Origin of the sequence: Bacillus sp. NMCN1 (genome assembly GCF_002998085.1) — a bacterium.
Taxonomy (GTDB): domain Bacteria; phylum Bacillota; class Bacilli; order Bacillales; family Bacillaceae; genus Bacillus.
This window is the reverse complement of sequence record NZ_PVQL01000003.1, coordinates 115343-173013: the sequence shown is the minus strand read 5'-3', so window position 1 is coordinate 173013 and position 57671 is coordinate 115343. Positions and strand designations below refer to the sequence as shown.

Sequence of the window (57671 nt, the reverse complement as noted above, 5' to 3'; positions counted from 1 at the left end):
GCAGCCACGACAGCGCCGAGCAATGTTAAATAAATAAACATGCGGACACCGTTCCCTCTTGCGGCTTTTGTCATATGCAGTGCAGCCCATTCAAAAAACCCGATTTCATCTAAAATTAACGAAATAATAATGATGCCAATAAACGCAAAAGTCGCGTTCCATACAATTTGCGTCACTTCCCACACATCGCCCAGATGAACAACACCAAAGGCAAGCGCAAGAATGGCGCCTCCACATGCTGACCATCCAATGGTTAAACGTCCTGGCTGCCAAATGACAAGGACGAGTGTCAGGATAAAAATCAAAATGGCCAAGGTGACTGCTCCCAAAGGTGGCCCCCCTTTCACTCTCTCATAAAATCCTTATCTATCATACAACGTAACGCAGCCGTTGTATGCCATTTTTCACATGAAAACCCGCAGGTGATCCCAGGCACCTGCGGATTCGATGACTATTGATCTTTTTTCATCAGCATTAATTCAATAAATAACTCACATCGCTGGCTGAAGTGACTTAAATCGATTGAGGTCATCTCAAAGATTTGTTTCATTCGATAGTTTAATGTATTTTGATGAATAAACAACTGCTCTGCGGCTGGCTTTAGCTTGCAGTTATTCAACAAGTAGACTTCAAGCGTTTTTAAAAATGAGGTTTGGCTGTCACGGTCTTTTTCCTTCAAACGTAACAAATCTGGATTGAAATCATTTTTCTTTTTTTGATGGCTGTAAATCGAGTCTAAGAATCGGAAAACCCCCAGATTCTCGTAATCATATGGAATCAGCTCTTGTCCCCCCACAATTTTCACAGCCTTCACGACCTCTATCGCTTCAAATCGACTTGTGCTCATTTTCATGACATCTCGATACTCTCTCCCCATCCCAATATACAATGGAGAAGGATGGGCATGCGCTTTCGATTGCAGGTGAGCGATGACGTCAGCCGCAGTGGCTTTCGGTGAGTGCCGGTCTGACAAGCTGCCCAATATCACGACAATGTCGGCTTGAACGGAGTATACGTGATTCACCTTATCTTCTAGCTGCAAATACGTTCGAATGACATCCTTTACATCTTCTGCCGTCTCACTTTTGTTATCGGCAGCGTGTACGACCATGACAGTAAATACCGCTGGCAGTGGGATGCTTAAATTCTCAGCCTCCCACTTCAGTTCTTCTTCTGTATAAAAATGATCATCCATGACCTTTTTGAAAAATTCTTCAATCTTGCCTTCCTTTTTCTCCAGCTGTTTCTTATTCTTATAAATCACTTTTCCTACTTGAAAGGAAGCTTCGTGCAAAAATTGCAGCTCCTCCTGAGAGAGGGAATCCTCAATATCCTGCACCCAAATAAAGCCCACAACCTCTTGTTTATGCTTGGCGCTCACAGCCACCCGCCGATTAAACCCGAGCTCATCATGACCGCTCACATAAAAAGGCTTTGATTCCATGTGAAGCCGCTCAATGACCCCTGTTTTCTTTAACCAATCGACTACAGATCCCGGACATTCCTTTGAGAAAATCGTTTGCTGATTGACTGGGTCAAACTGCTGAATGCTGTAAGAATTATAAGCAAGGAGCTGACACTCTGTGCTTTCTAAAATGACTGGTTTTTTTAAATACCCGCTAATAAATGCAATTAACTTATCGACATCAAAAAATGTGTGAAGCTTTTCTAATATCTCTTCCATCCCGATTGCTCCCTGATTAAGTGATACATTTATCATACTTCTTTCCGAACAGATTTGCATGGAAACAAGTCGTAGACAAGCAAAAAAAGCATGAACCCATGTGAACAGATTCATGCTTTTCCAACTTAAAACATTTCACTAATCGTTTTCGCCTGCATGTGTAGAGCTAGATAATCTGGACCGCCTGCTTTTGAATCGGTTCCTGACATTTTGAATCCGCCGAATGGGTGATATCCCACGATGGCTCCTGTGCAGTTACGGTTAAAGTAGAGGTTTCCTACATGGAACTCCTGCTTCGCACGGTTAATGTGATCACGATTATTGGTAATGACAGCACCTGTCAAACCATATTCCGTGTTGTTGGCTACTTCAAGTGCCTCATCAAAGCTAGACACTTTCGAGAAGGCCAAGACAGGTCCGAAGATTTCTTCTTGCATCAAGCGAGATGTTGGCTCAAGATCCGCAAAAACAGTTGGATGAATGAAGTATCCTTCCGAATCATCACTTGTTCCGCCAGTCACTAAGCGGCCTTCCTCCTTGCCAACCTCGATATAATCCGTGATCTTGTCAAAGGACGCTTGATCAATGACAGGTCCCATGTAGACATCCGCAGAAAGAGGGTTCGCTGTTGTTTTCATTTCTGTAATTTCCTTCACTCGCTCGACCACTTGGTCATACAGCTTCTCGTGGACGACAGCCCGAGATCCAGCCGAACATTTCTGACCTGAAAAACCGAAGGCTGATGTGAAAATGGCGTTAGCCGCTAATTCGACGTCTGCATCCTCATCTACAACCACTGTATCTTTACCGCCCATTTCAGCAATGACACGCTTTAAATGCTGCTGACCCGGCTGTACTTTTGCAGCGCGTTCAAAGATACGTGTCCCTACTTCTCTTGAGCCAGTGAATGTAATCAGGCTTGTTTTCGGGTGATCTACTAAGTAATCTCCGACCTCTGCTCCGCTTCCTGGTACAAAGTTCACCACACCCTTTGGAAGACCTGCTTGCTCAAGCTCTTCCACAAAACGTGCCGCAATCACAGGAGTTGCACTTGCTGGTTTTAAGACAACCGTATTCCCTGTAACGATTGGCGCTACTGTTGTTCCTGCCATAATGGCAAACAAGAAGTTCCACGGCGGAATGACGAGCGTCACGCCAGTTGGTGTGTAAACATATTGATTTCGTTCCCCTTCGCGGCTGTTCACTGGTTTGCCTTTCGCCAGCTCCAGCATTTGACGAGCATAATATTCAAGAAAGTCGATCGCTTCTGCTGTATCTGCGTCCGCTTCATTCCAAGGCTTACCTGCTTCTTTGACAAGAAGAGCTGAATACTCATGCTTTTTACGGCGAATGCTTGCCGCAGCACGGAATATGACGCTGGCTCTTTCTTCTGGAGAGGTATAGCGCCAAGTTTCAAATGCTTTCGCCGCAGCTTGAACTGCTTGCTCTGCCTCTTCTTTCCCGGCCTTTGATACGGTTCCAACGACTTCATCCTTTTTCGCTGGATTGATTGAGACAATCTGGTCTTTCGTTTCGATTCTTTCTCCATTAATCACGAGCGGATAGGTTTGACCTAGTGATTCTGTTACCTTTGCTAATGCTTGTTCAAACGCTTTGCGGTTTTCTTCCTGGCTAAAATCCGTGAATGGTTCATGTTTGTAAGGTGTTGTCATCTTTGTCACGCTCCCGTTTCAAATTATTTTCTCGTCATCCCTTTTAAAGCAAAGGCAATGTTTGCCGGCCGTTCTGCAAGACGTCTCATGTAGTAGCCATACCACTCTCGTCCATACGGGGTATAGACCCTCATTTGATAGCCTTCTTTCACAAGTGCCTGCTGCGTTTCTGACCTCATGCCATACAGCATTTGAAATTCGAACTGACTTGTCGGTATATTGTGTTTTTTCACAATATTTTTCGTAAACTCGATCATTTGATCGTCATGTGTCGCAATGGCTGTATAGTTCCCTGTGAGTAATTGCTTTTCGATCAGTTTCTTGTAATTCTGATCGACGTCTTTTTTGTTTGGATACGCCACTTCGGCGGATTCCTTATAGGCACCCTTTACAAGTCTTAAAAATGGCTGCAGCTCATTTAGGTCATCAAGATCCTTTTCTGTTCTGTACAAATACGCCTGCAAGACCGTACTGACATACTCATATTGAGGTTTCATCTCTTTAAAAATGTCCAGCGTTTTTTGACAGCGCTGTTCATCCTCCATATCGATTGTCACCATGATACGGTGTTTCTCAGCCGTATCTAAAATACTTTTCATATTGCGATACACAAGGTCATCGTCAATATCCAGGCCAAGTGATGTCATTTTGAGTGAAACGTGGGAATTGAGTCCCGCCTCAGCAATCCGCTGAATGGTTTGAATACACTCAGTCGTCCGCTCATTTGCAATCTCTGCCTTTGTGACAAACTCACCAAGGTGATCAACTGTCACGGCCATTCCTTGTTCATTTAATCGTTTGATGACAGGGATAGCGCTCTCAAAATCCTTCCCACCGATGATTTTCTTAGATGCAACAGCACTTCCCCAATTACGAGCAATATGGTTCAAGAGACTGCTCTTTGACAAAAACAAGAAGAAATTTCTTGTGACCGACTCCATAAAGGGCACCTCCCACTCTTTGTAAGCTATGTCTTTATTGTAAGGCTCATAAGCTGTCCGCTACAATATTTGAAGATGACAAAAATTCTGACTTTTTTTGTGGTTTTATCACAATAAGAGATAAAAAAGAGCCTGCCGCTATCCGGCTGGCTCTTCCCTACTACGCCCACACCTCATCAAGGGTAGACTGCAGCAGCTCATTTAATTCTTGCGTGAGATTGCCTTTCGGCTGATTGTAGCTTTTCACCAATTCATCAAAACGCGCCAGCTCTTTGTCGATAAATGGATGGACATAGGCGAGACGGTTCTCAACATCCATTTCTTCTCCGTCCATTTTACGTTTGAGCAGCTCGTGAATTTCTGTTAAAAGCGGACCTTCCTCCGCTAACTCCTCGAGCAATTCATGAAAGTCCATCGGCGGAACTGTCCGGTAGCGCTCAATCCACTGACAGGCAAGCAGCGGACGAAGCACATAGAAATATTTCTTGATTCGCACCTGCTCTCCTCGCAGATGCCGGCTTTCATTCCGCTTCGCCATATTGAGATAATGATACATCAACGCTGCAGGATAAAACGCCCGATCCTTCAATTCTCTTAGCTGTTTTGCCAAAGAAAAAGATTCAGCATAGATGATGTCAGAAGACAGCCATTCCATAATGGATGGATTTGATTTATTGAATAAGCGAAGTGCCTTTCTAAGCTCCCAGCCGCTGATATCAAGCACGTCATCAATCGGCCGTTCAATAACATCACGATGCTCTTCCATCGCCCAATACCATTCTTTCCGGGGAACATATAAAAAACGAACATCATAATCACTATCAGTCGAAGGAAATCCCCATGCCCTGCTGCCTGATTCGACGGCAAGGCAAACCTTTACATCATACGTTTCTTCGATGATTTTCAGCTCTTCCTTAATTCTCTCTCTCAACATCCATCAACTCTTTCTATAGAATTCTGCATGACTTCTTCACGTTTTGGGAAAATACGAATAAGACATATATGAAAAAGGAGTTGGATCTGATGTCTATATCACGCATTATGAAATGGATCACTGGGATTTTTGAAGCTTGCCTTGCTATCCCTGTGATTGGAGGTCTATTTGTTATCAGCAATGGCTATTCACCGCTCATGGTCATGCTTATTCTGCATATTATCACACTCGTCTTATCGAAGCGAGACCAGGGACCAATGATTGGAAGCATCATCGGAATTGTCACATCCTGCCTTGCCTGGATTCCGATTCTCGGATTCATTCTTCATATCATCACAGCCCTTGCCCTGATTATCACTGCGTTAGTGCCTGATGAAAAAACAAGACAGAATACGAGCTATTAAAAAAGAGGCCCTCCTAGAGCGGCCTCTTTGTTCTTTTAGATCTTTAAATGCTTTTGTAAGAAGGAGAGCTTCTCTGTTTGAAACGCCGGGATGTACTCGTGTCCAAAGTAGCGATACACCTTTAAATCTTTATCTGTTTCTAAATGATTGTATACCGCAAACACAGTAGATGGCGGGGTGATTTGGTCGATTAGACCGATTGCCATCAATATAGGCTGCTTCACCCATCCGGCTAAATTGATTAAATCAAAATAGCTTAACGTCTCAAATACCTTTTCTTCCGCTTCTGGATCACTGTTTCTGCGAAAGTATGAATTGATTTCTAAATAAGGATGCTCCAATGCCACATCCACTGCACGCTCGAAATTTGATAAGTAAGGATAATCTGCCACGACGACCTTCGGAATGTCTGAAAGTGCCGCAGCTGCAATCGCTAGTGCACCTCCCTGGCTCCCGCCCACCACGCCGATACGGTGTTCATCCACTTCCGGAAAGGACTGAATAACGTCGAGTGCACGAACCGCATCTAAATAAACACCTCGATAATAGTAGGTCTCCTTCGATAAAACGCCTTTTGTCATCCACCCCAAAGCCTGCGCGTCTGGTGTCACTGTCTTATCTTCACTGCCGCCTTGACCGCGGACGAGCATACCAAATGTCGCATATCCATGCAGTGCCCAGTTGACGATGTCATGAATGCCGCCGTCATAGCTGGCATTATAGCCATGAAAGTGAACGAGTGCTGGATGCGGACCTACTTGATCTGGTACCGCATACCAGCCTTCAATACGAGAATGATCAAAGCTTTGATACGTCAGGCGGTACACCTTAACGCCTTTCACTGGATAGTCATAAGGTTCAAGTGCTGGCTCTGCCTCCACTTGGCGCAGTTCTTCGAGCGACGCCTTCCAAAAGTCTGAGAAATCAGGTCGTGCTGTTTTCTTTGGTTTATATTTTTTCAGCTCTTCTAATGGTAAATCGAACAATTGCATATCCTACTATCCCCCTTTGTTTTATTAGTTGTGTGTATCATATCACTGTTCTCTTGACGAAGAAAGTCATTTTCACCAAAAAAGACAAAACCTTCTGACATTTCTATTGGCAAAGAAGATTGAAACCTTTATGATAAAGAAACTGGCTTGAAAACTAGATGTTATCAGGCAAAACAAATCGATAGATCCATTCATGGATTTCATATTCACAATCATCGAATAAAGGAGGAACCTGTATGAAAATCGCCCTTGTCCAAATGGACGTACAAATTGGAGAACCTGATGTGAACTTTCAAAAAGCAGAAGCGTTTTTAGAAGAAGCGATCCGCGAGCAGCCTGATCTGATCATTTTACCCGAAATGTGGAATACCGGCTATGCACTTGAACAAGCCGATCAGCTTGCAGATGTAAACGGTGAACGCACAAAACAGCTCTTCTCTTCCTTTGCCCGTAAGCACCAAGTAGTTCTCATCGCAGGAAGTGTATTGAACAAGCGCACAGAAGATGAAAACATCACCAACACGATGTATGTCTTTAACCGCCAAGGTGAGCTTTTAGTGGATTACGATAAAATTCATTTATTTCGCTTAATGGATGAGCACAACTATTTAACTGCTGGTGATCAGCTTGGTTTATTTGACTATGATGAGAATGTGAAGATCGGCGCAATGATCTGCTATGACCTCCGCTTCCCGCAGCTTTCTAGAGCGCTAGTGAACAAAGGGGCGAAGGTGCTCGTCAATACCGCTCAATGGCCGTCAGCAAGAGTGGATCATTGGCGTAGCCTGCTCATCGCAAGAGCGATTGAGAACCAGTCATTTATGATTGCTGTTAACAGAACAGGCACAAGCAGAGACACTGAATTCCCTGGCCATTCCATGGTGATTGATCCACTTGGCCGTATTCTGCTTGAAACAAGACATGAGGAAGACATTTATTATGCGAAAATTGATCTTCAGCTAGTGGATGAAGTGAGACAGCAAATTCCTGTGATGACAGATCAGCGTCTGGACATCTATTAGAAATCAGGGTGCTCCCCTGCTTTTTTCATTTAATTAAACGTTTGTTTAAGCTTTCCCTTGATTTTGGTAAAGGTCCATTAGGGCTTGAGCGGCTTTCGTTAAATACCTTTCTTCCACATATGCAAACACAAGAGTGCGGGTTGGGCATGAGTCAATTTTCAAATAAGTGACTTCGTTCCTTTCCTCTTGTGCCACCATTTTCGGAACAACTGTCACACCTAGTCCATTTTTGACCAATGCCTGCGCTGTTTGAATATGACTTGTTTCAAAGGTAATCATCGGCTGAAAACCATGATGAAGACATAGTTCCGTGACCACTTGCCGAAAGCCGTATCCCTCTTTCAGCATAATGAATGCTGCGTCTTCAAGAAGGCGAAACGGAACAGCCCCTTTCTGATCTGCTTGATTGATGATTTCGTTCAATTCATCTGTTAACCAGGGCTGAGCAGTTTGCGGAACTGCGAGAAGAAGCGGCTCTGTCAGCATTTGTTTCGTTTTCAATGATTCATGCTCGACAGGCATAGATAAAATAGCTAAATCCAGCTTTCCAGCCAATAGAAGTTTTTCTAGCTCACGAGGTGATTCTTCTATTAGTCGAACGTGGACATGAGGATACGTTTGACAAAAGGTTTTTAATAAACCGGGCAAGACATATCCTCCTGTGACTGCTGGCGCTCCAATGTTCAGTTCTTTCCCCACCTCATAAGCAGCTTCTCCCATTTCACGCAGCAAATCATCTCTTTCCTTCAAAATGTTCTCAGCCCTTTTAATGAATCGACTCCCTTGAGGTGTAGGCGTGACTTGTCCATATTTTCGAATAAATAGGGGTGTGTCTAATTCCTCTTCCAGCTTCTTAATTTGTTGGCTTAAAGAAGGCTGTGCAATGTGAAGTTGATCCGCTGCTTTTGTAAAACTTTTCTGCCGGTACACTTCAATGACATATTCCATCATTCGTATATCCACTTTCATCACCTCATAGGTTTTAACTATTCATGTCATATCTTTTATGTCTTAGACAAATAACAAAAGGAATTTTACGATAAAGAGACAACAAAGGGGGAGAAGAAATGAATCCATATGCTAAAGCCGAAAACCAATTCTCACAAAATGCCGAGAACTATCGAGATTCACCTATATTTGCAGCCGGAGAAGAGCTGGAATGGATGAAAGCGACAGCCAATACGAAGGGTCACGAGCATTTACTTGATATCGGCTGTGGGGCAGGACATACCGTTTTTTCCTTTTCAGACACAATTTCTAAAGGGATCGGCATTGATGTCACGCAAGAAATGATCGAGGTTGCAGCAACACTTGCGGAAGAACGCCAACTGAAACATATTACTTTTGAGCGGGCAGCCGCAGAAGCATTGCCCTTCGCTGATGAATCATTTGACATCGTGACGTGCCGCTTTGCCGCTCACCACTTTCCAAACCTTCCGGCCGCCATGTCTGAAATCAGCCGTGTCTTAAAAAAAGGCGGCACATTCCTGCTCGTCGATCATTATGCACCTGAGTTCGCTGCACAGGATTCATTCATTAATCACTTAAATAGACTCAGAGATCCTTCTCATGTGCGAGAAAACTCTTTATCAGAATGGGAAGAGCTCTTCGCTACCAACCAACTGACTCAAAAAGAGATTCGTTACTGGGATCTGCAAATTGATTATCAGGACTGGGTGATACGTGGACGCACACCAGAGAATGTTCAAAAAGAGATCGTTTCCCATCTTCAAGCCGCAGACCCTGATACAAAGCAGCTGTTTCAACTTCAATTCAATGCACAGCAGCAGCCTATTTCCTTCTGCTTAAAAGCTGCACTCATTCAAGGAATCAAGAATTGAACTTATAGAAAAAGTCTACCTTCGTCGGTAGACTTTTTTATTTCGAGTATAAATCCCAGCCAAGCTTGAGTGTGTCCACAATATAATTGGCGACTTCCTCAGCTTCTAGATGATCTGTTTCGACTCTTGAGTTATGAAGAGCATACATTTCTCGGCGCTCTTCAAACAGCTCTTTCATCTCGTCGAGTGTCCGGTTGTGAAGAACAGGGCGGTTTTCAATCAAAATATCAAGCCGCTGTTTCCAATTCTCCCACGATAGGTCGAGGAAAAGTACCGTACAATGCTTCAAGCAGGCTCGTTTGATTTCTTCCTGTTTGAATGCACCGCCTCCAAGAGACACGATCTTGAGCTGTGTATGTTCACATAAATCGACGATATAATCCTTTTCAGCCTGCCTGAAGAATGCTTCTCCTTTTTGCTGAAACATCTCTGGAATCGTCATGTTGTATTTTTTCTCAATCTCCTGATCGACATCAATAAAATCTCTATATAGCTTTTTGGCAACCATCTGCCCAATGGTTGTTTTCCCAACACCCATAAAGCCAATGAGAACAATATTCCGCTGTCTTACAGGGATTTCTCTATTGATTTTCATGATCGTGACACGTCCTCCTTACGACAAGGAATGCTACATAATGTTTCTATTATATGATAAATGGGCTTCGAAAAGATAGGCATTCTTAAAAATTGTCTTTGACGACGTAACCGAGCTGTTCGGAGAGCTTTTGGGCATGCTCCTTCACTTTTTGCTGCAACTGAGGAGTGACTTCTTCAGTAAATCTATGAGTTGGACCAGATATTGATAAACACGCCTGCACCTCACCATGAATGTTAAAGATCGGCGCTGCCACTGCCGCAGATCCGACCTCCCGTTCATCAATACTGCAAGCAGTATACGTCTCAAGAATATGCGCACATTCCTTTTGCCACTCTTCTCTCGTCATGAAATCAGTCTCAGACGTGAATACTTTTTGTTGAAATTCTTCGCTTTGGAAGGCAAGCAAAACCTTTCCACCAGCACCTGCGTATAAAGGAAGCTTCTCACCGATCTTGACAAGATGCCTGATGGATTGCAGTCCTTCAGCTTGCTCAATACAAACTCGGCTTGTATGATCTAGCACATACAAATTGACCGTTTCTTTTGTTTCATCACGAAGTTTGTACATAAGCGGCTTTGCCAATTCCCTTAATTTGATAGATTTTCCAGCAATGTAACCGAGCAGATAAAGCCTTTGACCGAGTCGATATTTAAGTGTATCTTGATTCTTCTCCACAAAATGATTCATTTCCAGTGCCTTGAGCAGTCTCGTTGTCGTGGACATTGCTAAATTCATCTCTTTTGAAATGTCCGTTAGCGTCAACTCTTGCCGTTCTTCGCTAAAACAATAAAGAATATCCAAAGCCCGCTGAACGGTACGCAGTCCTGACTCTTCTTTTGACTTCTTATCAGCCATGTTTACTTTCTCCTTTTCCCCTGTGATTTCTTATCGACATCAACTACCAACTTTGCTATAATCCATTTTAAATGTTCCATTAAAAGAAAACAAATTCCATTAGACGGAATAAAAGCCATAGACGCTTTTTGATGGAGGAGATATCTTGATGTACCTAATCATTTTTACGCTTCTTATTAGCGTATTCATCGTTAATCAACTATTCCCTGCTCCCATACTCTCCAATTTTGTTGGTCTGCTGGCCGCTGCTTCGCTCACCATTTCTTTTAAGAGGGCCAATGGGCTTTATTTGAAAACTGGTGCTATGTTTCTCTTCATTGGTTTGGTGTTGTTTTTATTATCAGACCAGCCTTTGCATACGTTTTTTCTTCATTTTCATTCCATGCTAGGCTTGCTTTCTCTGTTTTTCATGCTGCCATTTATTCATTCTCTCATACATGTTGGACATTTCGATACACAATTGAATAAACTACTTACCTTACATACAACGAGTGCAAATCAGCTTTATCGCAAGAGCTCATTTGTCACTCATATTCTTGGCATGTTTTTAAATATCGCAACCATTCCCTTACTCTACACATCCTTGAAACCCTCGCTGGACTCTCTTAAAGAACGAGTCAAACAGCACCTTTATACGCGCAACCTTTTAAGGTCATATGCGCTATGCCTAAGCTGGAGTCCTGTTGAAGTGCTGGTGAGTGTCACTATTGATGCAACCAAGCTGAAATATTATCAAATTGCACCCGTTACCTTTTGTTTAATGCTGATTGTTTTGATGACAGATTGGATGCTGTTTTCTCGTCAAAGCAAGCAATTTCCAAGCATCATTCAGTCAGCAGAGACCCATACCAATCCTAAGAGAATCAAGCGGAAAACTCTCCAGCTCGCTTTCATGCTGCTAAGTTTTATCACAGTCGTCTCGCTTGTCGATGCCTGGATTGGGAAAGGGTATTTATTCGCTGTCGTGCTAACGATTATTCCATTTGCTCTATTATTTTCGTCTGTTATTAAAAAACGGAAACAATATGTCGCCGTCTCTGTTCCTCATTGGAAGGAACGAACCCGTCAACTCTCCAATTATATGTGTCTATTTTTAAGTGCTGGTTTCTTTGTTGATATGCTACTTGTCACAAACAGTATGCAGCCGATTCAAGCATTTATTGTTAGTATATCAGACCATACAATCTTGGTTTATTGCGTCATTGGGTTGTATTTTCTAATCACCGCTCTTTGCGGTTTTCATCCACTCGTTTCGCTTGCTCTGTTAGTCAGCATGTTAACACCTGTCATTCATGAGCTTCCTGCCCTCCCTATCGCCATTATGCTCATTACGGCAGGAACATCAACGGTCATGTTTAGTCCATTTAATGTTTCCGTTTCATTATTGGCAGATTTGATAAAGGTTAACCCTTATCGTATCACCCGCTGGAATATATGGTTTGCCAGCTTTTATATTAGTATAGGAATTCTATCCGCAGTAGTCATCACCTTTATCTTTTATGCATAACAAAAAAGCTCATCTTCGAGAGGAGCTTCAGATTAAGGGCTAAAATGATCTTTATTTTAGCCCTTTGTCTTCTTTTCAGCGTGATAGAAAACCTTTGCAGTCTAGGAAGGTCGAGTACCGGAGCAGAGCGAATTTGACATTCGTGAGCACCGGAGCGCAGACCTGACACCGAATGCGAGGGTTTGTCTACACGCTGAAGCTCATCTTCGAGATGAGCTATCTTTTATTCTATGATTTTAATTGGATGCGTTCTATCTTACCTACAATAAATATGTAGGATAACGCCCCTCCTAATGCCACCAGGCTGACAAATAAAATACCTCCGTTATATGAGCCAGTCACGGATACGATCAATCCGATAATGAGCGGTGTGATGATGCCTGACAAATTGGCAAAAAAGTTAAATACACCGCCGGCAAGCCCAACCATCTCTCTTGGTGCTACCTCAGACAACATAGTCCATGAGATATTTGACAGCCCTTGTGCGAAGGAAGCGATGGACAAAATGGTTAATACAAGCGGAATACTTGTCGTGAAATTCGCCAACACAATCGTGCTTGTCAAAAGCAAACCAACAACGACAGGCAGTTTCCTAGCCACATTGACAGATACACCCTTTTTAAGCAGCCAATCGGACACATAACCGCCAAACAGCACACCAAAGAATGCCGCAATATATGGAAGAGAAGCGGCAAATCCCACCTTTAAAAATGCCATATTTTTCGCTTCAGCTAAGTAGGTAGGAAACCACGTTAGAAAGAAAAAGAGTGTGGACGCCACAGAAAATTGGCCAATATACAGTCCAATCAATTTGCGATATTTTAAAAGGGCGGCAAAATCAGCCCATTTCAGTTTCTCCTGCGTGGCGACTGTCAGCCCTTCTCCTTGACGAATCAACTCTAGCTCATCTTCATTGACTTTCGGATGTTCTTTCGGTTCGTGATAATACTTATACCAAAAAAAAGCAAATATAATACCGAGTGCACCAGCTGTGATAAATACAGTTCTCCAATCGAAAGTGGTCATGATCCAAAAAAGAAGAGGAGTGGCAAAAGCTAGGCCAACATATTCCCCAGCGGTATAAACGCCTGTAGCAAAAGCCCGCTCTCTTCTAGGGAACCACGTTGTCACAATACGGTTATTAGCAGGGAATGCTGGAGATTCTGTAATTCCAATAAACAAACGGCAGCCGAATAAAAAGGCAAAGCTGTTTGCAAACGCCTGTAAACCTGTGAAAACAGACCAAGTAATGAGTGAAATACCATACGTAACCTTTGATCCGAATTTATCAAGAATAAAGCCGCCTGGTATTTGCATCGCTGTATACGTCCAGCTAAACGCGGAAAAGATCAAGCCCAATAATGCAGGATTTAATTGCAGGGAAGATTGAATTGCTGGTGCAACAATGGACACACTGGCTCTATCAATATAATTAATGGCAGTAATAAAAAACAACAGAATTAATATACCAAAACGGGCTTTTGTTGGTTTCATATAAGCGGGCTGCAGTTCGTTCCCCTTCAGTTCTGAATGCACTTTCATAACCATCCTCCTTTGTTTCCGCACTGTGGAAATCGGTTGAGCGTCCTTAAATAACCCCTTTTTCTTCTAACTGTTTACACTCTTCTTCTGTTAAGCCAAGCATGTTCGTTAAAATCTCATAATTATGTTCACCTAAATCAGGCGCAATATGGCGGATGCTTCCCGGTGTTTTTTCAAACTTCGGAATGATGCCGGGCACTTTCACTTTTCCAAGTCGAGGATGATGAACTTCGACGATATTTTCTCGTTCTTTGAATTGCGGATGTTCAAAAATATCCCGAATGCTCAGGATCGGACTCACAGGTACGCCATGAGTATCTAAAATGTCCAATACCTCATCTCTTGATTTGGATGCAATCCACTGAGAGACGATGGTATCCATTTCGTCGTTATGCTTCAGCCTCGCTGCATTCACTGAGAATTTTTCGTTTTCTAGTAAATCTAATCGATTCATCGCCTCTGCCAGTCGATTAAAGGTCGAATCTGTACTAGTGACAAGGACAAGATAATGTCCATCCTTTGTTTCGTAAGTTCCAGCAGGACTCGAATGACCACTGAGCCCTGGTGAACGCTCGCGTACCTTGCCAAGCTTGTCATATTCTGCAACCAAAAACTCTAGCATACGAAATACAGACTCATAGAGTGCTAGATCCACCATTTGCCCAGTCCCTTCTGGATGGGTGTCCCGATAATACATGGCTGTCACAGCGGCAAACGCTACATAGATACCCGCAATATAATCTGTCAGTGAAAAGGACGGACTGACTGGATGACGATCTGGAAACCCTTGAAGATACGTAAAACCACTAAATGCCGTCGCAGGGGTCCCAAACCCCGCTTTGTCCTTAAACGGACCTGTCTGCCCATAGCCCGATACACGAATCATAATTAAACGAGGGTTGATTTTCTTTAACACATCGTACCCAACGTCCCATTTTTCAAGTGTTCCTGGACGAAAATTTTCAATAATTAAATCGACCTGTTCTGCAAGCTTTTTAAAAATTTCTTTCGCTTCTTCTTTGTGAAGATCAAGTGTGAGGGACTTTTTGTTCCTTGAAAGCCCTGACCATCTTAGCGGTTCACCATCCGCAAAAGGACCAACATGCCGAAGCGTATCCCCTTTTCCAGGGATTTCAACTTTGATGACCTCTGCACCAAAGTCTCCTAGAAGAACCGCGCCATAGGGTGCAGCAATCATCGTAGAAACGTCTAATATTTTTATTCCTTCAAGCGGTGTATTCTTATTCATGTGAGACTTCCTTTCATACATGTGATAAAGGGCTAAAAGGATTCCCATTTTAGCCCTTTGTCTTCTTTCTTCATCAAGACCTCAAACTCCATGAATTGAGCTTTTGGCACAAAAGATATGTTTATTCTTAATCCTTTGGCAGCTGTCCTTGTGGTGTATACAGCCAAATGAGCCATAAAGGTTCATCTCCTGTATTCACATGCTGATGCGAGACACCATCTGGAATAAACATAAAGTCATTTTGTTTAAAGGACTGTCTTTCTCCATCACAAATGACTTCGCCAGATCCCTTAACCACATAATCGAATTCCTCTGAACCTGGGTGGTTGTGAACAGAGCTTGCTTCCCCCGGCTCAAAAATCGTGAGACCTGCCATCATATGCTCCGAACCAACGGTATCTGGTGTAATGGTTTGAAACACTTTCCGAATCATTTGCTCTTCTGGTTGATCTAAACCTAACCATAATGGATGCCCATCTTGAAACGGATTCAATACTTTAATTTTCATTGATAATTCCTCCCTATTCTTTAATTCACACTGACATGTGAGCGTTTTGTATTTGGTGAATAAATATCATTGATATTCCAATGACCATCAGTAGGCACAGGATCATTTTTCATCGCCACATCGATCACACACGGCTCTTGAGATGAAATTGCTTCCGCTAATGCCTCTCTGAATTCATCAGCACGGGTAATTTTTATCCCTTTCATTCCATAACCTCTAGCAATTGCAGCGAAATCCGGTGAGTAACTTTCACCATCTTTTCTAAAGACAGTGCCATAAGTCGTTTCATAATGTGCCATTTGTAAGCCGGCAATTGTCCCAAATGCACTGTTGTTCATCACAATCCACACAACCGGAATGTTCTCTTCCACAGCTGTTGCCAGCACAGATGGATTTTGACCAAAACCGCCATCTCCAACAAGTGACACAACGACACGATCAGGCTTGGCTATTTTGGCCCCAAGTGCTGCGGGCGCTCCGAATCCCATCGTCGCAAAACCACCTGGTGTTAAAATTGTACCTGGTGTAAACACAGGGAATTGCTGGCCTACGCCATTTTTATTCCAGCCAACATCCGTTGTTATAAAGGCATCTGCAGGCAATACTTCTCGCACTTCCTGTAAAATGCGCTGAGGCTTCATTGGGAAGGATTCATCTTGAATATTCGTTAAATTACTCTTTTGAAATTCCTCACGATATGCAGCAATGTCTTTTTTCAATTCAGATCGATCCAGACCTTCTGGCAGTCTCTCTCTCGCCACACGATTCAGCACGGTTAACGCCTGCTTTAGATCAGCTACAGCTCCAATTTCTACTGGATAGTTCCGTCCAATTTCATTCGGGTCAATGTCAATATGGATCAGCTTGGTTTTTGAGAAGTTGAATGTATAATCCGCTTCCCAAGAACTTGCATCCGCTTCAGCAAAACGTGTTCCTAAGGCGACAATGTAATCCGCCTCTTTACACTGATCGTTGATGAACTTTGTGCCCCAGAATCCAGTCATTCCAAGGGTCATTGTGTGATCGTCCGGCATCGCTCCTTTCCCCATTAAGGAATGGGCAACAGGGATACTGAGATGCTCAGAGAATGCCTTTAATTCCTCTGCGGCATCGGCTAGTAAAATGCCTCCTCCTACATATAAAAGTGGCTTTTCAGCCTGCAGTAATCGGTCCATGATACGATTTGCCGTATGATCATCAATAGATGGTTTTTCTATTGTGTGTGTATGATGTTCAATCTGTTTAAATAGGGATACATCTAAATCTTTTGAGAACACATCCATCGGAACTGAAATGAGTACTGGTCCAGGACGGCCGCTTTCGGCTAACTGAAATGCTTTTGACAAAATCTCTGGGAATAACTCTGGAATGTCGACACGCCATGCTCTTTTCACAAACGGTCGATAAATTTCATATTGAGAAGCATCGGAATGAAGATTAATTTCTTGGTGTGGGTGCTTTCCGTAGTAATGACTTGGGACATCTCCTGCAATAACAACCATCGGAATGGAATCAAGTGCTGCATTCGCTACTCCTGTTGCCGCATTCGTCAGTCCCGGTCCTAAATGACTGAGAACAACAGATGTCTGTTTCTTCGCTCTTGCATATCCATCTGCCGCGTGTGCAGCAATCTGTTCATGTCTCACATTCACAAATTTGATACTGCTTTTTTCAAGCGCTGATAGAAAAGCAATATTCGTATGACCGCAGAGGCCAAAAATATGCTCGACTCCCCGGCTTTCTAAATACTGAATGACCTGTGATGATATATTCTTTTTCATATTTCTCTCCTCTCTTGGTGCAGCTATGACTCTACTACTCACTCATTCTTTGAAAACACAACAGATAAAACGGTATTCAAATCTTGTATGGCGACTTGACCAGGGGCTGAGCTTTCTTTTCCCACAGCAAAGGTCATCACTGATCCAAAAAGTCCGCCAATCATTCTTGTAAAAGCTCCATACTCTCCCATTGCCATTGAGATGAGAGGCACCTTCAATTGATTTTTGGCATGACTGGTTGCAAAGAGCAGCTTTAATGTATCCTCATATGAATGGGGCATCACCGCTACCTTCGCAATGTCAGCGCCAACCGATTCCGCATTAGCGAATATTTGCACAAGATGAGCGACTTCAGGCGTACTATCAAAATCATGATAAGAGACAATCAAGGTCACCCCATTCTTTTTTGCCGCTTGACTGACTTTCTGCATATATGTCACATCATGCATCAATTCATAATCAATGGCCTCCACAAGCTGAGTGGCACATAGCGTTTCAAGCAGCGTTACCTTTTCTTCTGTTGAAAGCGATATTGTTTCGCCCCCTTCCTTTTCAGAACGAATGGTGAACAAAATTGGAATTCCCTGCGCCTTGTCTTTCAGCCAATGAAGGGTCTCTATTACTTGTTCCTTATCATGGAGGTTCGTAAAAAAATCAGCCCGCCACTCAATCACATCTGGTTTCTTCTTTGCTAACACCTCTAGTTCATGAAGCAGTTCTTCCTTTGTTTGCCCGAGTAATGGAGTACAAACCAGCGGCCGACTACCTGCCTGCACGACTTTCAGCTTGTGCTGAAATGCATTTCTATCCATATCAGCTTCCCCCTTATATACCTTCTGGAAGGACGACCATTTTGGTTTCCGTCATCTCTTCAATGGCGAAACGTGGACCTTCTCTTCCGATACCACTTCGCTTAATACCGCCATATGGCCAGTGATCCAATCTGAAATTCGATGTCCCATTGATGATCACACCTCCAGTTTCAAGCTCTTTCGCTGCGTGTAACGCCACATCCAGCTGGCTCGTAAAGATCCCGGCTTGCAAACCGTAGCGACTATCATTTGCTTCTTTGATCGCTTTATTCAAATCTTCATAAGGAAGGATGCTGACAACCGGACCAAATACTTCCTCACATACGACCTTGGCCTGTTTCGGTGGGTTTAGCAAAATGGTTGGTCTAACGCTTGCTCCATATCTTTGTCCTCCAGAAATGATGCTAGCGCCCATTTTCTCTGCTTCTTGTATCCAAACTTCTACACGTTTTGCTGCCTGTTCATCAACCATACAGCCAATATCACTTTCACTGGACAGCGGATCTCCAACGATGAGCTGATCCACTTTTGCTTTTAGTGTCTTAGTAAATGTTTCCAGAATTTCCTTGTGGACATAAATTCGTTGAACAGAAATACAACTTTGACCTGAATTACTGAAACCCGTTTTCGCGCAAAGGGAGGCAGCTTTTTCAATATCCGCATCATGATGGACAATAGTAGCTCCATTTCCACCAAGCTCTAGTAGGACCTTTTTCAATCCAGCGGAATTAGAAATATGTTCCCCGCCGACTGCGCCTCCGGTAAAAGAAACAAGATTTGTTCTTTCATCTGTCACTAATTGTCTTCCTGCATCTACTCCACCGATAATGAGCTGTACGCTTTTTTCAGGGAATCCTGATTCAAGCAGCAGTTTGACAAATGCTGTGGCAACCGCTGATGTTTGCGGAGCCGGTTTTAATACAATGGCATTCCCTGCTGCAAAAGCAGGACCAATTTTGTGACAAATGAGATTGAGTGGTGCATTAAAAGGGGTAATGGCTAACACCACACCAACTGGCACTTTAAATGTCATCGCCAATGCTCCTTGTCCGCGAGATGATACATGACCAGGAATGGTCTCCCCTATTAATCGATTGGCTTCTTCCGCTGATTGCACTAACGTTTCAATAGATCGTGAGACTTCATCTCGTGTGTTTTTAAGCGGCTTTCCTAATTCTAAAGAAATGAGTTTCGCAAAATATTCTTTTTGATCTTCTAGCAATGTAGCTGCTTTTTTCAAAAGAGTCGAACGCTCTAACGCTGACATATCCACTAGTTGTTTTTTGATTTGCTGTGCAACAGTAAGTGCGTGTTCTATATCTTCTGTTGACGCTAAATAAGATGTGCCGATTGTCTCTCCAGAGTAAGGATTGATGATATCCTCTTTTTCACGGTTTGCTTCAAGCCAATCCCCATTCACATATGGTAACGCTTTCAATTCACTCAAATTGTCTCACCCTCCTTCAAATGACGCGTTCCATGCCCAACGTAACGAACCAGTTTTTCTTCATTTGGACAAGGTCCTTTTACGAGGGCTCCCTTTGTTAGCTCCTCGTATGCGTGCGCCACAATACCCATTCCTCTTGATAAGGAAAAGATGCCTTTTGCTGCTTCAGCCGGGATGTTTAATTCACATTGAATCGCAGCTGATACGCCATCTATGTTCATCGTTATTTTTTTCCCTTTTCGGTTTTCAAGTTCGTGCCTGATGGCCTCCGCTAACCGCAAGTAAATACCACTAATATGACCGTGCTCGACATATGACTGACTCAATTCATATAAACGTCTCACCCGCGGATCATCATCATGTAGCTGATGGCCGATACCTGGTATCTTGGCTTTACGGGCTAACCAACCCTGACACACTTGCTTTGCTGCATATTTTACATCTTTGTTTTCATCGTAGATTGATTTAGCCTCGTACAGCATACACATCGCCTTTTCGCCGGCACCGCCGTGAATATCACCTAATAGATTCATTCCTGTCGCTACAGAGGAATTAAATGAAATGCCACAGGTAACGGCCATTCTTGCTGAAGCAATAGATGGTGCTCTTGGTCCATGGTCTGCACCTGCGACAAGAACACTCTCAAAAAGGGAAGCTTTGGAATCATCCAGCAATTCGCCGACAAGCAATAAATAAAGCATCTGTGGATATGACAATTCGCCAATGAGCTCTTCAATTGGATACCCTCGTAGCTCAATTGAGTTTTTCTGAATATCACTAATCTCTGTCTCCCACCAAGCGCCCCCTTCTTTGTATATTTCCAATGCACTGCGATTTTTCATTGTGTGACTCATTCCTTTAGCTTATTTTTGGAGATGAATATCCCTTTATTCCGTCTAGTGGAATCTTATTTCACTTTTTGGAATGTGATTTCATTGTAAGCGCATTCGTTTTTGTCGTCAATCCTTTTTCTGAAAATACAGTTATTTGATGATAAATTAAGTAAATCGAACTAATTATTTTACTAACATATCGAGTAATCCTCTCTATATTTATTAAAACAGACTTAAGTATATCGTTCTACTAATATTTAATAAAACATGTCTGTTTATCATGTCAATGTCATGTGAAATGAAAAAACCTCTCCATCAAAGGAGAGGTCTCTTACATTTTCTTATTTCCACCAGTCATCAAACATGGAAGCTGGTACTTGGCGTTTATGCTCTGATTGAACATAGCGCTTTTCAATCGCTTCTGCTGCTTGTTCTGACACCTGCTTACCTTCTAAATAATCATCAATCTCATTGTACGTAATGCCTAGTTCTGTTTCATCCGTTTGCTGAGGTTTGTCATCAAGCAGATCGGCTGTCGGCTTCTTTAAGTATAGGCGTTCTGGTGCTTGCAACGCTTCTAGAAGCTTACGGCCTTGGCGTTTTGTCAGACCTGTGAGCGGGAGAACATCTGCACCGCCATCACCATACTTCGTGAAGAAGCCAGTTACTGCTTCTGCTGCATGATCTGTACCAATGACAAGTAATCCTTCTTCTCCTCCGACAGCATACTGCGCGATCATTCTCATGCGTGCTTTGACATTCCCTTTATTAAAGTCAGACAACGGTCCGCCTGTGTCCTTTTGATATTGTTCACTGAATGCCGTCACGGCAGGCGCAATATCATATTTCCACGACTTGTCCGGCTGAATAAATGATAAAGCCAGCTGTGCATCATCTTCATCCTGCTGCACACCATGCGGGAGACGCACCGCAATAAAGACTGCCTCTTCTTTTCCTTCTTGACGCAGCTCAGATGCAGCAAGCTGTGCAAGACGGCCAGCGAGCGTTGAATCCTGTCCGCCGCTAATGCCGAGGACGAATCCTTTTGCGCCAGTTTTTTTCAAGTAGTCCTTTAGAAATCCAACCCGCTTTTCGATCTCCTGCTTTGGGTCAATTGAGGGCTGCACATGCAACTCTTGGCTGATCTTTTTCTGCAAACTCATACACTTTTCCTCCTAAGCATCCTCTACATGAAGAGAACAGGTTTTACTCTGAATTCATTGGTTTTCAACGTTTTTTGAATCTTCATTATACCATGTTTTCAGGAAGAACCTTTTGTTAGACGTTCCCCTATTTCATCAATGATCAAACATTCACAAATGAAAAAGACCATGTCAATAGGGGACTGGCCCTTTTCTTTTTCAATCAATTTCTACCCGTATAGATGTACAGCTTGCGCCATTACACTTCCCAATATCAGCAGGACATGCGGATACGGCCACAATGAGGTCCATTTCGGCTCGTAGACGAATGTAATCACCGGGAAGAGATTTTGGCAGCTCCACAGACAGTTTTCCTTTTTCATCAATAACTGTATTCATAAAGGCATTAAAAGGATAGTACATATCCTCCTTCGGAATCCCAAATGGTTCAAAGGCCGTCCGCAAATTATCGTAGCATGTATGCATGACCTCTAAATGCGTCCGTCCGTATAAAAGCTGATACATTTCTTGCCGGCAGGCGGGCATGTATAAATCATGGCATTCGACTGTGTCTTCAATGACGGTAAACATTGGTTTGTATAAATTAGAATAGAGCTTATCGCCTTTTTTCACTTTTGACGAAAATAGGCTGTCCATTGTCGCGCCTTGGTCAAATTTTTCATAAAAATCCTTTTCATGATAGGCCATGACATCTGCTACTTGCTGGCCTTCGACATCAACCACCCGCATACATTGGCCTTTTCCTAAACGAAAGCCATGTCCATCCTTTGGTAAAATGACATATTCTCCGTTCATCACATGCACTCCTTTCCTTGACAGTATGCCCAAAACGTCTCCGTGATCATGTATAAAAAAGAGAGGCGGTCACAAGCTAATGTCATTGAAACAGAAAGGTGTTGCACATGCATTGAAAGAAGAACAAACTTTATCTTGGTGGCAGCTTTCTCTCATCGGAGTCGGCTGTACCATTGGCACTGGTTTCTTCCTTGGTTCCAGTATTGCCATTACAAAGTCCGGTTTTTCCGTCTGCATTTCTTTTTTGCTTGCTGCGGTTGGAACCTATCTCGTCTTTAAACATTTGGCTGCGATGACAGCTGATAACCCTGATAAAGGATCGTTTTGCTCCTATGCTCGTAAAGCATATGGACGCTGGGCAGGGTTTAGCAATGGCTGGGTGTATTGGTTCGCAGAAATGCTGATTACAGGAAGTCAGTTAACAGCGATTTCTCTTTTTACCCGCCACTGGTTTCCATCTGTGCCGCTCTGGGTGTTTTCTGCAATTTATTCCGCTCTTGCCCTGCTCGTGATTATCATAGGGCTTTCTTCTTTTCAAAAGACAGAAAATGTCTTGGCGGTACTGAAGACAGCGGCGATTTTTCTGTTTATGATCCTGGCGGTGCTTGTATTATTCGGCATTCTGACAGATCATAAACCAACCCTGCACCTCCCAAACAAAGATCACGAATGGATGCCGCTCGGTCCGCTTGGTCTTTGGAACGGATTGATTTACGCATTTTATGCATTTGGGGGAATTGAAGTCATGGGGCTGATGGCGGTTCATTTAAAGGACCCGAAGGATGCGGCAAAATCAGGGCGCGTCATGCTGATCATTCTAGCGGTCATCTATATCGTCTCAATTGGACTTGCTCTCTTGCTTGTCCCAGTAACCGCCTTTGACAAGAACAGCAGTCCATTTATTACATCATTGGAGCCGTTTCATTTATCGATCTTTCTTCATATCTTTAATGGCATCTTCATTATTGCCGGCTTTTCGACATTGGTTGCCTCTCTTTATGCGGTCACGACACTGCTTGGCTCAATGTCGGAGCATCAAGATGCACCTGCTTGTTTTAAACAAAAAGACCCAACTCATGTCGGATGGCCTTCGATTATCTTAACTGCTGCTGGCTTAATTGTCTCGATTTTGCTTGCGCTCTTTTTGTCCAAACACATCTACGAGCATCTCACAACAGCAGCCGGCCTTACCCTGCTGTACACATGGGTATTTATTCTGTTCTCAAGTAAAAAGCTATCAAAGCCATCCACTCGCCAAACGTGCGAAATGATTCTCGCGCTGCTCTTGATTGGAGCCGCCGTTTCAGGCACATTAACAGAGGCAAGCGGACGACCTGGCTTTTTTATCAGCCTTGGGATCATTGCAGTCATTGCCATCATGGTGCTATTTATGAGGAAAAAGTGGAAACAGCAGGATCAGACCGCATCATAATTTCATCATGTTTTTTAATGCAGTAAATGGACATTTGGCGGAGGGTGGTTTCTCCGCCTCTTCATCTGGGAGAAAGTATTGCTTCCATTCATGATTGGTCGGATCACCGTACCATTTTAATGATGGGTGAACGCTGACCTCATCATACGCTTTGAGCCGCTTACGAACGAGCTGGCTCATTTTTTGTCCAAACTTAGTCGATCCATTCAATTTCTCAAACACCCATCTAGGCTGAAATGCCATCAAGACATAAGGGAAGTGGCGGCTTTTTCTGAGCTTATGAGCCGGTGTGGAGCACAAAATAAAATACGCTTCCCCGTGAAAGCAATACTCCCACTCATGATGATGAGTATCTAGTGGAACATCCTCCGGCCACGGCACTTCATCTTTCTGATGCAGTCGTTGAAGCAGTGACCAAAACTGCTGTTCAAACTCTTCAAGCGAACTTGCTTTTAAATCCTGCGGTGTTTCAAAAAAACAAATAAATGAAGCATATTGACCCGTTTCTTTCGCACAGCTTTGATATTCCCTAAGCAGCTGGGCTAATTCATCAACAGCTTCCTCTTCCCTCGGATCACCAACAAACCCATAACGTAAATGATCGAGAAAAAACCCCTGTCTTCCGGGTACACAAGGGAATGTATCTGCCTCATCTCCTACCATCTCTCCAAATTGCGTAAAAGCATCCTGCTTCCATTCTTCTAGTGATCGTAGATTTTGATCAAGGCAACTTTTTGCATACAGCTGGGCCATTATCTTCCACCTCGTTTTAGCGTCTTCACCATAGCCTATGAGAAAAAAAGGCTGTGGTGACTGTCCTTCAACGCTTTCCTTGCGCACGCAAGAGGTGGATGTTCTCGTTCAAATTGAGCATGTATGTGTGTCTTTCACTCCATGCTGCTTCTTTTAATAGAGCACTTATGTATCATTCCTATGATCGGTTCTTCATCAAAAAGACAGAATCGAGCCCCCAATAAATGAGGGCTGAGCAAAAGCTAAACAGATAGACTTTGTAGCTAATGAACACGACCAGGCCATAATCAATCCATAACGCTAACGCCGAACAAACCACCCACGCCGCAAGAAAATAAACAAGTAAGTCACGGCTTCGAAACCTTTTAGAATGCCGGTGTAAAACAAGCTGAATCGGCGCGGCAAAGACCACATAAGCGATCAAAATGAGCAGACTCGTCATCCCCACATAACTAAAGCCTGCTTCAGGCGTGGTAAATAAGAGGATATAAACGAATGTTGCTGTGATGACTGATAAGATCAGCATGCACACATAGTTAAATACTGGAAGAAAAATACGCATAGCATAGCAAAGCTCCTTGAATCCATTTTATATCTCACCATTATTCAAGAATGTGTTATGTCTGTCAATCCTTACAAAAAAAGCAGACTGAATGTATCAGTCTGTTTTTCTACCCAAGCAACGCCATGATGCCTTGATACCCAAAATAGGCACCGAAACCAAGTAAAGATAGACCTGCAAGAACGGATAAGCCATGTAAAACACGTTCACTTAAATAACGCCGAAACGAACTAGCAAGCAGCGCCATACTGAAATCCCAGATCAGCATACCGATAAAAATAGCCATGCTGTACATCAGCATTTGGGATGCTCCATACTTTTCAATCGTATTCGCCAAAATACTGCCATAGATACCAAGCCAGAATAAAATACTAAGCGGGTTGGAAAGAGAAATGAAAAACCCCGTCATGAAGGAATGGCCAATCGTTGTGTTTCCTCCGTCCTTCTTTGGACTCTCCTGCAAATTAATTTTACGAAGGCTTTCAATGCCGGTATAGGTCAGAACAAAAAAGCCGAACAGCCACAAAAAGGTTTTCACAAGAGGTGCAGTCAAAAGCTGGGCGACACCAAAATAGATGAGGAGCATATAGACAATATCCGCAGCCATCGCCCCCACACCAAAAATCCACGCGTGCCAAAATCCACTTTTAATCCCTCTGTCGATTTGGGCTGCATTGACTGGCCCAACAGGCGCTGAAAGTGACAACCCTAAAAAGATATAACCAAAAAACACCGCCACATAGACGTCCTCCTTTTGATGCTGACTTGTACATATTATTCAAACGTTCTGTGGTTTAGTACAAGTCCTTTGTCATCTTTTCAGGTGGACTCTGGGAAGCATTGGATATTGCTTATCGATCCGCTTTCAATGCCGACTGCTGCGGGAGAACTGTTTCTTTTTTCTTAGCACGATTCATTTGAATCGCAGCTGCAAACAGAAGAACAGCTAAGAAGGCGAAAACAAAGACGGCACTTGCTGCTCCTGCCCATTCAAGACTAAAGCCAATCAAGAAGGACAAGCAGGCTCCGCCTAAACTTGCGGCTGCAATAAAGTAACTTGTTGCCTCGTCGATGGCATTTTCAATCATTAATGCAGATGCAGTCAGTGCGATTGGGAACATGCCAGCTGCGCACAGGCCGATGAAAAAGATGAGAAGCAGCTGCGCGGCTATGTGGGTTGTCAGGGCAAAGACCACGAGTAGCAGAATCATGAGTGCTGCGCTTAGCTTTAAAAAACGCAGCGGGTGCAGCTGATCCGCTTTTCTCGCAATGACAGTTCTGCCGATGACGATCGCTGTCCAAAAGGTTGAGACCGCAAAAAGACCCCAATGGTCTCCCCCCTTTTCCAGCATGATCGACGGCAAAAAGTTCGCAAAGTTCGTTTCAATCCCTGCGTAGAAAAAGGCAAAGCAAATCATAATCACCACAATCATTCGATTGCTACGATCAACAAGTAAGGACGGTTTTCTCATCCCTTTGGAAGGAGCAGCCATCTGCCCACGAGGCAATTTGTTCATAAAGGCAAGCCAGAGCATAAGGAAAAAAGTCAGTGCACCGACCTGAAATAAAAACACATAGTGCCACGTCTGTTCAGTGACAGTCAACAGAATCACAAGTGGAAATAACAGCGCGCCTAACCCAAAAAAGACCTCCATGATGCTGATTCGCTTCGCACTGTTTGCCATCGAAATCACATACGCTCCGGCTGTTGTCTCAAGACTGCCTGCACCGCTCCCAAGAAAAAAACCTGCCAGCACAAGTGTTGTCCAGCCCGGCACCAAAAGCCCAAGCAGAAGTGACCCGATCATCAGCAAAAGACCCATGGTCAGAACAGCACCATAGCCTTTTTTCCTCACAAGAATGGGGGATAACAGAACACCTGTCAAAAAACCAATAAACTGAAAAAAGATTAAAGAAGATAATTCCCCGGGACCCTTATCATAACTTGACAACAAATAAGGAGTTAAGCTACCAAAAAATACATGAATGGTCCCAATAAAAAAATAAAAGACACAGCCAAAATAAAACACTTTTTTCATCTTTTCACTTCCTCTAAAAAGGAGCGGAGTCTTGACATCCTCCGCTCCACCTCTTTAATATGCCCGGGCAGAGTCGACAGCCTCTTCCCTCTCGAAGCATGTATTAAGCGCAGCCTGTGCGCGATACCCGTCTACAAAATCAGCGACTTTCATATGAGATGGATATGGATCTGTATTCAACCAGTGCATCAGCTGATCACGGAAGGTATCAGACCATCCGTAAAATTCATTTGGCGGATCTGTCAGCAGGGTTTGCGGCATTTGATGACGCTCCACACACAAGCCATCACTGATCTCATATTCGTTTTTCATGTTCGTATGGTATTTGAATACCTTGTCATGACCAACGACTTCTACACTAAATCCGCATTCCTCAGGCTGCGTGCTTTTGGATGTGACCAAGTGAAAGAACACTTGATTCTCCATCTGACCGAAAATTTCGGTATGATCATCCACCTGTACCTTTTTCTCTTCTTTTTCCTTTACATGCGTCAGCATCTTCGTATTAAGTGATTCTTTTTTCATGTCACTGCCAAATAAGTACCACAGCATATCAATTAAATGAATGCCAAGATCTCCTAATGCACCGCTTGTGCGCAGACTCTCACCGCTGTCTCTCCATGAAAATGTCTTTCTTCTGAGGGCACTATTTTTCTTAAAATGAGTCCTGACAGTTAAAATACGGCCTAATTCACCATTGGCAATCAAGTTCTTCAAAATATTCACAAAGGATAAGTAACGATAGTTAAAGCCCATACTGGCTTGAACCTGGAACTGTTTGGCTGTCTCCACCATTTCCTTCGCTTCCTTCAGCGACACAGCCATCGGCTTTTCACATAAAATGGGCTGTCCTGCTCTTAGTGCCTGAAGGGCATGGTCCTTGTGACAAAAATTAGGGGAGGCAATGATCAACCCGTCAGATGCATCTGCTAAAGTTTCGATACTTGAATACACACGTCCGCCGTACTGTTTAATGAATCCCTGTGCAACTGACTCGTGTAAATCATAGACACCTGATAACTCTGCACCTTTGATTGTTGATAATGCTCTTGCATGTGCTTTTGCAATATTCCCTGCTCCAACAATTCCAATTTTCTTCATGAATGTGCCTCCTCATGTTTATACATCACTGTTTTCAGTGTTTCATAGATTCCTTTTGCATACCCATGATGACAAATTTGATGATGGTGCCGCTTGGCTTCGGCCGTTGCATTTTGGACGAGGAAACCATGCGTGACGGATTGAAGCATTCGCAAATCGTTCCCACTATCTCCAAAGGCAAAGCCTTGATCTTTCGATAAATCATATTGCTTCAGCATAAAGCGGACAATTTCATCCTTCCCTGTGCCGACTGGTAAAAAATCGACATCATAGCAATCCGCAGGGTCTCCTGCGAGCGGATTGCATTTGTTAATGTTGACCGCCACCCCGCGCTCTTTGGCAAGTGTTTGGATGAATGATAGATGATGAAGATCTGTCCGTTCATCCTGCTCCTGATAATAGAAATTCTTCTTATACCCTGAGCTGCCCAGCTGCGTTTGCGGTCTGAGATGAATTCCCTTTTCACGTACGGTTTCCAGGATGTCTTCAATTTTTTCATCTGAAAAGCCCTGCGCATCCAGCCGCTTCATCCACTCCGCATCTGGCTGTCCAAAACGAACTTCCGATGTATACACAATTTCAGTTCCTAAGTTCGACGCTATGAAATGTGGGAATTGATGAAAACCGCCTTTTTCCATTTTACTGGTGACAGAATCGAGGCTGCTTCCCGTGACCCAGCCAAGCATGAGCTGTCCTGCTTCGCTCTTTTCTGCCACAAAGGCTTCCAGCCGTTTTACATCCTCTCGCTGCTCCTCTGTCATTCCGTGAGAATAATAGGTTTCATCAAAGTCACAGAAGACGATCCACTTCGGATTTTCCGGTTGATTCAGCAGTTTTTTATTGAATGGAAGACTTGATAACATGATGAACCCCCTCGATGACCTTCTCCTGATCTTGCAGCGGCATGCCTGGATACAGCGGCAAGTGAAGTAATTGCTGTGCTGCTTTTTCGGTTTGTGGAAGTGTCGTTTGTTTATACTTTTGAGAAACAAGATTTGTTTGATGCTGATGCGATAGAATCGGGTAATAAACATCTGTTTCAATGCCCATTTCCAGCAATTTCTCTGCAAGCTCATCTCGTTCTCCCTTCAGCACTCTGATCGGGAACAGATGCCAGACGTGATCATCCGTCAGCTTCGGAAGCTTCAAGTATCCTTCATCCTCAAGCGTTTGCAGCTGGTCAATGTATCGCTTTGCTAAGTAAAAGCGTTTAAAGTTTTGTAATCCTAAATACTTCATGCGTTCGAGTCCGATCGCTGCCTGCAAATTATCAATTTTAGAATTAAATCCATAGTCACTGCGTTTGACATTTTTCTTTCCTACTTCAAAGCCGTGATAGCTGATCTCCATGCATTTTTCCGCTAAGGCTTCATCATTTGTCGCGATGGCTCCTGCCTTGCCGCAGACACCAAGATTTTTGTATGGATTAAAGCTGAGAACAAGTCCATCTCCATATGCTCCAAGGCCGCTGCTGCCGATCGCCTGACAGCCATCTTCAATGATTTTCAGCCCATGCTTTTTAGCAATCGCCGAAATGGCCTTCATATCCGCTTGCTTTCCATATAAATGAACCGGAAGAATGCATACGGTTTGATCAGTGATATGCTTCTCTATTTCACTCGGTGCCAAGCAGTAAGTATCTGGATCAATATCGGCATAGACCGGAACAGCCCCAATCGCAAGCACTGCATTTTCTGTTGCAGCAAAGCTATTCGCTGGCAAAATGACCTCGTCTCCCGGATGGACGCCTGCTGATATGAGGCTGATCATTAGGGCATCTGTTCCACTTGACGTGGCAATGACATATTTCTTCCCTAAGTACTCAGCGAGCTGCTTTTCAAACGCCGGAATATATGGCCCTGAAGTAAAACGGCCAGAACTCAATACTTCTTTCAACACCTGCATGATATCATCGATCTCATCCTCTGAAATCAGTTTATCAACTGGCAGAAATGGTATCTTTTTTTCCTTATTTTGTTTATAATGGAAGAGAATTTTTTCCAAGCCTTTGCGCCCTATATCTTGCTCAAGGAACGTCACCAGCTTTTCATTTGCTAGGTGCTTCTCAACTGAATCAGACTTTACTTGAACACCTTGATTGATCATATCCAGCAAAGGAAGATAATCCTTGCTTTTACCTGATATCTTCGTCAATATTTGCATTCCATTCCCTCCAATTAATCAATCCCATTTGTTAATATTTAACTTGTTTCACATTGTAAATGATGTTATCGATTTCAGAACAATAACTTTGTGTAAAGGATTTGTTAAAATGTGTACAATTTATGAAATTGCCAAACGTTGCGGGGTTTCAACCACCACCGTTTCCAGAGTGCTGAATCATCATCCATATGTGTCAGAGGAAAAGCGCCAGCTCATTTTACAGGTGATGAAAGAAATGGAATATACACCAAGTTCAGCGGCTCGCACTCTTCGTTCACATCAGACAAAAACCATTGCTGTGTCTGTCCCGGCTGTGGACCATCCTTTTTTTGCACAATTGATTAAAGGCATTTCAAAGGAAGCACTGGATCAAGGCTATAAAGCCATCGTGCTTCAGACGTTTTATCAGGAATCGTTAGAGCTTGAAGGGCTTCAATTATTAAAAAGAAGAGAAGTAGATGGGGTCATATTAGGGGCATTAGAAAATCCGTGGGAAAAGATCGAGCCATTTTTAACGAATGGCCCTATTGTCATGGCGAACGAATATCATCAAACAGCTGACATCCCGATTATTGGATACGATGAGCGGGAAGCCGCCTATAAAGCGGTTGACTACTTGATTCGGTCGGGGCGAAAATCGATCGGGTTTTGCTTTGATACTGAGAGCAGTGAAGCACAGAAACAAAGGAAACAAGGCTATCTTGATGCTCTTTCTGCACACGGCTTGCCGCTGCATGACGATTGGCTGTTCGGGGAGGCATTCACCATTGAAGACGGTTTTCGCTTAATGGATGTTATCCATGACATGAAGAATGCACCTGATGCCATTTTCACTGGCAATGATCAAGTCGCAGCAGGGCTCATTAAACAGGCCATTTCATACGGTTATCAAATCCCTGAGGATCTAGCGGTGATCGGCTATGACAATCAAGACATATGCGAGGTGACAGCTCCAACGATCACCACAATTGACATCCCGATCGTAGAGCTTGGTCAGCGGTCTGTGCAGCAAATGATCGAGCTCCTGCAAGACCAAAAACCATTACAGCGTGATCATATCCAGCTGCCTACCCGGCTCGTGACAAGAGAATCGACATAAACAAAAAAGACTGAGAGCTGTCTCAGTCTTTTTTTAAACCTATACAAATTGAGCAAGAATGAATGTCCATATACACACAATGCCGAGCAGGATGAAGCTGTACTTCACGGTCTTTTGGAAGAGCTCAGATTCTTTACCTGTTTCTCCAACTGCTGCTGTAGCAATGGCGATAGATTGTGGAGAAATTAATTTCGCCATGACCCCGCCAGTTGTATTTGCCCCGATTAACAAACCTGCCTGTGAGCCGATTTGAGAAGCAGTGACCGCTTGAAGATTCCCGAATAAGGCGTTGTTACTCACGACAGATCCTGTAATAAACACCCCGATCCAGCCAAGCACTGGACTGACAAGCGGGAACAAATCGCCTGTTTTGGCAAGTGCAAGCCCAATGGCTGAACTTAGTCCAGCGAAGTTCGCCAAGTTGGCAAAGCCCATGACAAAACAAATGGTGAGAACAGGTACCCAAAGCTCTTTCACTGATGCTTTTAAACAGGCAGCGCCTTCTGTTAATGTAATATGTCTGCTAAACAAACCTGTCAGCATCACCGCAATTAGAATGGCAGTACCCGTTGCACTGATGACATCAATTTTAAAGATCGCATCAATGGGTGTTTCTGTTTGTGCAATTGGCGGTAATTTCACAATTTGCTGATGCAAAAATGGCATTTTCACTAAAATGGTTGTCCAGTTGAGCGGGCCTCCTACAGCAAACAATGCTTTAAATGCTGGAAGACTCCATACCGTAATAACAGCGGTTAAAATATAGAACGGAGACCATGCTTTTAGCACTTCAATGCCGCGATACGTTTGTTTCTGTTCAATGGCTGGTGCCCCTTCTTCACGATAAATGTGTTTCGGCTGCCATTTTCGAAGAAATAAAGCCAGAATGCCCATGCTTGCTAAGGCTGAAATAATATTGGCAAGCTCAGGACCCATTGTCACCATTGTGACAGCTTGTAAAATGGCATAGCTTCCACTTACAACAAGCAAGGCAGGGAGCGTTTCTTTAATCCCTTTGAATCCGTCCACAATGAAAATGAGGAGGAACGGAATACAGAACGAAATAAACGGAATCGTATAGACAAGGGTTTGAGATAACGCAAGCGGCGTCATATTGCCCATTTGCGCCCCTGTAATGACTGGGATACCCACAGCACCAAATGCGCCAGACGCAGCATTGGCAATTAAGCAGAGCATCGCAGCTTTCAGCGGTTTAAACCCAAGCTCTGTTAAGAGAGCAGCACTGATCGCAATCGGTACACCAAACCCAGCAGCTCCCTCTAAAAATGCGTTAAAACTAAAACCAATTAATAATAGCTGAAGACGTTGATCTTGAGAGATTCCTGCAATACTAGAACGAATAACATCGAATTTACCAGATTTCACAGCAATTTTATAGAGCCACACCGCCATGATGACGATATATCCAATCGGCCATAGCCCATTAGATATACCGAGCAGCACAGCAGATAATGCCTTTTCAATTGGCATATGAAAGAAGAAAACTGCTGTTACAAAGCTGACGATTAAGGTAAAACAAGCGGCTAAAACACCCTTTAATTTAAATACGGTTAATGCAAGTAGGAAAAACAAAATTGGAAGTATTGCTACCAATGCACTCACAAACTCATTACCAAACGGATTATATATTTGCTGCCACATAGTGATTCATCCTTTTCTGCTCAGATAGGTTGCTTTTGATTAAAAATGAGGAGCCAAAATCTCTTTTAACACATTTACACTGTGTGCGAATTGTTCTTTTTCTGTATCATTAAGTGCAAGCTCCATCACTTCTGTTGCGCCATTTCGATTCACAAGGGCAGGTACACCAATGTAGACATCTTCTGCTCCGTACTCTCCATCTAAGTAAGTGCTGACAGTCAAAATACTGTTTTCATTGTGCAGAATCGCTCTTGTAATGCGGGCCAAACTCATCGCTACGCCGTAGTAAGTAGCGCCTTTTTTCTCAATGATTTGGTAAGCGGCATTGCGGACATTTTCCATCATCTCATCTAAATCTTCTTGTTTGTATTGATCATTTCTCTTCATTAATTCTGTAATCGGTACACTTCCGATATTCGCATGACTCCACACAGCAAGCTCTGTATCCCCATGCTCTCCAATGATGTACGCATGCACATTGTGTGCCGCTGCGTCAAAGTATTCACTGAGCATGTATCTAAATCTTGCAGTATCAAGTGTGGTTCCACTGCCAATCACTCTCTCTTTTGGCAGTCCACTGAATTTCCAAGTGGCATATGTCAAAATATCAACAGGATTTGTGGCGACTAAGAAAATACCATCGAATCCACTTTTCATCACATTGTCTACAATGCCTTTAAATATATTTAAGTTTTTCTCAACAAGGTCAAGTCTCGTTTCACCTGGCTTTTGGTTCGCTCCAGCACAGATACATACAATGTCTGCATCCTTACAATCCTCATAATCTCCATACCATGTATTCACGGGATGCGGAGCAAATGCTTTCCCGTGGTTTAAATCCATGACGTCACCCATTGCTTTATCTTGATTCAAATCGATGACAACCAATTCATCTGTGATCACTTGATTTATTAATGTAAAGGCATAACTGCTGCCGACAAAACCTGCTCCAATTAGTGCTACTTTGTTTACTTTTTCGTTTGTCATTTATCTCATCCTCCTGAGTAAAACTAGGTTGTTTTTCTTATGTGAAGTATTTCACATTCTTATTGTGCAACATTTCACAAACTTTTACAAGGGGGTTGCTCAAAAAAATATGTAGCGAATTTGTGAACACACTTATTGTGCTTTCAAAGCGCTGTCTCCATGCATATTTCCACAAAAAAAAAGCTGCCAAACAATTGTCAGCAGCTTTATACATGTTTAATAAGGTCCCCAGTTGATCATAACGCCGATACAAATAAAGACAAGACCAATGACAAACCAAATGAGCGCAAGTGGCACCATAAAACGCAGCCACTTCACATAAGGAATACCACTTGCAGCAAGCACAGCCATCAACACACCTGACGTCGGATTGATACAGTTAACCACCCCTTCACCAAGCATCACCGCTTCTACAGCTACCTGTCTTGTGATGCCCATTAAATCAGCCAGCGGCGCAAGAATTGGAATAAAGACAACCGCTTCTCCTGATCCTGATGAAATCAAAAAGTGAAGAAGCGCACTCGCAATATACATCCCGATCGCACCAGCAATTGGACTAAATCCTGTCAGCATACTCGCCAAGCCATTGACCACGGTATCAAGCAGCTTCCCGTTTTCCAAAATGACAGAAATGCAGCGTGCCATTCCGACAATGAGTGCACCGTATACAAGGCTTTGACAGCCGACAATAAACGTTTTCGCAATATCATTGGCTGCTAATCCGCCGAGCAATCCAGCAGCAATGGCCATAAAAATGAAGACACCTGCCATTTCCTTATCGGTCCAGCCAAGCTGAAGCGCACCATATAAGAAGCCCCCAAGAGACAATCCACACACCGCTAAAATCAGCTTATGTCTGCCGGTAAATGCAGGCTTGTCCACAGATTCCGCATCAGATCCGCCAAGCCCCTTAGCAGGAAACCATTGATCACCAAGAAGGCTTCCCTTCTCTTTATTCTTCAGGCGTCTTGTATATAAATAGATGTAAACAATACTAGATATAAGAAAGCAAAGATAAATAATGACACGAAGACCAATGCCAGAAAAGATCGGCAGCTCTGCAATCGTCTGAGATAACCCCAGTGGAGATGGAGACAAAATGGTCGCGTTAAATCCGGCATAACAGCCGATGTAAATGACCGCCGCTCCTGCCACAGCGTCCCATTTCAAGGATCTTGCCACAATGATCCCGATTGGAATAAATCCTATAACAGAGTTCACGACAATGCCGGTCGTTCCAAGCACCGAAAATAATCCTCCAACAATACAAATAAACAATAATTGCTTCGTTTGAAACCTGCTGATGACATGGTGAATCATTCCGTTAATGGCACCTGTTTTCTCCAAAATGGCAATGGTTCCGCCAGTAAATAGAATGAGAAAAATTATAGAAGAAGACCCCACCATCCCTTCCTGAATGGCTGTAAAAAAGCCAACTGGACTTACGGGTGATTGATCAATGCGATGATAGCTACCAGGAACAGCTGTTGTGATTTCCCCTGATGTCTTTCGGTCAAACTCACCCGCTGGTACAAAATACGTTGCAATGGTACAAATGAGCGCAATGATAAATAAGAGAACATACGCATCCGGCATTTGAAGTTTTCGTTTTTGTTTCTCTGGTGCTGATACTGTCGCTGTTTTCATGTGCAAAACCCCTTTGTCCCGATTGGAATTTCACTTAATTTTCAGAATAATCAAATGATGTGTTATATTATAAACACTGATGATATTTAAGATCAATATTATTTCACTAAAAGAATGTTTTGGCAGATTTTCTGTCAGTAAGGAGGCTACTCATGACAACGTTGACAAACGAAATGCAACAGACCGTGACAGACATCTTTGAACATCTGCACGCCCACCCAGAAATCAGCTGGGAAGAAACGAATACGACGGCTTATCTTGAAGGCATTTTAAAGAAAATAGGCTGTAAAACTCGAACTTTTGACGACTGTACAGGGGTCATCGGTGAAATGGGAGAAGGCGTACCAGTGGTCGCTGTGAGAGCCGATATTGATGCACTTTGGCAGGAAGTAGATGGTGAGTTTCAAGCCAATCATTCATGTGGTCACGATGCACACATGACAATGGCTCTCGGCACCTTCATGGCATTAAAGGAAAAGGAGCTCCCAAACGGCACCATCCGCTTCATTTTTCAGCCTGCTGAGGAAAAAGGCGGCGGTGCGCTGAAAATGATTGAAAAAGGTGTGTTAGCTGACGTTGATTACTTATACGGAGTGCATGTGCGCCCAATTCAAGAAACATTAAACGGACGCTGCGCACCTGCCATTTTGCATGGATCGAGTAATCATTACATCGGCACAATTATTGGAGAGGAAGCCCACGGTGCACGCCCGCATCTTGGGGTCAACGTCATTGAAGTGGCTTCTACCCTCGTACAGAGACTCGCGCATATCCATGTCGACCCAAGAGTTGCACATTCTGTGAAAATGACCAACCTGAATGCTGGCGGGGGCAGTTCAAACATCATCCCTGGCAAAGCTTCTTTTACATTAGATGTCAGGGCACAAACAAATGATGTGATGGATGAACTAGAAAAAGAAATTGAAAGAGCCGCACATGCTGTAGCGGATGCCTTTGGCGCTTCCATTACCCTTTCAACCGATCACCGTCTGCCTGCCGCAACCTTAAATGAGGAAGCTGTCCAGATCATGTCTCATGCCATTGAACAGGTTTTAGGCAAAGAGCAGCTCGATCCTCCGATCATAACGACAGGCGGAGAGGATTTTCACTTTTATGCAGCAAAGGTTCCGCATATCAAATCCACGATGCTTGGTTTAGGCTGTGATCTAGAGCCCGGTCTACACCATCCATATATGACATTCGACCGCTCTGCTATTTTTACCGGCATTGAGATTTTGACTGAAGCTGTTTATCAAACACTTCAGCAGCATTCATCATAAAATCAAAAAATCACCCGTTTTTTCTTTAAACGGGTGGTCTGCTTTATATTACGCATTCAAATCTGTCATGGCTGGGACGTTGATTTCTTTTACACAGGATACCCTTGATAAATGAATCACACATCTCGCAAGCTCAACAATATCCTGTACAGGGATTCTCGTTTCACCATATAGAATGATGGCTTTTTCAGCTCGATCTTCATATGGAACCTCTGCCGCCAGCTCTCCTGGATTGATACAGGTAACAGATATTTTATCTTTTCTCACGTGCTCTCTCAGTGCATTCACAATTCCGCGCAGTCCGAATTTAGATGCAACAAAAGAAACTTGCGGCAGGTTTGTATGATCAAGTCCTGCCGTTGAGCCAATCACGATGATTTTTCCATTCTCCGATTTCCTTACGTGAGGAAGCAATGCTTGGATGTAAGTAATCGTTGAGGTGACGTTCACATTGATTAAATGAGCGATATTCTCTGGCTGATCGTGATCGAATGAATAATCATCTTCAAAGCCTCGTTTCTCCCATAAGCCTACGTTATAGATGAGGACATCAATGGTTTTATTCTCCAATGCTTCAAGCATAAAAGGGATATGGGTTTGGCTTGATAAATCAATTTTCAGCCAAATTCTATGTACACCGTCATCTAACTTCAAACTGCTTGGTTCACTTCGCGACACAATCCAAACTGTATCTCCACTGGAAGGAAGACCTTTTACAAAAGCATCTCCTAATCCTTGACTTGCACCGAATATGATATAGTTTTTACTCATAGCTCCTCCTTTTATGGCTCATGAGCTTTCAGTCAGACAGCAGCTCATCGTAAGCGTTTTATACCTATATCATACAGGTTCTAAGAGACGCCTGCCCCTTTCATGCCTGCCTTCACTTTCGGCTACTTGATTTCCTTTAATTCCGCTGGTAACGCACGGTCCTCTATAAAGCATTGAATCATATCAATAAACAGTTCTTTCTTTTCAAACGTAAATGTATGTCCAATAGCAGCAACGACGACACCTGCTGCCTTCGGATGTGAATTCGTTATTTTCTTTGCTGACCGTTTCATGATGCCTTTTTCCCTTTCTCCCACTGTGACAAGTATCCGTGCCTTCGCTTGTTGAAACGTGTCTGGGAGCTTGTAATGGAGGTTTTCTTGAAACATCGTCAGAAGGGTTTTCTTCTGCAAACTCTTCGAATCCACTGCATAGTCATTCAGTACATTGTTTGGAAGCCCCATTTTTTCAGCTTGGAGCTGGATAAACCAATCTTTCTTTAATAAAGGATACGTAAAAGGTAAAAGAGGTCTCACCATTAAGTAAAGCCATGGCAGTGGCATCACAAGAGCGCTGTTGATGACGGCTATGTCTACGATGTCAGGATCACTTGATAACACCTCAACGGCAACCTGTGCACCTAGAGAGAATCCAATGAGTATCACTGTACGGCCGTGCGCATGCTGCTTGATATACGAGATGACTTCAAGAGCGCTTTCTCGCATGGAAAATGACTGTTCATTTGCTCTTGTCCCGTGACCAATCAGATCAGGGGTATAGCATTCATACGCTTCCTTGAATGTTTCCATCTGCTCTTGCCACATCCAGCTGCTTACTCCTCCGCCATGCAGGAAAATCATGATTGGCTTATCCATCATCGACAACTCGTCCACCATCCTTTTATATATAAGAAAAAAGCAGCCGCTTTTTGAGCAGACTGCTTTTTCATATGCTCCCTTCTATTATAAGGGAACCACATCACAATAGGCTATTTTTTCAAATCCTCAATCGAGTTAACGTTCTTCATATATGTCGGAACAACTAGACCCATGCGAAGACCTTTCATACTTGTACCAAGATCATCATATTTCCCTTTAAACTTCGCTGCATACGTTTTATGCGTATTTGGCAGCCAAGCAGATAATGATGCATCTGCACTTCCAGTTGCAATTGCTGTCCACATCGGACCCGCTTCCACCTGAGTCAAGGTGACTTTAAATCCGAGTTCACGCAATACTTCTGCAGCGACATTGGTGCTTGCAATCTCACTATCCCACGCAACGTAGGCCAGATTGACTTTGTCACCATTCGATTTTTTCACGCCTTTTGTCCATTTCGCCACTTGGTCTTTATGTTTTTTTACATATTTAACGGCGGCATCCTTTGGATTGACACCATCTTGGATATCAATCATGACTTCGCCCATGTCATCTTGTGACCATTTAAACTGACTAAGCATTTTGGCTGCTTCCGGCTGATCTTTTGCAAAACCTTTACGTGAAATCGTATGAATCTCTTCCGCTTCACCGTAAGATTTCTTTGGATCCTCTAAATATTTTAAATCATAGCGAGTAAACATCCAGTGTGGATTCCAGCCAGTGATGATGATTGGCTTTTTACGATCGTAAGATTTCTTGAGCGTTGCCGTCATAGCTGCACTTGATGCAGACACAACCGTCCAATCCTCTAAGCCGTAATCCTTTTTCGCTTGATCCGTCAGCGCCATAATCCCTGAACCCGGATCAATGCCGATAATGGTTTTATTCACCTGCTGTGCTGCACTCGCATTTGAATCTGACTTCACGCCACAAGCGGCTAGTAAAAAGACAAGCAGGGCGGTCATCCCAATGTAGAGAGACTTTTTCCACATTAAGCATTCCCCCTGGTTTTTTTCGTTTTAATGTTTTGTGTAATACGGTCGAGTGTAATCGCCACAATCACAATGGCAATACCTGCTTCAAAACCAATTCCTGTTTTCAGCTGCGTTACCGCACTATATACTTCTGAACCAAGTCCTGGTGCACCTACCATTGCCGCAATGACGACCATTGATAGAGCAAGCATGATACTTTGGTTAATACCAGCTAGGATAGTTTTTGTTGCAAGTGGAAGCTGAACTTTGAATAAACGCTGGAATGTCGTTGAACCAAATGCTTCTGTTGCTTCAATTAAATCAGCTGGTACTTGCTTAATACCGAGAATCGTCATACGAATCGTTGGCGGCATGGAGAAAATAACCGATGCCACAACTCCAGGCACAACGCCAATATTAAAGAAGAAGATCGCTGGTAATAGATAAACGAATGCAGGCATTGTCTGCATTAAATCTAAAATAGGTGTCACAATTTTACGCACTGTTTCCTTCTGTGATGCCCAAATACCGATCGGAACCCCGATCACGATGGAAATGACCACAGCTGTCAAAACGAGCGCAAGTGTTTGAAGCATTGGCTGCCAGTAGCCTAAATAGTCGATCAGTAAAAATCCAATAAGTGTGAAAAGAGCAATTCCTCTTGTACTGATCCACCAAGCTAGCCCTGCAAAAATAAGTGTCAAAATAATAGATGGAACCACGCCAAGTACTGCAACAATCCCATTTACAGTTCCTGCTAATCCATTTGTGATCCCATCAAAGAAACCACCAAACGTTAATGTTAACCAGTCAACAAATTGATCGATGTAATCCGCGAACGGAATTCTAGGTAAATCACTCATACTAAACATCTTATTCTACCTCCTGTGCAGAAGGCTCTTGTGTTTTAATTTCCTCAAGCTTGTTAGAAGACATGTTGATATACTCATCATTACCTGATAACGCACCAATTAATGCACCTCTGACCACAATACCCTTCATTCTGTTTTTCTCATCGACAACGGCAATTGGAATATTTGCCGCATCAGACACTGCATCAAAGATTTCTGTTAAATACGTAGACTCCAATACTGTCGTGAATTCTTTATCAAGAACAGTTTCAAGCGACGCGCCCGTTTCTGCTGCCTTTTTCGCTGCTTGTGCAGAAATAACACCTAATAAATGCTTTTTCTTATCTACTGCATAGATAGAGGAAATTCCAAGGTTCTTCATGAGCGTGAGCGCAACACGTGCCCCTTTATCGATCTGAACTGTTTCTGCACGTTTCATAATATGACCAGCGGTTAATACTTTAGAAAGGTCGACATCTTCTACGAAACGTTCAACATATTCGTTCGATGGATTCATGAGAATTTCTTCTGGTGTTCCAATTTGAACGATATTTCCGTCCTTCATGAGTACAATGCGGTCGCCAATACGAAGCGCCTCATCTAAATCATGGGTAATGAAAATAATCGTTTTTCCTACAGACGTATGAAGCTCAAGCAATTCATCCTGCATATCTTTACGAATTAATGGATCTAATGCACTGAATGCTTCATCCATTAATAAAATGTCAGGGTCATTTGCTAGTGCACGTGCCAATCCAACACGCTGCTGCATCCCACCACTTAATTGATTTGGGTACTGCTCTTCAAAGCCTTCAAGTCCAACAAGCTTTAAAGATTCAAGAGCCTGTGAGCGGCGCTCTTCTTTGTCTACACCTTGCAATTCAAGTCCGTATTCTGTGTTCTCAAGAATAGTGCGGTGCGGGAACAATGCGAAGTTTTGGAAGACCATGCTGATCTTTTTCCGTCTGACTTCACGCAATTGATCCTTTGACATATTTGTTATCATATCCCCATCAATATATATTTCGCCGGAGGTTGGTTCGATTAACCTATTTAGCAGCCTCACAAGTGTGGACTTTCCGCTCCCTGATAGCCCCATGATGACAAATATCTCGCCGTCATACACATCAAAATTTGCTCGATTAACACCAACTGTTGCGCCGGTCTCTTTTAGGATCTCTCTTTTTGTTTTCCCTTTTTCAAGCATTTGAGATGCTTTTTTAGCATTTTTACCGAAAATTTTAGATACATTATTTATCTTGATTTTGATATTTCTCTCTTCAGAATTCATATTTTCCCTCCAAATTAGCATCTTTATAACCGTAACATAAGCGTTATGATGCGAACAATCTTTAGAATTCGCTTATTTCCGCACAATATGTATGAATTCCATATAGAGGTCTGGTGATTAGAGTTTATACGCCGTATTACTCGTAAATCCTATAGAATGCTTCATAAACTACATATTTTACGGGGTATTTCCTCTTATCAGACAATATTTTACTGAAAATTCCTAATTGTGCTAAAAAATAACTCGAATCCTCACCATAGCGAGCTTTTACAAACATGGGTGAACCATTCCCCTGAACAGGATTTACCCGAAAATGGTCACATAAAAACCTTTTTTCTTCAAATTTTAATAAAATTAATTAAAACTGCCTGCAACTTTAGTTACAGACAGCTTATTTTTTAGGACTCTAGGGCAGCTCGCTTAATATTATCTTGTAGTTCAAGCATACGTTTTGTTCCATCTTCGCGTAATCGTTTGTTTTCTTCTTCGATCTGTTTCGTCTCTTTCATCCCTTGAACAATTGTATTAAAAGAAGATTCGATCGTTTCAATGTCGATACTTGGACGTCCAGACAATTTAGCAATCTCCACACTTTGACTTGAGATGTTTTCAGCATTTCGTTTCAGCATTTCATTTGTTCTTCTATCCAGCTCACTCATTGAATCAGCCACAAGCTTCTGTCTCTTCGCTGTAACAGCTTGAATAATACCATTTTTAAAAATTGGAATGGTGATGATGAACGCTGAGTTGATTTTACCGATTAATTTCGTATTCCCACGCTGCAGCAAACGAATTTGCGGTGCCGTTTGAAGAGCCACCATCCGTGCCATATCAAGGTCATATACACGCTCTTCCAATGCTTGAATGCCGTTACGAAGTGTATCAAGCTCCATTTGTGCCAGCTGGTTTCCACTAGCCGCTTTTTCTTCATAAGAAGGAACCAATTGCTTTAATTCTTCGATTTTCATTTGACCTGCAACGACATACTTTTCAAGCTCCATATAGTATTGTATGTTATGCTCATACATTTCTTCAAGCGTCACAGTCGATTTGGTCATTTCGTCTTTATATTTACTGATTTCCACATTAATTTTTTCAATCTCTGCACCGAGCGTTTGATATTTACTGAAAATCTTTTCAATCATGCTGCCGCCGCGCTTAAAGATTTTTGACAACAAACCACCCTTTGGCTCGTCAAAATCATTTTTATCAAAACGATCCATAATTTTCCCAAGCTGTGTCAGCATCGTTCCTGAGTCAGTGACACTTGTTGAACGCATCATCGAAAGAATACGATCAGAGAACTTAGAGATTTCAACGGCCGGCTGTTTTCCGTATTCAAGCAGCTCCAGCTGATTTTTCGCATCGATCTGTCTTGCAATATTTTGCACTTCTGGTTCATTTCGAAGCTGAACGCGAATATCGTCTGCCTTCTCAATGGAGATTTCCTCTTTATCAATTGAAATAATGTCATTTCCGTTTGTATTTGTCATAAGCTTTGATCTCCTTATCGGTTTTTAATGGATTGAAATAACTTTCTGACGATGGACGGCTCTTTAAACTCCTGGTTCATGACCATCTCATCAAGCCAATGGGTATCAAATAATTGGTCATCTATATACCGCTCAATACACTGATATCCCGCCGGATGATACACGAAGAGATCCACACCCATTTCATTTAGAAAAATCAGAGTAGCCGCATCAGAACGAGTCAGCTCACCATTATATTCCGTATGGTATAAAATCACTTTCGGTACGGTTTGTGCATAATCAAAAGTTTGAATGAGTTCAATGAGCTCCTGGCCGATATGCAGAATCTGTTTGAATAAATAAATACGGACATCTAATTCGGTCTCATTGCCTTCTTTTAATAGCTTCGGATGCTGACAGATTCGAGATACCGCCTCTGCTATCGCACGCTGCGCGCCCTCATATAGATGAGAAAACTGCCATACATTGCTTTTCATTAGTAATTCAGGATCAATCTCTCCAGCAGACGAAAGGGCATGCTGATAATGAAATTGATAATTCGAAGACACTTCTTTCGTAAAAGGAAAATGGCGAATGGTCTTCGTCTCTTTCCCTTCCATTAACGTGTGGATACGATCCCAGTACTCACGCTTGTCTCGTGTGACCCCCATCATTTTCGCAAAGAGATTCGGAATCTGTACCGTGTCCCGGTCTGCTTGAAAATTAGGGCGGATAAAGGAACGTTCCTTTGCAATTAAAAACAGCTCATCATACGTTGTCTTCAGCGTAATGGAATGAGGGGTATGATCTCTGAATTGCCACGGCTTATACAGCATTGAATCTTCCGTGTGGAGTACTTCTTCAAGCTCTCTTGTCGAGCGGTACGCCACCGTTGATTTCCTCTCAGGCTTTTCAGTAGGGAAAGGTTCAAGCTTTGAAGTCCCCGGATACTGATCAATAAAAGTCAGCTTTTCTTCTGGATCTAATTCGCGGAACGAATCCTCGCCCTCTGGATGGAATAACACAACATCACAGCCAATCAGCATGACATAGTAAAGAAAATAAAGCTGACTTTTATTCGCCTCTCCATACCAAATGACAGCCGGCATTTTTTCTTCTATATTGACTTCCTTCATCCATGGACCTAGATGATTATTTGAAAACTTCACTACATCCAGGAGAACCCGGCGGAAATCGGGATGCTGAAATCCCCCCTCATGCAGCTGTTTGAAATGCTCAAACACCTTGATCAATGAAAGGCGGATATGACGGTTCATCACAGGGTTTGGATGGCGTACAATCAGCTGTTCACCATCTAAGAAAGCCACAAAACGATTCACGGACAATCCCTTTTCTTCTTGGTTAATCAAATGAATGCGTTGAAGCGCTTGAAAATGCTCCGGCTCAATATGGCGATTGAGCGTTTCACTTAAAATATGAACGCCATCTGTTTCATATAATTCATGTAAATAAATAAAATAATCGGTTGCATCATGCGGAGTTCCAAGGACCCGGGCGGCGAGACGCGGCAAGGACAATGTATGCTCGTCCTTTACATAACCGTCTCTTTCAGGGAGCGGCTTTTTCAGCACGTTTTTCCAGGCTTCCTGCTCCGCCCGTGTATGGTTGACATTGATTTCTTTATAACTCACGCCGCTCCTTCCTTTCTCCTATATTTTCTCGAAAGCTACTACTATCATATCATTCACCCTTCTACTTCTGCTATCGAATCGAAGGCTTTTTTGCGGTCGTCATCTGCTTCATGACACAAGCGGTGATTTCATCAGCTGCCGCCATGCCCGATGCTGCTGTCGGCTCAAGTAATGGGTCAAAGTCGAGCACTTCTCCATGCCGCGGGGCAAACCCCATATCTGCCTGACGAATGAGACCTGCATCTAAAAGGGAATCGCCTGCACCGTATACATATTCAAGCTCCAGCCGTTCCTTTAGAAAAGCAACAGCATCCCACTTATTGAGCGGCGCCGGAATAAAATAAAGCTTCCGTCCTTGAAGAGACACCTGCCAGCCTCTCTCCTCCCCCCACTGCTTCAATTCAGCAAGTGGAATGCGAGATAAATACTCATCTTTCATTATCAAATAAAGAAATCTTCCCTCTGCTGTCCGGGTACGCTTCACCCATGCCGCAACTGGAAGGTCGGAGATGGCTCTCAGCATCTCTCTGACTGACATACACGCTTTGAGCCTCTCATCAACAATGACCTGCCAATCCTCGAGCGGCTTGCCGTGATGAAGGATACAGCCCCCATTTGTCGTGACGGCATACTCCGGTTGGAGCTCTTGCTGAAAGAAGGTGATCCGTTCATACTGAGCAGTCGTTCTTGTCGTCACTGGAATGAACCAGCCTAATTGATGAATTGTCTGCAAGGATGTTTTCGTTTCAACCGACATATAGGAAAGCGGCCGTTCATCCAGCACCTCAACTAAATCATAATCTCCTTTATACTCATACTGATCCAGCACTCGATGTGAGTAAATCAGTGTCCGGTCTAAATCGCTGGCAAACGCACTTGTCTTCATGACGTCTGCTCCAGCGGACGAATGAGTCCACAGCACGTATAGGACATATTGGCATATTCAATGACAGGAACGCCTCTGTCCTCTGCTAAAAGCAAAATATGCTTGAGCTTCTCCTGAGACCCGGGCTGAATCAGGATTTTCCAAGGGATTCTTCTAAGTAGCACACGGGTCGTCTCACCAACACCCGGCTTAATCAATTGGGTATTTTCAATTTGAAACTCCTGACCGATCGCTTCAATGGACGCCATCCCCCGCCAGTCCGCAGGCATTCTTTGTGTGAGGATGTTCTCTGCTTTCTCTTCTACATTTAGCTCGAGGCTAGAAAATGCTTCTTCAATTGTATCCACATACAGATTGGACACATCCTCATCAAGCAGCTCTTCATAATACTTTGCCCCATGGAAATCATCGGCACTGATCCAGCGGTTGTTTAGTACCGTTCGACTGACAAGTCCAGATACCGTCGAATTCAGGCAGGCACTTGGAATGAGAAAATCCTCTCTCGTTCCGTAGACATTTGTACAATAGCCAGGGTCAGCTAGTACAGCCAGTTCACTAGAAAGACGAATACCATACTTTCTTTCAAAATCAATCACAGCTTTTTGGAGCTCTCTCGAAATCGCACCTTTTCCGGTCCATCCATCAATAAAGGCAATCTCAAAGCCCGGGTGTTCTTTGAGCATATAATGCAGCGCATTCTCATCTATTCCTCGATCACGAATAATAGAGATGCTATAATGAGGCAGTTCAAGACCATATGTCTTTCGAATATATCGTTTGATGAGCACCCCGATCGGCGTTCCCGCCCTAGCCAAACTGCAAAAAACCGTTTGGAAGCCTCGCTTTTTCACAATCTGTTCTGCTACCACTGCTACTGCTTCTGCTACCTTTTCCTTACTTTCATTCAGAGATTGATAGAATAAATCCATATAAGATTCCGTTGGTTTATACTCAATCGGCAGCATTTCTGAATAATGCGCTCCGCTCTGAATCGAACGCTCCCGCTCCTCTGTACTTTTCTCCATCTCAATGGATGATAAATCTTTGAGTAAGAAGGTTACATCCTGCTCTGGATAGCTTCCCATCTTTGTATACACATTAGCCATTCACCTTCACCTCGTCTGATAAAGTCACAATATGCACATGCTTCACATGCCGCTCGGCAAATAAGTGAACAAGCGGAAGCAATGCCTCCTGAGAGACCTTTTTCTCAAAAAAGAGAAATACATCATCGTATTGATCTTTTGGTATGTTGTACACGTAGTGCTGAATTCGAGCATCCTCTGGACTCACAAAGGTAAACCCATTTTGAACAGCGTATCCATCCTTTTCAACGGGGTGAATTGGGCTTCTCGTCGTTGAATGAAAGAGAACACCTTCTCCCATATGTGCAGCCAGTCTCATCGGCACATACATCAGCTCACCTGTTCCTAAACAAAGTGTCTGCTTTCCTTTACGTTCCTTCTTCAGTTTCAGCCCAGCCTGTGTAGCTGCTTGATCGATAGCTGCCGTATCTGTTGCGTTTAAACCAAAACGACCCGTTTCATGTATATATGGCGAATGACCCGCCGAATTTGTTGCATGAGAAAGTGCATACGGCTCTTGCTTAAAGAAAGATTGAAGGGAGTGAACAGAGAGACTTGGCAGATCCTTTTGCTCAGCAATCTCATACGAATAAGCTGGCTCATCCAGTGTTTTGCCCCGAAAGACCATTTGCCCTTTTAATAAAGACAATGATGTAATGTGAATACCAAATTCCTCTTCAAGCTCACACATGGCTTTTTCGTGCTCCACTGTCCGCCAGTCTAAAATAGAAAGAATCGTGTAAGAATGCCGCGGGTGCTTTGCATGAAGGTCCCGAATGATATTGATATTCGTACGTCCTGTCGTGACTTCATCATCTACTAGCACGATGGGACGGTCTGTGCGAAGTAATGCTTCGTCTGCATAACAAAGCTGATCCGTTGCATGCGAATGCTCCTCTTCAAATACCAATGAAGGGTCTAAATCCAGCAGCTGTTCACGTGTCGTATGAATGTAAGATGCTCCTTCTATTACGTCATACACACCATGACCCAGTGCGGTTGCCGTTTCCGCAAAGCCGATCACGATCGGCTGTTTTCCTGCTGAAAGCTTCTCCTTTTTGAGCACTTCGTATGCTTTAGTTAATGCCTTGTGGTCATCCGTCTTGAGTGCTTCTACTAAAAGGTCATGATGCAAAGACGTCTTGCCTGTTTGCTCTTTGGCGTACGCCATGGCTAAAAGACCAGAGACAAGGAGCGGTTTTACCGGATGAACAGGAATGTGCTTACCGAGCACCTTACTAACAAATAAAAAGGCTCTTTTTTTGTTCACCCTTGCTGCCATGTCAAAAAGATGCTCTTTTTCCAGCTGAAGCGCACCTTCTTTGAGATCAAGCTCAACTTCCATATGTTCCAAGATGCTCAGCGTATGCGGCTTCTGCTTCTGTGAGTATGTCGATATAGCTTCTATTTTCATGAAACACCCCGTAAATATCTGACTTAATTAAAATGTGCTCTGCCCACCTGTAATGCGGCTTCGTTTCATTCATTTTATTAGAGAAGGTACTCTTCATCACGCCAACTGTGCCGTCTGCATGTTCAAGAATGCTTAATGCATCCATATACTCTTCCTTCGTCACAACATACATGCTTTGCACCGGTTTGAGATGTGTTGGATGAATGACTGTCTTTCCATGAATGCCGTTAGCCACATCGAGTTTTGTCTCCTTGAGTAAACCTTGTACGTCATCAAATTCAGATGAAGAAGGTTCGCTCTTATGAGAAAGCGCACGGATGAATGGCTTTTGTTCCTTTCGTGCAGGGCCAAAATGCTCCCACACAGCACCTGATACCACAAAGGAACGGCCAAAATAATTGATGATATCTGTGATTAAATCTGCAATCAATTTGATCTCATAGATGGTCGTGTCACGATCACGGCGAATACCGTACAAACCACAAAGATCCGTTGCCCCAATGCGAATATTCAAAATATATTCTTCATCATTCAGCAAGATCTGCTTTAACTCAGACAACACCGTATATCTTGTTTCTTTTTCTAATAAATCGGGTGTTTCCAAAATGGGCATCCCATAAAGTGTTGTCCGCGTTTGGGACGATGCCTGTTTCAAACTGTCCAAATAATCCTTCGCATTTTGAACCGAGCACTTCGGAAACACAAAACCGGTAAGTAATTGAAGAGAGGAACCGAGCAAGTCTGCCATTTTGAGCAGCTGTTTCGGCGAACGAACTCGAATAAATAAAAGAGGCAATTGTTCAGCCGTTTCAGGCGCATGCGTTACTTTCTCTTTGAGACTGGCCAATTGTGCCACTAGATTCTGTTCGGCCATGTCCACTTCTTGATCACCGATGGCATCCTCCAAACAAAATACAACAGAACAAAGCGCTTCATATTTCTGCGACAGCAGCATATCTGCTATCTCTTGTCTCGTCGCAGGCATATACAAAGTAGCACCTAATGCATGCGCAAGTACATGCCTCGGTGTCAGTGAATGCATCGCCCCTGGCCGCTTGAAAAAAAGATCGTGCTGCCTCGCCTCTGATAAAAATCGAAAATACCGCATGCTGTGCCACCTCCTGTTGTTTAGAGAAAATAAATAAATGGCCTGATGATTCAAAAAAGGATGGAGCCGTTAGTCAACTCCATTCCTTTTTGATCTTCCTATTCTTCTTTTGAAGCCGCAGCTTCGTTTGTCACATCTTGATGTTTCTTCTTATTGATTTTATGAACAATAAACGTGCCGATAAATGCTAGGATAATAATCGCAAAGAATGCGACATGCGGAATTTCAATATGAGCAGCACTTAAGCCCATTTTAATGGCAATAATCCCAATGAGAATAAACGCTGTATTCTCAAGCTCTGGAATACGGTCAATGAGGACAAGGAATACCTGTGCCACTGTACGCATCATGAGAATTCCAAGCATTCCGCCTAATAGCAGAATCCATACTTCCTCAGATACAGCGAATGCCGCAAGAATACTGTCCACCGAGAAGGCAAGGTCCATAATTTCTACAGAAATAACGGTTGCCCAGAAGATGCCAAATACACGAATCATCCAGCCTTCTTTTTTCAATTCCTTCGCTTCGTCATCGCCGTCACCTAACCAGAAGTGCTTGATGACAAGCCATGCTAAGTATGCAGCTCCTAGAACCTTAATCCACCAGAACTTAATAAGCAGCATCCCTACGCCAATGAATATAAAACGGAAGAAATAAGCGCCAATTAATCCGTAGGTTAATGCCTTTTTACGCTGCTTTTCTGGTAAATGTTTCACCATGACAGCTAGTACAAGTGCGTTATCTGCTGATAACAATCCTTCAAGCACAACTAGGGTCCCTATGAGCCCCCAAGAGACAGGGTTTGTTAATACCTCTGCCCACATATGCCAATCAAAAAACGAGGCATACGTGTCCAACATATGTTTCAAAATGTCCAACTGGTTTTCCTCCTATAAGTGTAGAAGCATCAGCAGGCTTTCGCCTGCTGTTATTCTTGATCGCTGTTTCTTTCTCACTTTGGAAAATGCCCTCATATGAGTCATTGGCAGCGCCTCTTGAATCGATTTGTTTCTCTCGTCTATACTTCTAACCCATAATTTTGACAAAGAGCTGCAAGTCCGCCAGAGAATCCGCTTCCGATGGCGTTAAACTTCCAATCGCTTTCGTGGCGGTACAACTCACATACCACAACAGCTGTTTCAATTGAGAAGTCTTCCCCTAAATCAAAGCGAATCAATTCTTCCCCGCCCTCTTCATTTACAACACGAACAAACGCATTAGAAACTTGTCCAAAATTCTGACTGCGCGTCTCTGCATCATGAATCGTCACTGTAATTCCGATACGATCAATGTTAGCAGGAATTTTTGAGAAATCAACGAGAATTTGCTCGTCATCTCCATCTCCTTCACCCGTCCGGTTATCACCTGTATGAGTGACACTGCCGCTTGGGTGCTGAAGGTTATTATAGAAGACAAAATCTGTGTCTTGCTGACAACGATTGTTTGCATCCACTAAGAATGCCGAAGCATCCAAATCAAATTCGGCTCCGCCAGAATATTTATTCGTATCCCAGCCAAGACCGATCATCACTTTCGTCAGCCCTGGGTTGGTTTTTGTTAAATCGACACGTTGTCCTTTTGAAAGCTGAATCGCCATATTCGTACCTCTCCTGTCTTTGAAAATATGAAACTAGCCGTTACCCGATATCTAAACCGAAGTCCGTAGCAATGCGGGCAAGTCCGCCTTGATAGCCCGATCCGACAGCTGAGAATTTCCATTCCCCGCCATGACGGTATAATTCACCTACAATAATCGCTGTCTCGATGGAGAAATCTTCTGCCAAATCGTAGCGAATGAGTTCTTCATTTGATGCCGCATTTAAAATACGCACATATGCGTTCGTTACTTGTCCGAAATTTTGACTGCGCGCTTCCGCATCATGAATCGTAATGACAAATGAAATCTTCTCAATACCCGCTGGTACAGCTGATAAGTCGATATTGACCTGCTCGTCATCTCCGTCGCCTTCACCAGTGCGGTTATCGCCTGTATGTACGACACTGCCGCCACCGCCAGTTGTTTGATTGTAAAAGACAAAATCCGATGGAGAGCTTGCCTTACCTGCCGCATCTAAAAGAAATACACTTGCGTCTAGATCAAAGTCATGTCCGCCGTCATACTTATTGACGTCCCAGCCAAGACCGACGACCACTTTCGTTAAACCTGGATTCGTTTTTGTTAAATCAATTTTTTGACCTTTCGCTAAAGAAATTCCCACTAGGAATCTCTCCCTTCTGATTAAATATAGTTTCTCGTAATATCGGCAAGCTTCGCATCATTTGTACCGTTTCCAACAGCCGCAAACTTCCAATCATTCTCATGACGATAAAGCTCTCCAACGATTAACGATGTTTTCCCTGCATACTCATCTTTTAAATTATATTTCACTAATTCTTGATTGTTTGAACGATCAACAATTCGAATGTACGCATTTTGAATCATACCAAAATGTTGATTTCTTCTTAGTGCATCATAGATGTTCACAACAAACACCAATTTATTCACATTGCCCGGCACCTTGCTCAAGTTGACGAGGACTTGTTCATCATCTCCGTCTCCTTCACCAGTCAGGTTGTCACCTGTATGCTCGACACTGCCGCATTTGCTTTTCAAGTTGCCAAAATAAATCAAATCTTTATTTTCCGTAAACTTATCATTTTTCAGCATGAGCACTGAAGCATCACAATCAATATCAGCGCCGCCTCCGCCGCCAAACAGCTTTCCTAAAAATCCGCCGCCTTGTGATACAGGGTCCCAGCCAAGTCCAACAAGAATATTCGTTAGCCCTGCCTTGCCTTTTGTTAAATCAATACGTTGACCTTTTTCTAATGTAATCGCCAAATCAATCACTCCTCCAGCATAATAAAAATCTATTTATTAAGCGATGGACCCTATTAAAATCATCATACATGAAAATTCGACAAAATTCATGAAATGACATTGGAGCCTCTTACTCTTTTTTCTATTTACTAGTATATACGATCTATGTTCAAGATAGGTTTCAATCAGATGATATTTTTTTAACGAAAGGTGCAAGTTAAAAATGGTTCATGTCGTAAATGAAGTGTTTCATGTGAAACATTGTCGAATGCTCCCGCTAAGCAGCTCTAGCTGAATGAACGAAATATAGACGTCATTTCACTTGGTTTATATGTTGAAATAGAAAATTTAAAGGCTTGCGATCAAGGGGTGAACCCTTTCGTTTCCTTCTATTCATGGATTTCTTTATACTTGAGATGAAGAACATTGACCGTGTCGATGAAAGGATGATGATGATGCCATCACTTCACATATTAGATCAAGTCGCTATTCCTAAAGGTCAGACAGCGCAAGAGACATTGATTCACACAACGCAGCTGGCTCAGCTTGCGGAAACTCTGGGGTATGAGCGTTATTGGTTTGCTGAACACCACAGCACAAGAGGGCTCGCTAGTACAGCACCTGAAATATTAATGGCACATATTGCTGCTCATACATCGACCTTACATACCGGGTCTGGCGGCATTTTACTTCCGCAGTACAGCCCCTATAAAGTAGCAGAGGTCACGCGGCAGCTTGAGGCCCTTTATCCTGGACGAATTGAAATCGGTGTCGGCAAATCTCCGGGCGGGATTGAAAGGACGAGACTGGCTTTGACAGACGGCGTGCATAAAGACCTATCTCAGTTTGACCGCCAGCTGAAGGATCTTCTATTTTACTTATCAGACAGCCTGCCTTCTGGGCATCCGCATGCAGGAGTCAAGGCTTCTCCGCTTGTTGATGCTCATCCGCCGGTTTGGCTGCTTGGTCTAGGAGAAAATAGTGCCATGCAGGCGGCGGAGCTTGGGATCAACTATATTTTTGGTCACTTTATCCACCCTGCACGCGGCAAACAAGCATTTGAGACGTATCGGTCTCACTTTTCTCCATCTGTCTTTTCTAGGCAGCCTCACTCTATGTTTGCCGTTTTTGTCATTTGTGGTGAAACAGATGAAGAGGCAGGCCAGATCGCCAGCAGTACAGATTTATGGCTGCTGCGTGTTGAAAAAGGACTAGATAGCCGCGTACCTTCTATAGAAGAAGCCAGTGCCTATCACTACACCTCGCAGGAAAAGAAAAAAGTGTTACAAAACCGCCAGCGGATGATTGTTGGCTCAAAGGCAACGGTGAAAGAGCAATTACTTAGCTTGATGGACCGCTATCAAACGGATGACATCATGATTCTAAACAATTCCTTTGATCCGATCGAAAAACAGCGCTCCTTCAAACGAATCGCAGAATTATTTTGAAGCCAATCCCTCTGGCTTCTTTTTTTACATTGTCATAAAAAATGGGAAATGTAACATTGAGATGTCAAAATCCTTCCGCCTGTCATCTGATCGCAAATGTGTCTTCTAATCGTTAGCGAACTGTAAACGCATAAGGGGTATACCTTTTATATAGTAGAGGTACATATGAAAGAACCGTTTACGACGCTTGAAGGAAGGAGATGACAGACCATGAAAAAGAGACTCGATTGGGTCGATGCGGCTAAAGGAATTGGCATTCTACTCGTGGTCATGGCGCATGTGCCCATTCCAGATTCGTTAAAGCAATTCATTTACTCTTTTCATATGCCGCTTTTCTTTTTACTATCAGGCATGATGTTTCGATCATCCTCACACCCTGCTCTGTCATTTATTCAGAAGAAAGCCACGAGCTTACTCTTGCCCTATCTCTATTTCTCCATTATTACGTATGTTTTCTGGTTCTCCGTTACTCGATTTTTTGCCTTTAAGGGACAAACGGATATTGATCCTTTCGTTCCGTTTACAGGTATTTTTATATCCAATGCAGATGAAGCTAGACTCACGCATAACCCAGCCATTTGGTTTTTAACGACGCTCTTTTTAGTGGAAATAATCTTTTTCTTTATGCACCGTCTGACAAAAGGGAAACCTGCTGTCTTGATCTTACTGACCGTGCTTTGCGGAGGTGCTGGATATGCCTCTACCTTGCTTTTAGACCAAAGTCTGCCGTGGAATGCTAATGTCGCCTTGACGGCCGTTGTGTTTTATTCAATTGGATTTTTGGCAAAACAATGGTTTGTGGAATTAAAAACAGATCCAACCCTTCTTCTATGTACAGGTCTGCTTGTACTGACGGCTTACATGCAAAGCTTTAATTCACGTGTCGATATGCGCGTTAACGACTATGGTGATCTCTTTCTTTTCTATGCATGTGCACTGCTCGGTTCAGCTGCCGTGATTTATTTAAGCTTTAAATTCAAAACGTCCCCTATTTTGACGTATCTCGGACGAAATTCTATTGTTATTCTTGTCTTGCAGTTTGCCGGCATCGATATCATGAAAGCGTTTGTTTATTATGGACTTGGCATCAATATTGCGGATACAGCGCAGCTCTCTTGGACACTCTTTTACACGACTGGGACTTTGCTGCTTATGGTGCCGTGTATCTCCTTCTTGAGCAAGTATCCGATGCTGCTCGGCAAACCAGCCAAAGCAGTACACCGCTACGAACAAAAAACATCCGCCGGCTGATCGGGCGGATGTTTTTTGGATTAATCATTGATTTGAGAAGGATAAAGCGTCATTCCTCCATCCACAAATAAGGTGGTGCCTGTGATATACGAAGCTTCCTGAGATACGAGGAATGCAGCGGCGGACCCAACCTCCTTCGGTTCGCCAAAGGCTCTCATCGGAATCTTTTCAAGCTGCTTTTGTTTTTTCTGTACATCCTGCAAATCATCATTCGATTCGGTCGCCATTGTACCTGGTGCAATCGCATTGATCCGAATACCCGCTTCCGCATAATCAAGAGCCAGCGTCTTCGTCATCATATTCAGTCCACCTTTGGAAGTGGAATAGTGAACATTGAACGGGCGCGGTATTTCCTGATGGACACTTGATATATTTAAAATGGACCCTTTGATGTCATGCTCCATCATATAGGCGATCGCAGCCTTTGCTCCTAAAAAGGCGCCTGTGATATTGACATCAATGACTTTTTGCCATTGTTCGAGCGTCATCTCATGTGGCATCGCTTCTTCGCCATTAAAGCCTGAATTATTGACGAATACATCTACTGTACCGAAATGCTCAAGTGCTGTATCCATGATGGCTTGAATTCCTTCCTCTTTGGAGACATCTGCGTGTACTTTCACCGCTTGACCTCCGCGCTGTTGAATGGCTTGTACCGTTTCTTCAGCACCCTCTTCATCGCCTTTATAGTTTACAACCACATTCATTTGCTCTTGTCCAAATCGTAATGCGATTGCTTGTCCGATTCCTTTTGAAGAACCTGTGACAATGGCTGTTTTCCCTTTTAAATCTTGATACATCTTCATTTCCTCCAATCACGTGCTTCATCTTGTTGATACACAATGGTTACCCATTTTGAAAAAAAGAAAAACACAACCCTCTGCAATCGTTGACTAAGAGGATTGTGCTATTCATCAAGCTAAAAGGTGTTATAGACATTTTCACATGTTTCACCGGTTGGCTGATAAAAGCAATGCGACTTATACCTTGCCACAAACGGCTGATTGTACCAAGTCGGTGGACAATCTCCAGGCGGTTTAAAATACCAAAGGCTGAATTTTGCCGGCCAAAATCGTTCTCCGTTAATATTCCTCCTCGCAAGTGTTTTTTCCGTTTCTCTTGCTCGCTGATAAAAGTAACCATGTGTGACCGCTTCAAATGCATGCTCCTGATAAATCATTTGTGGAATCGTACGCAGCCCTTTAAAGTCAGAGCAGTTGGCACGCAACCGATTGATGCCTACATTTCCTACGAGCAGCATCCCTTGCTTCCCTTCACCCTCTGCCTCCGCTCTCAGCAGTCTGGCCATTAGATCAATATCAGAGCTTGTCGCTCTTACCACTGCCATACATCCACCTCCATTTCGTTTCTCTTTTATTTTATGTGGTCTTTCTGTGTAGATGACTGCCATTTTGACGGGAAAAGACACATTCAGTGTCGAGAGCCTGTCTAAACACCTCAACATTTTGCTGGACATGTATCTCTCTGCCAACAACACACAAACCAAGTGATCATGCACATAACAGGAAAAAATATTCATTACTATAGGCTCATTTACAAGTCATAAAAATCCTTCTAATTGCTACACCTTCGTCAAAAACAGTCATTTGAACCTATTCAATAATCCGACTCAAAACCTTAAAATATAAAATGTTGAGTTTTTACAGGAGATATCACATCATAAATTACAAGTTTCTCCTCTGAACTTAGTGTCATTTTTACTAATTGAAGCTGTGCAACCTTTGAAACGCACTGAAGTATTGACAGTACTTTCGCTTCATTCTACAGTAAAAAACATACAGTATTTTTCTTTTTATGCAAAAAGAACGATATGAACTAACGCTTTCCAATGAAATTCATCATAAACCCGAGGAGGAAAACATGTCATGTTTAAAAAGAAATTATCCCTGTTTCTTCTGATCTTGTGTGTAACTGTTGTCGCTGCTGCTTGTAGTGGTGGAAAAGAAAAATCAGCTGCGAAAGAAAAAGATACAAAATCCCTTGATGCAGCAGAGGTAAAGGTAGAAAGTGCTGAGTACACGTTACCACCTCAATACGATACATCTGTACAGGATGATCAGTATGTACTAAAAGTGAACGTATCTGTAAAAAATATCAGCAAAGAGCCTCTAAATGTTGATAAAAGCAACTTTACGCTTTACCAAGATGACGCACAGGTGTCTACGATCTCTCCAGATGACTACAACGAAGTATTATCTTCAAGCTCTCTAAATGCAGACAAAGTATCAAAAGGCGGTCTTTTCTTTGTTGTTGATAAAGACAAAGACTATCAGCTTGTGTACAATGAGCCAAGCAGTGGTTCTAAAAAAGATGACAAAACACTAGAATTTGATATTAAAGGTAAAGACTTAATGAAAAAAGCAGATACACTTCAAGCATCTGCAAAAGCCCTTTCTTCTTATATTGATGTCATGATTTTTGGTAAGAATAACGACGAGTTC

Annotated in this window: 55 protein-coding genes (2 of these 55 running past the window's edge); 10 read left to right on the top strand and 45 right to left on the bottom strand. The window is 43.1% G+C overall.

Annotated features, from left to right (window positions below; genetic code table 11):
* The 5 genes from C6W21_RS15570 to C6W21_RS15550 all read right to left on the bottom strand — a co-directional run.
* On the bottom strand, positions 1–329 hold the 5' end (the start) of the coding sequence (locus tag C6W21_RS15570; protein ID WP_106051136.1) for an arsenic transporter. The gene continues 970 nt to the left of window position 1, outside the view; 329 of the gene's 1299 nt are visible here — the first part of the coding sequence; the start codon lies at positions 327–329; its stop codon lies off the left edge, out of view.
* Positions 330–451: 122 nt separating this feature from the next.
* Entirely contained in the window at positions 452–1684 is a 1233-nt protein-coding gene (locus C6W21_RS15565; protein WP_106051135.1) for a PucR family transcriptional regulator, read from the bottom strand.
* Between the two features lie 125 nt (positions 1685–1809).
* On the bottom strand, positions 1810–3357 hold the full coding sequence (gene pruA / locus C6W21_RS15560; RefSeq protein ID WP_106051134.1) for an L-glutamate gamma-semialdehyde dehydrogenase: 1548 nt from the start codon (positions 3355–3357) through the stop codon (positions 1810–1812).
* Between the two features lie 23 nt (positions 3358–3380).
* Complete coding sequence (locus C6W21_RS15555) at positions 3381–4298, bottom strand: proline dehydrogenase family protein (RefSeq protein WP_106051133.1); 918 nt, start codon at positions 4296–4298, stop codon at positions 3381–3383.
* Between the two features lie 160 nt (positions 4299–4458).
* A complete protein-coding gene (locus tag C6W21_RS15550; RefSeq protein ID WP_106051490.1) occupies positions 4459–5229 on the bottom strand; it encodes a nucleotidyltransferase domain-containing protein in 771 nt (256 codons plus the stop codon).
* Between the two features lie 92 nt (positions 5230–5321).
* Here C6W21_RS15550 and C6W21_RS15545 point away from each other — a divergent pair, with 92 nt between their 5' ends.
* Positions 5322–5636 (top strand): hypothetical protein, encoded by a 315-nt coding sequence (locus tag C6W21_RS15545; protein ID WP_012008865.1) that lies wholly within the window; start codon positions 5322–5324, stop codon positions 5634–5636.
* A gap of 35 nt (positions 5637–5671) precedes the next feature.
* On the opposite strand, the gene C6W21_RS15540 is transcribed toward C6W21_RS15545, so the two are convergent.
* Positions 5672–6628 (bottom strand): acetylxylan esterase, encoded by a 957-nt coding sequence (locus tag C6W21_RS15540; protein ID WP_106051132.1) that lies wholly within the window; start codon positions 6626–6628, stop codon positions 5672–5674.
* A 236-nt stretch (positions 6629–6864) separates the two neighbouring features.
* On the opposite strand from C6W21_RS15540, the gene C6W21_RS15535 reads away from it, so the two are divergent.
* Positions 6865–7650, top strand: coding sequence for a carbon-nitrogen family hydrolase (locus C6W21_RS15535; RefSeq protein WP_106051131.1), 786 nt, complete (start codon positions 6865–6867; stop codon positions 7648–7650).
* Positions 7651–7695: 45 nt separating this feature from the next.
* Here C6W21_RS15535 and C6W21_RS15530 read toward each other — a convergent pair whose 3' ends face one another.
* On the bottom strand, positions 7696–8601 hold the full coding sequence (locus tag C6W21_RS15530; RefSeq protein ID WP_106051130.1) for a LysR family transcriptional regulator: 906 nt from the start codon (positions 8599–8601) through the stop codon (positions 7696–7698).
* Between the two features lie 116 nt (positions 8602–8717).
* On the opposite strand from C6W21_RS15530, the gene C6W21_RS15525 reads away from it, so the two are divergent.
* Positions 8718–9491, top strand: a complete 774-nt coding sequence (locus C6W21_RS15525) for a class I SAM-dependent methyltransferase (protein ID WP_106051129.1) — start codon at positions 8718–8720, stop codon at positions 9489–9491.
* Between the two features lie 37 nt (positions 9492–9528).
* Here C6W21_RS15525 and C6W21_RS15520 read toward each other — a convergent pair whose 3' ends face one another.
* The gene (locus C6W21_RS15520) at positions 9529–10086 is read right to left on the bottom strand and encodes a shikimate kinase (RefSeq protein ID WP_106051128.1); all 558 of its coding nucleotides are present in this window, start codon (positions 10084–10086) and stop codon (positions 9529–9531) included.
* Positions 10087–10171: 85 nt separating this feature from the next.
* The gene (locus tag C6W21_RS15515; RefSeq protein WP_106051127.1) at positions 10172–10945 is read right to left on the bottom strand and encodes an IclR family transcriptional regulator; all 774 of its coding nucleotides are present in this window, start codon (positions 10943–10945) and stop codon (positions 10172–10174) included.
* A gap of 148 nt (positions 10946–11093) precedes the next feature.
* Here C6W21_RS15515 and C6W21_RS15510 point away from each other — a divergent pair, with 148 nt between their 5' ends.
* On the top strand, positions 11094–12452 hold the full coding sequence (locus C6W21_RS15510) for a hypothetical protein (protein ID WP_223249608.1): 1359 nt from the start codon (positions 11094–11096) through the stop codon (positions 12450–12452).
* Between the two features lie 228 nt (positions 12453–12680).
* Here C6W21_RS15510 and C6W21_RS15505 read toward each other — a convergent pair whose 3' ends face one another.
* The 9 genes from C6W21_RS15505 to C6W21_RS15465 form a co-directional block, all read right to left on the bottom strand.
* On the bottom strand, positions 12681–13994 hold the full coding sequence (locus C6W21_RS15505) for an MFS transporter (RefSeq protein ID WP_106051125.1): 1314 nt from the start codon (positions 13992–13994) through the stop codon (positions 12681–12683).
* 46 nt (positions 13995–14040) lie between these two features.
* A complete protein-coding gene (locus C6W21_RS15500; RefSeq protein WP_106051124.1) occupies positions 14041–15243 on the bottom strand; it encodes a CaiB/BaiF CoA transferase family protein in 1203 nt (400 codons plus the stop codon).
* A 127-nt stretch (positions 15244–15370) separates the two neighbouring features.
* Positions 15371–15751 (bottom strand): cupin domain-containing protein, encoded by a 381-nt coding sequence (locus tag C6W21_RS15495; RefSeq protein WP_106051123.1) that lies wholly within the window; start codon positions 15749–15751, stop codon positions 15371–15373.
* A 20-nt stretch (positions 15752–15771) separates the two neighbouring features.
* Positions 15772–17532 (bottom strand): thiamine pyrophosphate-binding protein, encoded by a 1761-nt coding sequence (locus tag C6W21_RS15490; protein WP_106051122.1) that lies wholly within the window; start codon positions 17530–17532, stop codon positions 15772–15774.
* Positions 17533–17570: 38 nt separating this feature from the next.
* On the bottom strand, positions 17571–18344 hold the full coding sequence (gene aroD, locus C6W21_RS15485) for a type I 3-dehydroquinate dehydratase (protein WP_106056711.1): 774 nt from the start codon (positions 18342–18344) through the stop codon (positions 17571–17573).
* A gap of 13 nt (positions 18345–18357) precedes the next feature.
* Positions 18358–19791: an aldehyde dehydrogenase family protein gene (locus C6W21_RS15480; RefSeq protein ID WP_106051120.1), complete on the bottom strand. Its 1434-nt coding sequence runs from the start codon at positions 19789–19791 to the stop codon at positions 18358–18360.
* Positions 19788–20645, bottom strand: a complete 858-nt coding sequence (locus C6W21_RS15475) for a citryl-CoA lyase (RefSeq protein ID WP_106056709.1) — start codon at positions 20643–20645, stop codon at positions 19788–19790. The genes C6W21_RS15480 and C6W21_RS15475 overlap by 4 nt, the downstream gene beginning before the upstream one ends.
* Positions 20646–20965: 320 nt before the next feature.
* Positions 20966–21787, bottom strand: a complete 822-nt coding sequence (gene nadE, locus C6W21_RS15470; RefSeq protein ID WP_106051118.1) for an ammonia-dependent NAD(+) synthetase — start codon at positions 21785–21787, stop codon at positions 20966–20968.
* A gap of 198 nt (positions 21788–21985) precedes the next feature.
* On the bottom strand, positions 21986–22582 hold the full coding sequence (locus C6W21_RS15465; protein WP_106051117.1) for a DUF1989 domain-containing protein: 597 nt from the start codon (positions 22580–22582) through the stop codon (positions 21986–21988).
* A gap of 79 nt (positions 22583–22661) precedes the next feature.
* On the opposite strand from C6W21_RS15465, the gene C6W21_RS15460 reads away from it, so the two are divergent.
* Positions 22662–24014 (top strand): amino acid permease, encoded by a 1353-nt coding sequence (locus C6W21_RS15460; RefSeq protein WP_106051116.1) that lies wholly within the window; start codon positions 22662–22664, stop codon positions 24012–24014.
* Here the strand turns inward: C6W21_RS15460 and C6W21_RS15455 are convergent.
* The 7 genes from C6W21_RS15455 to C6W21_RS15425 all read right to left on the bottom strand — a co-directional run bounded on the left by C6W21_RS15455 (position 24009) and on the right by C6W21_RS15425 (position 30632).
* Positions 24009–24767 carry a YqcI/YcgG family protein gene (locus C6W21_RS15455; protein WP_106056708.1) on the bottom strand — a complete coding sequence of 253 codons (759 nt, stop codon included), beginning with the start codon at positions 24765–24767 and terminating at the stop codon, positions 24009–24011. The genes C6W21_RS15460 and C6W21_RS15455 overlap by 6 nt on opposite strands.
* A gap of 178 nt (positions 24768–24945) precedes the next feature.
* Positions 24946–25329, bottom strand: a complete 384-nt coding sequence (locus tag C6W21_RS15450) for a UPF0715 family protein (RefSeq protein ID WP_106056706.1) — start codon at positions 25327–25329, stop codon at positions 24946–24948.
* A gap of 109 nt (positions 25330–25438) precedes the next feature.
* Complete coding sequence (locus tag C6W21_RS15445) at positions 25439–26068, bottom strand: LysE family translocator (RefSeq protein ID WP_106051113.1); 630 nt, start codon at positions 26066–26068, stop codon at positions 25439–25441.
* Positions 26069–26180: 112 nt separating this feature from the next.
* On the bottom strand, positions 26181–27368 hold the full coding sequence (locus tag C6W21_RS15440) for an MFS transporter (protein ID WP_106056704.1): 1188 nt from the start codon (positions 27366–27368) through the stop codon (positions 26181–26183).
* Between the two features lie 54 nt (positions 27369–27422).
* Positions 27423–28469 carry a Gfo/Idh/MocA family protein gene (locus tag C6W21_RS15435; protein WP_106051111.1) on the bottom strand — a complete coding sequence of 349 codons (1047 nt, stop codon included), beginning with the start codon at positions 28467–28469 and terminating at the stop codon, positions 27423–27425.
* Entirely contained in the window at positions 28466–29332 is an 867-nt protein-coding gene (locus tag C6W21_RS15430) for an HAD-IIB family hydrolase (RefSeq protein WP_106051110.1), read from the bottom strand. Before C6W21_RS15430 ends, C6W21_RS15435 begins: the two co-directional genes overlap by 4 nt.
* Positions 29307–30632, bottom strand: a complete 1326-nt coding sequence (locus tag C6W21_RS15425; RefSeq protein WP_106056702.1) for a DegT/DnrJ/EryC1/StrS family aminotransferase — start codon at positions 30630–30632, stop codon at positions 29307–29309. Before C6W21_RS15425 ends, C6W21_RS15430 begins: the two co-directional genes overlap by 26 nt.
* 109 nt (positions 30633–30741) lie before the next feature.
* Between C6W21_RS15425 and C6W21_RS15420 the strand changes: the two genes are divergently transcribed.
* Positions 30742–31731: a LacI family DNA-binding transcriptional regulator gene (locus tag C6W21_RS15420; protein ID WP_106056699.1), complete on the top strand. Its 990-nt coding sequence runs from the start codon at positions 30742–30744 to the stop codon at positions 31729–31731.
* 39 nt (positions 31732–31770) lie between these two features.
* Here C6W21_RS15420 and C6W21_RS15415 read toward each other — a convergent pair whose 3' ends face one another.
* The 3 genes from C6W21_RS15415 to C6W21_RS15405 all read right to left on the bottom strand — a co-directional run bounded on the left by C6W21_RS15415 (position 31771) and on the right by C6W21_RS15405 (position 36027).
* On the bottom strand, positions 31771–33393 hold the full coding sequence (locus tag C6W21_RS15415) for an L-lactate permease (RefSeq protein WP_106056697.1): 1623 nt from the start codon (positions 33391–33393) through the stop codon (positions 31771–31773).
* Between the two features lie 39 nt (positions 33394–33432).
* Entirely contained in the window at positions 33433–34380 is a 948-nt protein-coding gene (locus C6W21_RS15410) for an L-lactate dehydrogenase (RefSeq protein WP_106056695.1), read from the bottom strand.
* 216 nt (positions 34381–34596) lie between these two features.
* Positions 34597–36027, bottom strand: coding sequence for a YfcC family protein (locus tag C6W21_RS15405; protein WP_106051105.1), 1431 nt, complete (start codon positions 36025–36027; stop codon positions 34597–34599).
* Between the two features lie 152 nt (positions 36028–36179).
* Here C6W21_RS15405 and C6W21_RS15400 point away from each other — a divergent pair, with 152 nt between their 5' ends.
* Positions 36180–37307 (top strand): M20 peptidase aminoacylase family protein, encoded by a 1128-nt coding sequence (locus C6W21_RS15400; protein WP_106056693.1) that lies wholly within the window; start codon positions 36180–36182, stop codon positions 37305–37307.
* Between the two features lie 48 nt (positions 37308–37355).
* Here C6W21_RS15400 and C6W21_RS15395 read toward each other — a convergent pair whose 3' ends face one another.
* The 15 genes from C6W21_RS15395 to C6W21_RS15325 form a co-directional block, all read right to left on the bottom strand.
* A complete protein-coding gene (locus C6W21_RS15395) occupies positions 37356–38078 on the bottom strand; it encodes an SDR family oxidoreductase (protein ID WP_106056691.1) in 723 nt (240 codons plus the stop codon).
* Between the two features lie 122 nt (positions 38079–38200).
* Positions 38201–38956: an alpha/beta fold hydrolase gene (locus C6W21_RS15390; protein WP_223260992.1), complete on the bottom strand. Its 756-nt coding sequence runs from the start codon at positions 38954–38956 to the stop codon at positions 38201–38203.
* A gap of 110 nt (positions 38957–39066) precedes the next feature.
* Positions 39067–39948 (bottom strand): glycine betaine ABC transporter substrate-binding protein, encoded by an 882-nt coding sequence (locus tag C6W21_RS15385; RefSeq protein WP_106051102.1) that lies wholly within the window; start codon positions 39946–39948, stop codon positions 39067–39069.
* The gene (gene opuAB, locus C6W21_RS15380; RefSeq protein WP_106051488.1) at positions 39948–40793 is read right to left on the bottom strand and encodes a glycine/proline betaine ABC transporter permease subunit OpuAB; all 846 of its coding nucleotides are present in this window, start codon (positions 40791–40793) and stop codon (positions 39948–39950) included. The genes C6W21_RS15385 and opuAB overlap by 1 nt, the downstream gene beginning before the upstream one ends.
* Before the next feature lie 10 nt (positions 40794–40803).
* On the bottom strand, positions 40804–42072 hold the full coding sequence (gene opuAA / locus C6W21_RS15375) for a glycine/proline betaine ABC transporter ATP-binding protein OpuAA (RefSeq protein WP_106051101.1): 1269 nt from the start codon (positions 42070–42072) through the stop codon (positions 40804–40806).
* A 398-nt stretch (positions 42073–42470) separates the two neighbouring features.
* On the bottom strand, positions 42471–43565 hold the full coding sequence (locus C6W21_RS15370; protein ID WP_003217200.1) for a toxic anion resistance protein: 1095 nt from the start codon (positions 43563–43565) through the stop codon (positions 42471–42473).
* A 14-nt stretch (positions 43566–43579) separates the two neighbouring features.
* Complete coding sequence (locus C6W21_RS15365; protein WP_106056689.1) at positions 43580–45196, bottom strand: YceG family protein; 1617 nt, start codon at positions 45194–45196, stop codon at positions 43580–43582.
* Positions 45197–45266: 70 nt separating this feature from the next.
* Positions 45267–46082, bottom strand: a complete 816-nt coding sequence (locus C6W21_RS15360) for an HAD family hydrolase (protein WP_106056687.1) — start codon at positions 46080–46082, stop codon at positions 45267–45269.
* On the bottom strand, positions 46079–47188 hold the full coding sequence (locus C6W21_RS15355) for a cysteine protease StiP family protein (RefSeq protein WP_106056686.1): 1110 nt from the start codon (positions 47186–47188) through the stop codon (positions 46079–46081). The genes C6W21_RS15360 and C6W21_RS15355 overlap by 4 nt, the downstream gene beginning before the upstream one ends.
* Positions 47181–48512 carry a phosphoribosyltransferase family protein gene (locus tag C6W21_RS15350; protein WP_106056684.1) on the bottom strand — a complete coding sequence of 444 codons (1332 nt, stop codon included), beginning with the start codon at positions 48510–48512 and terminating at the stop codon, positions 47181–47183. Before C6W21_RS15350 ends, C6W21_RS15355 begins: the two co-directional genes overlap by 8 nt.
* Entirely contained in the window at positions 48502–49689 is a 1188-nt protein-coding gene (locus C6W21_RS15345; protein ID WP_106051096.1) for an HpcH/HpaI aldolase/citrate lyase family protein, read from the bottom strand. The genes C6W21_RS15350 and C6W21_RS15345 overlap by 11 nt, the downstream gene beginning before the upstream one ends.
* Before the next feature lie 98 nt (positions 49690–49787).
* The gene (locus C6W21_RS15340) at positions 49788–50567 is read right to left on the bottom strand and encodes a TerC family protein (protein ID WP_106051095.1); all 780 of its coding nucleotides are present in this window, start codon (positions 50565–50567) and stop codon (positions 49788–49790) included.
* 140 nt (positions 50568–50707) lie between these two features.
* Positions 50708–51286 carry a TerD family protein gene (locus tag C6W21_RS15335; RefSeq protein ID WP_003216935.1) on the bottom strand — a complete coding sequence of 193 codons (579 nt, stop codon included), beginning with the start codon at positions 51284–51286 and terminating at the stop codon, positions 50708–50710.
* Between the two features lie 40 nt (positions 51287–51326).
* The gene (locus C6W21_RS15330; RefSeq protein WP_106051094.1) at positions 51327–51908 is read right to left on the bottom strand and encodes a TerD family protein; all 582 of its coding nucleotides are present in this window, start codon (positions 51906–51908) and stop codon (positions 51327–51329) included.
* A gap of 20 nt (positions 51909–51928) precedes the next feature.
* On the bottom strand, positions 51929–52531 hold the full coding sequence (locus C6W21_RS15325) for a TerD family protein (RefSeq protein ID WP_058015234.1): 603 nt from the start codon (positions 52529–52531) through the stop codon (positions 51929–51931).
* Positions 52532–52965: 434 nt separating this feature from the next.
* Between C6W21_RS15325 and C6W21_RS15320 the strand changes: the two genes are divergently transcribed.
* Entirely contained in the window at positions 52966–53958 is a 993-nt protein-coding gene (locus C6W21_RS15320; protein WP_106056761.1) for an LLM class flavin-dependent oxidoreductase, read from the top strand.
* 210 nt (positions 53959–54168) lie between these two features.
* A complete protein-coding gene (locus C6W21_RS15315; RefSeq protein WP_106056682.1) occupies positions 54169–55209 on the top strand; it encodes an acyltransferase family protein in 1041 nt (346 codons plus the stop codon).
* A gap of 20 nt (positions 55210–55229) precedes the next feature.
* Here C6W21_RS15315 and C6W21_RS15310 read toward each other — a convergent pair whose 3' ends face one another.
* Positions 55230–56009 (bottom strand): glucose 1-dehydrogenase, encoded by a 780-nt coding sequence (locus tag C6W21_RS15310; RefSeq protein ID WP_106051092.1) that lies wholly within the window; start codon positions 56007–56009, stop codon positions 55230–55232.
* Between the two features lie 119 nt (positions 56010–56128).
* Complete coding sequence (locus C6W21_RS15305; RefSeq protein ID WP_106051091.1) at positions 56129–56557, bottom strand: cell wall hydrolase; 429 nt, start codon at positions 56555–56557, stop codon at positions 56129–56131.
* A 538-nt stretch (positions 56558–57095) separates the two neighbouring features.
* Here C6W21_RS15305 and C6W21_RS15300 point away from each other — a divergent pair.
* On the top strand, positions 57096–57671 hold the 5' portion of the coding sequence (locus tag C6W21_RS15300; RefSeq protein WP_106056680.1) for a DUF4352 domain-containing protein. Its footprint extends 483 nt past the window's final position; the window shows 576 of its 1059 coding nt (coding positions 1–576); it begins with the start codon at positions 57096–57098; its stop codon lies beyond the right edge, outside the window.

Excerpts from the sequence above, each read along its gene's own strand:
- C6W21_RS15420 (WP_106056699.1), top strand. The coding sequence starts at position 30,742 with ATGTGTACAATTTATGAAATTGCCAAACGTTGCGGGGTTTCAACCACC.
- C6W21_RS15425 (WP_106056702.1), bottom strand. The coding sequence starts at position 30,632 with ATGCAAATATTGACGAAGATATCAGGTAAAAGCAAGGATTATCTTCCT.
- C6W21_RS15440 (WP_106056704.1), bottom strand. The coding sequence starts at position 27,368 with ATGAAAAAAGTGTTTTATTTTGGCTGTGTCTTTTATTTTTTTATTGGG.
- C6W21_RS15495 (WP_106051123.1), bottom strand. The coding sequence starts at position 15,751 with ATGAAAATTAAAGTATTGAATCCGTTTCAAGATGGGCATCCATTATGG.
- C6W21_RS15455 (WP_106056708.1), bottom strand. The coding sequence starts at position 24,767 with ATGGCCCAGCTGTATGCAAAAAGTTGCCTTGATCAAAATCTACGATCA.
- C6W21_RS15320 (WP_106056761.1), top strand. The coding sequence starts at position 52,966 with ATGCCATCACTTCACATATTAGATCAAGTCGCTATTCCTAAAGGTCAG.
- C6W21_RS15355 (WP_106056686.1), bottom strand. The coding sequence starts at position 47,188 with ATGGCTAATGTGTATACAAAGATGGGAAGCTATCCAGAGCAGGATGTA.
- C6W21_RS15545 (WP_012008865.1), top strand. The coding sequence starts at position 5,322 with ATGTCTATATCACGCATTATGAAATGGATCACTGGGATTTTTGAAGCT.
- C6W21_RS15525 (WP_106051129.1), top strand. The coding sequence starts at position 8,718 with ATGAATCCATATGCTAAAGCCGAAAACCAATTCTCACAAAATGCCGAG.
- C6W21_RS15520 (WP_106051128.1), bottom strand. The coding sequence starts at position 10,086 with ATGAAAATCAATAGAGAAATCCCTGTAAGACAGCGGAATATTGTTCTC.
- C6W21_RS15395 (WP_106056691.1), bottom strand. The coding sequence starts at position 38,078 with ATGAGTAAAAACTATATCATATTCGGTGCAAGTCAAGGATTAGGAGAT.
- aroD (WP_106056711.1), bottom strand. The coding sequence starts at position 18,344 with ATGGATAGAAATGCATTTCAGCACAAGCTGAAAGTCGTGCAGGCAGGT.
- C6W21_RS15535 (WP_106051131.1), top strand. The coding sequence starts at position 6,865 with ATGAAAATCGCCCTTGTCCAAATGGACGTACAAATTGGAGAACCTGAT.
- C6W21_RS15370 (WP_003217200.1), bottom strand. The coding sequence starts at position 43,565 with ATGACAAATACAAACGGAAATGACATTATTTCAATTGATAAAGAGGAA.
- C6W21_RS15390 (WP_223260992.1), bottom strand. The coding sequence starts at position 38,956 with ATGATGGATAAGCCAATCATGATTTTCCTGCATGGCGGAGGAGTAAGC.
- C6W21_RS15540 (WP_106051132.1), bottom strand. The coding sequence starts at position 6,628 with ATGCAATTGTTCGATTTACCATTAGAAGAGCTGAAAAAATATAAACCA.
- C6W21_RS15310 (WP_106051092.1), bottom strand. The coding sequence starts at position 56,009 with ATGTATCAAGATTTAAAAGGGAAAACAGCCATTGTCACAGGTTCTTCA.
- C6W21_RS15500 (WP_106051124.1), bottom strand. The coding sequence starts at position 15,243 with ATGAATAAGAATACACCGCTTGAAGGAATAAAAATATTAGACGTTTCT.
- C6W21_RS15345 (WP_106051096.1), bottom strand. The coding sequence starts at position 49,689 with ATGCGGTATTTTCGATTTTTATCAGAGGCGAGGCAGCACGATCTTTTT.
- C6W21_RS15450 (WP_106056706.1), bottom strand. The coding sequence starts at position 25,329 with ATGCGTATTTTTCTTCCAGTATTTAACTATGTGTGCATGCTGATCTTA.
- C6W21_RS15305 (WP_106051091.1), bottom strand. The coding sequence starts at position 56,557 with ATGGCAGTGGTAAGAGCGACAAGCTCTGATATTGATCTAATGGCCAGA.
- C6W21_RS15405 (WP_106051105.1), bottom strand. The coding sequence starts at position 36,027 with ATGAAAACAGCGACAGTATCAGCACCAGAGAAACAAAAACGAAAACTT.
- C6W21_RS15400 (WP_106056693.1), top strand. The coding sequence starts at position 36,180 with ATGACAACGTTGACAAACGAAATGCAACAGACCGTGACAGACATCTTT.
- C6W21_RS15315 (WP_106056682.1), top strand. The coding sequence starts at position 54,169 with ATGAAAAAGAGACTCGATTGGGTCGATGCGGCTAAAGGAATTGGCATT.
- C6W21_RS15410 (WP_106056695.1), bottom strand. The coding sequence starts at position 34,380 with ATGACAAACGAAAAAGTAAACAAAGTAGCACTAATTGGAGCAGGTTTT.
- C6W21_RS15435 (WP_106051111.1), bottom strand. The coding sequence starts at position 28,469 with ATGAAGAAAATTGGAATTGTTGGAGCAGGGAATATTGCAAAAGCACAT.
- C6W21_RS15360 (WP_106056687.1), bottom strand. The coding sequence starts at position 46,082 with ATGAAGACAAGTGCGTTTGCCAGCGATTTAGACCGGACACTGATTTAC.
- C6W21_RS15515 (WP_106051127.1), bottom strand. The coding sequence starts at position 10,945 with ATGGCTGATAAGAAGTCAAAAGAAGAGTCAGGACTGCGTACCGTTCAG.
- C6W21_RS15385 (WP_106051102.1), bottom strand. The coding sequence starts at position 39,948 with ATGTGGAAAAAGTCTCTCTACATTGGGATGACCGCCCTGCTTGTCTTT.
- nadE (WP_106051118.1), bottom strand. The coding sequence starts at position 21,787 with ATGAGTTTGCAGAAAAAGATCAGCCAAGAGTTGCATGTGCAGCCCTCA.
- C6W21_RS15565 (WP_106051135.1), bottom strand. The coding sequence starts at position 1,684 with ATGGAAGAGATATTAGAAAAGCTTCACACATTTTTTGATGTCGATAAG.
- C6W21_RS15505 (WP_106051125.1), bottom strand. The coding sequence starts at position 13,994 with ATGAAAGTGCATTCAGAACTGAAGGGGAACGAACTGCAGCCCGCTTAT.
- C6W21_RS15490 (WP_106051122.1), bottom strand. The coding sequence starts at position 17,532 with ATGAAAAAGAATATATCATCACAGGTCATTCAGTATTTAGAAAGCCGG.
- C6W21_RS15430 (WP_106051110.1), bottom strand. The coding sequence starts at position 29,332 with ATGTTATCAAGTCTTCCATTCAATAAAAAACTGCTGAATCAACCGGAA.
- opuAA (WP_106051101.1), bottom strand. The coding sequence starts at position 42,072 with ATGAATTCTGAAGAGAGAAATATCAAAATCAAGATAAATAATGTATCT.
- C6W21_RS15460 (WP_106051116.1), top strand. The coding sequence starts at position 22,662 with ATGTCATTGAAACAGAAAGGTGTTGCACATGCATTGAAAGAAGAACAA.
- C6W21_RS15335 (WP_003216935.1), bottom strand. The coding sequence starts at position 51,286 with ATGGCGATTCAGCTTTCAAAAGGACAACGTGTCGATTTAACAAAAACC.
- opuAB (WP_106051488.1), bottom strand. The coding sequence starts at position 40,793 with ATGAGTGATTTACCTAGAATTCCGTTCGCGGATTACATCGATCAATTT.
- pruA (WP_106051134.1), bottom strand. The coding sequence starts at position 3,357 with ATGACAACACCTTACAAACATGAACCATTCACGGATTTTAGCCAGGAA.
- C6W21_RS15510 (WP_223249608.1), top strand. The coding sequence starts at position 11,094 with ATGTACCTAATCATTTTTACGCTTCTTATTAGCGTATTCATCGTTAAT.
- C6W21_RS15530 (WP_106051130.1), bottom strand. The coding sequence starts at position 8,601 with ATGATGGAATATGTCATTGAAGTGTACCGGCAGAAAAGTTTTACAAAA.
- C6W21_RS15350 (WP_106056684.1), bottom strand. The coding sequence starts at position 48,512 with ATGGAAGTTGAGCTTGATCTCAAAGAAGGTGCGCTTCAGCTGGAAAAA.
- C6W21_RS15475 (WP_106056709.1), bottom strand. The coding sequence starts at position 20,645 with ATGAGTCACACAATGAAAAATCGCAGTGCATTGGAAATATACAAAGAA.
- C6W21_RS15415 (WP_106056697.1), bottom strand. The coding sequence starts at position 33,393 with ATGTGGCAGCAAATATATAATCCGTTTGGTAATGAGTTTGTGAGTGCA.
- C6W21_RS15555 (WP_106051133.1), bottom strand. The coding sequence starts at position 4,298 with ATGGAGTCGGTCACAAGAAATTTCTTCTTGTTTTTGTCAAAGAGCAGT.
- C6W21_RS15465 (WP_106051117.1), bottom strand. The coding sequence starts at position 22,582 with ATGAACGGAGAATATGTCATTTTACCAAAGGATGGACATGGCTTTCGT.